This is a genomic window from Archangium sp., assembly GCF_036277355.1.
In the GTDB taxonomy this organism is placed as follows: Bacteria; Myxococcota; Myxococcia; order Myxococcales; family Myxococcaceae; genus Archangium.
Genome location: NZ_DASUNC010000126.1, coordinates 1 through 57,671 on the forward strand (window position 1 = coordinate 1; position 57,671 = coordinate 57,671).

Here is a 57,671-nt window from a genome sequence, read left to right on the forward strand (position 1 = left end):
CCCACGGATTTGGCGCCCCTTTGCCAACCTGACTTCCGCTCACCTGACAGATAGGGGCAACGAGCCAGATCGTGCCCCCTGGGTCTGCGCACGGCCCCTTCGCGGCTTCTCGCCAGGCCCTGGTGAATAATCCGGGCTAGGGGAAAATGGACCGGGCCTCATGGCCCCCAGGTCAGGCGCGCAGCGGCAGGAGCCCGGCCCGCTCGACGAGGAGCCGCGCCAGGCGGCGGTGGTCCGCGAAGAGGCTGGTGAAGTGCACCAGGCCCCGGCCGGCGCGCACGGCGTACACCGTCACCGGCCCGGGCAGCACGTCCACCTTGCGGATGTCCGCGAAGGAGAAGCGCCGCGTGCGCACCAGTCCCCGGTACGTGATGCCTCCCGCGTCCACGATGATTCGCGTGCGGCCGTAGTACGTCACCGACACCGCGAAGAAGAGGACGAAGAAGAGCGCCGAGAGGAACGTCTGGACCGGAACCCCCTCGAACCGCACCAGGTACAACAAGACGCCCAGCCAGAGCAGGGTCGCGGCGCCCATGATGGCCGCGAGCACTGCGTGTGGGCGGAACACCTGCCTGCCTGCCTTCGGATCGCCCCCGTTCATGTCGAAAAAGCTAAGGCGGGGGCCTGACATCCGCCACCCGCTCTCTCGCTTTCCTGCCGAGGGAGTCCGGGGCACGTCTTTCCGGGAACTCCGAGTGTCCGGAGTTCCTCAGACGCGGACGGCTCAGCTGCGGAAGGGGTTCTGCAGCAGCACCGTCTCGCCGCGGTCGGCACCCACGGAGATGCACACCACGGGCACGCCGGAGATCTCCTCCACGCGGCGCACGTAGCGCTTGGCGGCCTCGGGCAGCTCGTCGAAGGTGCGCACCCCGGCGAGCTTGTCGTCCCAGCCCGGCAGCGTCTCGTACAGAGGCTTCACGCGCGCCAGGTCCTCGTAGTCCCCGGGCAGCTCGGTGATGCGCTTGCCGTCCAGCTCGTAGGCGTTGCAGATCTGCAGCGTCTTGAGGCCGGAGAGCACGTCCAGCTTGGTGAGCGCCATGCCCCACAGCCCGTTGACGCGCACCGCGTAGCGCAGCACCACGCCGTCCAGCCAGCCGCACCGGCGAGGACGGCCCGTGGTGGCGCCGAACTCGTCACCCACCTTGCGCAGCCGGTCCCCCGTCTCGTCCGTGAGCTCCGTGGGGAAGGGGCCACCGCCCACGCGCGTGGTGTAGGCCTTGCTGATGCCCATCACCTTGTCGATGGTGGTGGGGCCCAGGCCCGAGCCCACCGCCGCGTTGCCCGCCACGCAGTTGGAGCTGGTGACGAACGGATAGGTGCCATGGTCCACGTCCAGCAGCGTGCCCTGGGCGCCCTCGAAGAGGATGCGCGCCCCACGCTGCACCTGGCCCGCCAGGTAGAGGGACACGTCCGTGACATGGGGCCGCAGCCGCTCACCCAGCGCGGAGAACTCGTCCTGGAACTTCTGCGCGTCCAGCTCGGGAGGCGTCTCGTTGGCGGCGCGGCACAGCTCGCGCAGCTCGTCGCGCACACCCGGGAGCCGCTCGTCGATGCGCTTGCGCAGCCGCTCGGCGTTGAGCAGGTCGCGCACGCGGATGCCGCGGCGCGCCACCTTGTCCTCATAGGCCGGGCCGATGCCACGCCCCGTGGTGCCGATGGCGCTCACGCCGCGGGCCTTCTCGCGGTACGTGTCCAGCAGCTTGTGCCACGGGAAGATGACGTGCGCGTTGTCCGAGATGAGGAAGTGCGAGTCGTCCTTGAGGAAACCGCGCTCCTTGAGGGCATCCAGTTCCTTCACCAGCACGGCGGGGTCCAACACCACCCCGTTGCCGATGACACAGGTCTTCCCCGCATGGAGGATGCCCGAGGGGATCAGGTGCAACACCGTCTTCTGGCCACCCACCACGAGGGTATGGCCCGCGTTGTTGCCGCCCTGGAAACGGACGACGACCTGGGCGTGCTCGGTGAGCAGGTCCACGACCTTGCCCTTACCCTCATCTCCCCACTGCGCTCCGATGACGACGACGTTCGGCATATTGCGGCCCGCTTACCACGCTTCCCCACGGGCCGTCATCGCCCTGAAGTGGGAAGTGATCCGGAATGGCAATGGCCGGCATAACCACAGGCCAGCGTCTGGCAGACCGACGGCTCCCTGCCCGGCCAGCGGCCCCGCACGTCCGCCTCCACCAGCCCCCGAGCCGCTTCCCGCAGGCGCTCGGTGATGACTTGCATGTCAACGGCGGGCGCCGGGAACTCGGGCTCCGGCACGTCCTCGCCCAGGAAGGCCACCCCCACTTCCACGGGCACGCCCTCGTGCACCAGCCGCCGCGAGGCCAGCAGCACGGCCGCCAGCGACTCGGCATGCGCCTCCACGCCCCGAGGCGACCGCTTGCCCGGTTTGAAGACGACCACCCGCGCCTCGCCCGCGGGCGTCTGCCACAGCAGGTCCACCTCGCCCTCGAGCGCCGCCGGAGCATCTCCCGGCAGGGACAGGACGAAGGGCAACGCGCGATGCACGCTCGACGCGGGAGCGGCGGCCAGCTTGCGAGCGAACGCCGTGCCCAGGAAGCGCTCCACCGTGGCCAGCGCCTCCTCCACGCCGTCCTCGCCCAGGTCCCAGCCCACCTCGCGCACGAGCGCCTCCAGCCGGCCCCGCCGCTCCGCGGGCGGAGTCGTGGCGAGCCGGAAGTCCACCCCGCGCAGCAGCGCCAGCACCCGGTCCGAGACAGCCAGCGCCGGTGCGCCCCAGGCATCCCGCTCGATGTACAGCGGTGACACGCGCGGCGGCGTCTCCCAGGGCGCTCCCTCCGCGCGCAGCCCGAGCTGGTGCACGTACCGGTAGCGGCGCGGACACACCACGAAGTCCTGCACGGCCTCGGTCCCCACCGCCGCCACCTCGGGCGTGGCAGGCGCGGGGACGTCGTGCACGCGCTGCAGGGCCGCCTCGACGCGAGCCTCCTGCTCCGACGGGTCCACGGCCTCCGGCTCGTCCACCTCCGGGGGCGCGGGCAACGTCTCCACGTCCAGGTCCTCGACGAGCCCGCGCAGCCGCGGGTCCTCGCCCAACCGCTCGTCGAGCAGGCACCACCACGAGTCGGACGCGCCGCGCTCCTCGCCGCCTGAGAGGATGAGCCTGTCCCGGGCTCGGGTGAGCGCGACATACAGCACGCGCCGGTACTCGGCCGTCTCGCGCCGCCGCAGCTCGTCCTTCACCTCGTCGTAGCGGGGGGAGCGGTACTTGTCGAGGCTGTCCGGCAACCACGGCCGCAAGCACAGGCCATGGGTCCGCTCGAAGAGCGCCCGTCCACTGGTGAAGCGGCGCAGACTGCCGAGCGCCGGCACCATCACCACCGGCCACTCCAGGCCCTTGGCGCGGTGGATGGTGAGCAGTTGCACCGCGCGAGGGTCTCCCGCTTCCAGCAGATCCGCCTGGGCCTCCGTGGGCTCCTCGTTGGCCAGCCGCTGCAGCTCCCGGGCGAAGGTGACGCAGCCACCCGTGCCGCGCTCGTCACGCCGGCCCGCCAGGGAGAGCAGCTTCTCCACGTTGGCGCTCGCCTGCTCCGCGTACGGCGTGCCCGCCAGCGACTCGCGGTAGCCCGTCACCTCCATCGCGGACAGCAGCAACGCGCGCACACCGAGCCGGTCCCGCTCGCGCCGCAGCGACGGTAGCGCCGTGAGGAAGCGCTCCAGCCGCGCCCGCTCGCCCTCGGGCAGCCCCTCCAAAGAGGAGGAGCCTCCGCGCTCCACGGCGGGCAACGACAGGCCCTCGGGCCCGGCGAGCCGGAAGAGCGAGGCGTCCGACAACCCCACCATCGGCGAGCGCAACACCGCCGCGAAGGCGAGCGCGTCATCGGGGTCCGCCAGCAGCGACAGCAGCGAGGCCAGGTCCAGCACCTCCTGCGCGCCGTAGAAGCCTCGTCCGCGCAACACCCGGTGCGGAATGCCGTGGCGGATGAGCGCCTGCCGGTACACCTCCAGGTGCGTGAAGGTCCGGAAGAGCATGGCCACGTCCCCGCCACGCACCGGACGCAGGCCTTCCTTGTCCTCGCGCTCCACGAGGGGCTCGGCCCCCGGCGCCAGCATCACCTTCAGCCGCTTCGCCACCGACTCCGCGTCCGCCGCGCGCAGCTCGCCCGTGGAGAGTTCCTCGTCGTCCAGCACGAGCCGCTCCACCACCGGCGCGGGCACCCGCTCCTCCCTCACCGCCGCGAGGTCGTCCTCCTTCGGGACGTACACCACCTCGTACGGGCGCGCGCCTCCCTCGCCTCCCACCAGCACGCCCGCGAAGGCGTGGTTGAAGAACTCGAGCAGCGGCGGCACCGAGCGCCGGTTGTGCTGGAGGAAGTCCCGCACGCCGCCCTCGGACTCGATCTTCTTCGCCAGCACCTCGAAGACGGACACGTCCGCGCCGCGGAACTCGTAGATGGACTGCTTGCGGTCTCCCACCGCGCACAGGAAGGCAGGCTCCAACGGGAGCGCGTCCACAAGGCTCTCGTCCGGGCGCACCGGGCGCGGGCCTCCGTCACGCTTCTCGGCCAGCAGCAGCACCAGCTCGAGCTGCAGGCGGTTGGTGTCCTGGAACTCGTCCACCATCAGCGCGCCCAGGCGCTCCTGCACCTGACGGCGGTAGTCCGGGATGTCTCGCAGCAGGTCGCGCGTCTTCACCAGCAGCGCGGTGAAGTCCAGGGCGTTGCGCCGGGCGAACTCCTCCTCGTGGCGTGCCTCCACCTGCGAGAGCAACGAGCGGAACGAGGCCTCGAAAGGCGCCGTGCGCCACCCGGCGTACGCATCCTCCAGCCGCATCACCGAGCCGTCGCTCTTCCCGAAGAAGGCCCAGTACAGCTCCTTCATCGAGTTGCCTGGCTCCTTCTTCAGCCGGCGCACGTCGCGTCCGTCCTCGAGGAAGGCCGCCTTGAGCGAGGGCAGCCGCTCGGGCTCGAAGCAGTTCTCCGGCGTGAGGCCCTCCAGCGTGGCCTCGAGCTTCTCGCGCAGCTCGCGCCACTCGCCCTTCTTGTCCAGCTCGCTCACCGTGGCGCACAGGCCCTTGCACCGCACGGCGAGCGCCTCGAAGCCGGCACGCATCTCGTCCGCGCTGGAGATGCGGACCTCGGCCGCGCGCAGGCCCTCCTCGCGCAGCTTGCCGTAGGTAGCGGACAGCGAGGACACCAGGCCCTCGGTGAAGTCCGAGCCCGAGAACGTCAGCTCCTGGCACAGCTCGCGCACGCCCGCTTCACCGGCCTCCAGCGCGTCCAGCACCACGCGCTCGCACACGTCCAGCACCAGCGTGCGGGCCTCCAGCTCGTCGAGCACCTCGAAGGACGCGTCCACCCCCGAGCCCGGCGGCGCACGGCGCAGCAGCTGGCCGCACAGCGAGTGGAAGGTGCCCACCGAGGCCGAGCCCAGCTCCTCGCGCATGGCGCGCCAGGCGTCCTTCGTGGGGAAGGGCTGACCCAGCCGCTCGAGCGAGGCGCGCAGCTCCGGCTCCAGCAGGGCCTTCGGCTCGGCCTGCACGAGCGCATCCAGGCGCGCCCGGACACGCGCGCGCATCTCCGCCGCGGCCTTGTCGGTGAACGTCACCATGCACAGCCGCGAGGGACGCAAGGGCTTGGCCCCCTCGCGCGCCCCGGCCAGCAGGTGCAGCGTCATCGTCACCAGGCTGTACGTCTTGCCCGCGCCGGCACCCGCCATCAGGGCGAGGTTCTTCTCCAGCGCCAGGTGGAAGGGCCTACTCATGGGCACCCTCCTCCTCCACCAGCCGCCGCTCGGTGATGCGGCACACGGCCCGGTAGCCGCAGCTCCCGCAGTCCTTCGGTCTCATGGCGAACTGCCCCGCCCTCACGGTGTTCACCAACGCCTCCACCGCGTTGGCCAGGTTGGGCTTCGCCTCCGCCGCCAGCCGCTCCCGCACCTGCGGCTCGGTGGACAGCAGCTCCTCCAGCTCGACGGCGTCCTTCTCCAGCACGTCGGACAGGTAGATGACGTCTCCCGTGCGCAGCGAGAACCACGCCGCGTTGCGCGTGTTGCGATGACCACTCGCCCGCGCCGCGTACAGGTACAGCGGCAGCTGGAAGTCCGAGTCCAGCAGCTTCTTCTTCAGCTCCGACTTCGACAGCTTGCCGGACTTGTAGTCGATGACGCCCACCTCGCCGCCCGACATGTCCAGCCGGTCGATGGTGCCCTCGAAGTGGATGACATCCTCGCCCACCCGCAGCGTCACCTCGTTCCACCCCTCCGCCGGGTTGCGCGGCCCGAAGCGCAGCTCGAAACCCGCGGGCTCGAAACGCTCGAAGGGCAGGCCCCGCCGCTCGTCCATGAGGATGCGGCGCACCATGTTCTTCGCCCGCTCGCGCGCCAGCCTCCACAGCGCCGGGTGGCCCACGTAGTGCCGCTGCTCGAATTGCGCCCGCACCTCGTCGAGCACCTCGTCCAGCAGCGTCTCCGGGAGCTCCTCCAGGCCCCGGCCCAGCAGCTCGCGCTCCTTGAGCCGCTTGAAGAACTCCTCCAGCACCCGGTGCCAGAAGACGCCCTGCCCCCGGCGATCGAACTCCTCGCCCGGCTGCTCCGGCTCGGGCACCTTGAGCCCGTAGGACAGGAACCCCTGGAAGCCGCAGTTGCCGAACCGGGCCAGCGCCGAGGCCGACAGCGGCCGGTCCTGGTCGAAACGGAACGCCTCGCGGACGGCCTCGGCCAGCGCCGGATCCTCCACCGCGCCCGTGTAGCGGCCCGCGCGCTTGCGCGTGTCTCCGAAGAAGTGCAGGCGCTCGATCTCCACCTGCACCATCTCCTTCGCCGAGACGAGCCACGGCGCGGCCTCGAAGTGCTGTTGGAGCACGTTCCGGGCGGGGTCCGGCGTGGAGACGCGCAGCCGCGGGAGCGCGAGCGACTCCAGTACCACGCGCTGGCGCAGCTCCGCCTCGGTGAGTACCTCGTCGAGCGGCGCGATGGCCGGCAGCGAGCGCGCCTCCCACGACATGCCCGTCAACCGCCGCACCTCCTCCAGGAAGGTGGAGGGCGCCTGCTCCTGGCCTCCCTGCCCCTCCACCGCGAAGGACAGGCTCACCGTCTCCCCGGCGGAGGCCAGCACGCTGGCGAACAGCAGCCGATCCTCGGTGAGGCGCCAGGGCGCGCGATCCTCGAACTCGCCGCCCGTGAGGCGGAAGATGTCCCGGCCCAGGTGCTTGTTGAGGGCGATGCGCTCGGCGTCCCCCAGCAGCGCATTGGGTGCATCACGGCCGGGGAAGCGGCCCTCGGCCATGCCGCCGATGAAGACATGCTCGAAGGTGCGCCCCTCCAGCTCGCGGACGTCCAGCACCTCCACGGCGCCCGTCGCGGGCCCGCGCGCGGGCAGGTGCACGTCGCGCATCATGTCCTGCAGCCAGCGGCCGAAGGTGCGCCGCTTCAGCCGGGGCCCTCCGCCCACCGCCGCGAGCGTCCGCTCCAGCTCCCGCACCCGCTGCGTGAGCGCCGCCCGCGCGGCATCGTCCCGGGCCCGGGCATCCAGCACGAGCGCACCCAGGCCGTCCTCCGAGGCGGCCTCCAGCGGCCCCTCCGAGTCCAGCAGCCCCAACCGCCGCACCACCTGCCACCACGCGGCGAGCAGCTCCGACACCCGCCCCTGCTCCGGAATGCGGCGGCAGGACTCCAGCAGGAAGAGGCACCGCTCGCGCAGCACCCGAGCCTCGTGGGCGCGCTGCTGCTCCTTCTTGCGCACCTGGTCCGGCAACGGCTCCAGCCGCTTCGCCAGGGACTCCAGGCGCAGGTCGTACGCGCCCTTGCCCCGCGTCGCGCCCAGCCGGTCATCCCGCACCGCCGCGAGCGTGAGGAGCGTCGCCGGAGCCGCGGGCGCGCCCCGGGAGAGCGCGGGCGCGTAACGGCTGGAGACCAGATCGGCCACGCGCTCGGCGGGGAAGCCGTCCTCCACCAGCAGCGGCAGGTCCAACGCCAGGCGCACCGGGCCGGCCAGCGCGAGCGGCTCGCCCCAGGGCAGGCGCACGGGGACGCCCAGCTCGCCGAGCGCGTCCGCCACCCAGCGGGCCTCGGAGCCCAGGTCGCGCCACGCCACGGCGATGCTGCCCGCAGGCACGCCCTCGGACACCTTGCGGCGCACGTCCCGGGCGATGAGCCGGGCCTCGTCCCGCGCCGAGCCCGCGCTCCACATCCGCAGGCCCTCCACCGCGTCCTTCAGCACGTCCTTCGCCGCGCGGGGCGAGAAGAGGTGGCGGCCGAGATCCACCATGGGGCGGGACTCGAAGGTGACGTCCGCCTTGAAGAGGTCCACGTGGGGCAGGGTCTCGCCCCGGTTCTCGAAGGCGCGGAAGAGCGCCGCCAGCGCCGCGTCCGCCACCGGCGAGCCACCCACCGGCGTCTCCACGCGCATCGTCACCCGGCGCGCGTCACAGACGGCCGCCAGGGCCATCAGCAGCTCCAGCCCCGAGGGCCGCACGTCGTAGATGCCGTGCAGCACGATGTGGCCCACGTCGTCCCAGGCCGCGGGCCAGGCCTGGCGCTCCAGGGCCTCGCGCGCCCCGCGCACCACGTCCTCGCGGTCCGCCAGGGCCAGCTCGGCCATCTTCTGCTCGTAGCCGTGGTGCAGCAACGCGAGCGTCCGGGCCCGGTTGCGCCGCTCGGGAGGGAGCACCTCCAGCGCGTCCTGCAGCTCGCGCGGGGAGAGCCGGCCGGCCTTCAGGTCCAGCAGCACCTCCAGCGCGGCGCGGGCGAAGGCGGGCTCGTGCACGTAGTCGCCGAAGGGGGTGTCGCTCAGGCCCTGGGCCAGCGAGGCCACCACGGTGCGCGCCACGACGGGCGAGCACGGACGGCGGCCCAGTTCCCGCGCGCCTCCGAGTGCATCGAGGAAGCCTTCCCAGGTCAGGAAGGCGTCCCCCCGCACGACTCCCGCATGGCCGCGGGCCGCGCGCAGGGCGGCCAGACGGCGACCATTGTCGGGGAAGACCTGGAGGGTACGGCGAGAATCGGTCATACGGGGCGGCGGAGTGTAGAACGGGGCGGAGGGCGTATTTATGCTCGCCGATATGCCAACCGCTCTTTGTTTTCTAGCGCTCGCCTCCCTGGCCGCCTCCTCCCCCCTCCCCTCCGAGGCCCTCCCCTCGGCGGCCCGGCAGGCCGCGGACGCCCCCACGGTCCAGGCGCTCGACTTCGACTGGACGCGTGATGGAGCCATCACCGCCGCCGCCGGGGTGCTGTGGATCGGCAGTGAGGCCCTCTTCAAGAAGGACCTCGCTCCGAAGACCTGCCGCTGGTGCGACCGCTCGGTGGATGGAACGGACACCCTCAACGGATTCGACCGGTGGGGCCGGAGCGTGGCCGCGGACACGTTCGAGGGCCGCGAGCGCTGGGACCTGTGGAGCAACATCGGAGGCTTCGGCGTGCTCCCGGTGGGCGTGCTCGGGGCGCAGTACCTGCTGTCCTCGGGGAGCGGCGCGCCGCTGAGGTACTACGCGCAGGACGCCACCATCATCATCGAGTCGGTGGCGGTGGCCGCGCTGGTGAACCAGGTGGTGAAGTTCTCGGTGGGCCGCGAGCGCCCCTTCGTCCACGTGCTGCCCGAGGACCAGAAGGGCAGCACCAGGCACCCCACCGACAACAACCTGTCCTTCTACAGCGGGCACACCAACATGGCCTTCGCGCTCGTCACGGCGGCGGGCACGGTGTCCGAGCTGCGCGGCTACAAGAACCGCTGGCTCATCTGGGCGGTGGGCCTGCCGGCGGCGGCGTCCATCGGGTTGCTGCGCATGGGCGCGGACCGGCACTACCTCACGGACGTGCTGGTGGGCGCGGCGGCGGGCACGATCTTCGGTGTGGGCATGCCCCTGCTGCTCCACGGCCGCGAGGAGGCGCCGGCGTCCCGAGCCACGAGCATGTCGATGAACGTGTCCGGTGGCCTCGGCGGTGTGATGTTCTCCGGGCAGTTCTGAGGCCGCCAGGGGTCAGGGGAGGCAGAACCCCGGTGCACCATTCAGCACTTGACGTGCCCGGCGGATGACACTGAGTTAGCCCCATCGCGGAGTACGGAGCCTGGAGGAGCACGGCATGTCCTGGACAGGGCAACACATGCACTTCTTTCGCAGCACCCCCATGGCCATGCAGCAGGCGAGGCAGTGGCTCGCCAGGGCGGCGCCTACCGTCCAGGTCTCCTTGATGAGCGACGAGCAGGTCATCCAACAACTCGCCCGCATCATGGCGCCCCAGGCCTCCGTGGAGCCCGCCACGCTCCACTTCAACGGCCACATGCTGCGCTGGAGGCAGGCCTTCCCCGACAAGATCTGCGCCACCAGTTGGCCGGCGGTCTCGGGAAGGAGCGGCTACCAGACCAGGGAGCACCAGGACAAGGCGGACAAGGGACCCATTCCCGAAGGCGAGTGGCTCGTCGCCCAGGGGCAGTACCAGCAGATGCCGGAGCGCAGCCTGCTCGACAAGCTGATCAACGAGTTGGGGCGCGGCGGCTGGCCGGGTGGAGAGAGCTCCTGGGGCAAGCACCGCATCTGGCTGAAACCCAAGTCCGGGACGAAGACCTACGGGCGCAGCGGGTTCTCCATTCATGGAGGCGACAGCGCGGGCTCCGCCGGGTGCATCGACCTGGTGGGCCAGATGCCCAACTTCGTCAAGATGTTCCGGGCCTATGGCAAGGACATGGACCTGACCGTGAAATATGAGTAGCCCACCGGCCTCGCGCTGGCTTCGTTGGCTCAACGGGCTGCTCCAGCTGCTCATCTTCCTGCTGCTCGCCCTCTGCGTGGCGACGCTGGCCTCCTACCTGCTGCATCCCGAGGAGTACCGCTTCGGCACGGAGGTGGGCGGCCTCCGCTACCGCTCGAGCCTCCACTATTCAGGACTCCTCCTGCTCGAAGCGCTGCTGCTCTGCTGCGGACTCGTGCTGACCTTCGTCACCCGGACGCCCATCCGCCGGATGTGGCTCGCGCTGGGCGTGGTGCTCCTGGACGGCGTCGTCTTCGTGGGCCTGCTCCATGGCGGGGGACACTGACGCTTCACCGGCGCGTGTCAGCAGCCCGTGCCCAGGGGCTCGGGCTCCACGGGCGCCGGCAGCACGCCCAGGCCCCACGGCTGCCCGGCCCGCCACGACACCTGGCCCGACACACCCCACCCGGCGCACGCCACCTCGCGGCCCTGGAACTCCATCCAGAACACCGACTCCTCGGGCCGCGCCGCCTGGTCCAGGCACGCCACGCGCGTCAGCGGCCTGGCCGCGTTGCCCCCGAGCGACACCGCGAAGGCCCGGTGCGAGTGCCCGCACAGCACCCACTTCGGGTGCACCGTCTCCACCAGCCGCCGGGTGATGGGATTGCCAATCCAGTACGAGGGCAGCGTCCGGCCCGGCGGCGGCACCTCGCGCTCCTGCGCCCGCTGCGGCAACCCTCTCGGCCACTCGTGCACCAGCAGCAGATCCATGTCCTTCAGCGCCGCCACCTTCTCCACCTCGGGCGCGCGGAAGTACCCGGCCTGCTTCGCCGTATCCAGCGAGCGCGGCCGCTTCAACGGCTGCCCGTAGAAGCGCGGCGCGTGGATGCCCGACAGGTAGCCCACCCGCAGCCCGTGCAGTTCCTTCAGGCCCGCCCGCCCCAGGTAGTGCACGTTGGGCGCGAGCTGGAAGCCCTCCGGCCCGTCGTGCAGCGCCTCGAAGTCCTCGTTGTTGCCGCCAATGAAGTACAGCGGCCGCGACATCTCCCGGATGCCGTCCGCGTACTCGGCGAACTCGGCGGGCATGGCGCGCTTGGCCGCCTTGCGGCGGTGATCATCCGCCTGCCGGAAGGCCTCCACGTCGCCCACGGCCAGCACCAGGCCCACCGGACGGCCCCGCGCCTCCGCCAGCGCGTCGAGCCACGAGTCCACGCGGCGGAAGCGGCCGTGGATGTCTCCCACTGCGGCGACCAGGAGGGATTCTGGAGCCATCGTACCCATCACCCTGCCCCGCCCCCCTCGTGCTGTCGAGTGGGATTACCGCGCAGTGTGTCAAAAAGGAAAAGGGGCGCCCCGCGAAGAGCGCCCCCCGCGCGAGCCTCTCGCACTCCCGGTGCTAGCAGCCCACCGGGTAGGTGATCTGCACGCTGGCCCCGGGCTGCGGTGCCTTGTCCACGTCGAAGATGACGGTGTTGCTGGCCGCGTCGTACGTCCACCCGCCCGTCACCACCCCACCGTCCACGCGCACCACGATGCGCGAGGTGTCCGCGGGCGTCTCGCTGAGCGGGAAGGAGCGGTTGGGACCGAAGGCGTTCTCCGAGATGCGCTCCAGCGACTCGGCCCAGTTGGGCGTGCAGATGCTCTCCACCACGCCGCCGGTGGCCTGGGCCAGCTGGATGTAGCGGCTGCCGGTGCTGCTGGCCCGCGGGCAGGTGGTCAGGTCCCCAGGCCCGGCGATGGCGGAGAAGAGGACCTTGGAGCGATCCCCCCCCTTGAGGCCCAGCAGGAACGTCTCGTAGGCGGACACCGGCTGCGGGGAGAAGTCCTCCTCGTCGGTGACGGCGATGATGGCCAGCTTGGCGTCCTCGCGCAGGAAGCCGGCGTTGCCGTCCAGCGTCTGCGGCGTGCGCGGGTCATCCATGTCGAAGACGAGCGGATCCGACAGGGCGCGGTACATGGCCTCCAGGCCCTGCTCGTTCCAGTGGCACACGCCCACGTTGGTGTTGCGGGCGAAGACGGCCTCGGCCCCGGGCGTGGAGGGCGTGATGATGCGGGGCGAGGAGTTGTCCACGGGGAAGAAGCGGCCATTCTCACCGCCCTCGGCGCCACCGGGGCACACCGCCCAGCCGCCCGAGGAGCGCTCCAGGCCCGTGGTGGTGACGGCGATGTGGTAGTCCACGCCCGCCTCGCCCGCGTGGGACAGGAAGGCCGAGAAGTTGGCGCCCAGGCTCTGCTGCTCGTCCATCATCGAGCCCGAGTTGTCCACCACGAAGAGCACGTCCACCTTGGCCTGCGCCTCCTGGACGAACTCGTCCGTCTGCTCGTTCTTCAGCACGCCCTTGCCCATCAGGCCCACCGTGTAGGGCGCGCCCGTGGCCAGGTCGAACCGCAGCGCGGCGGCGTCATCCCCGTCGCTCGACGGCTCGTACGTCACCTTCATGGCCACCCGGCTCTTGGGGGCGAGCACCGCCGGGAACGCGAGGCCGTGGGACACCTTGAAGTCCGAGGCATCACCCTCGGTGCGCAGGGCCCTGACGGTGGTGGGCCCCGGGCAGTCGTTGTAGACGATGAGCTCGCGCTCGCGCGGGCCGCAGGTGAGCCGCGTGATGCCGAAATCCAGGCTGGTGGGCTGCACCGAGAAGCACCCCTGCACGCCCTGGCCGTGCAGCGGCACCAGCAGATGGCCGGCGCTGGCGTGGTTCACCCAGCCCTCCGCCATGCCGGAGAACTCCCCTTCCGAGCCCGGCTTGAAGCGCACCAGCAGCCGCGCGCGCTGCCCCGGCATCAGCACCTGGTTGCCCAGCCGCTCCGCCCGGAAGGCGTCATCCGAGCCGCCCGCCACCTGCATCCCCTTGAGGAAGCACTCGGACGTGCCGGTGTTGCGCACCGTCGCGCCGAGCGTCACCTCGGAGCCCACCGGCACGCTGCCGAACTCCACCACCTCCGGCTCCAGCACGTACTCGCAGGGCGCGAACACCTTGCCCGTGCCCTTCACCTCCACCACCTCGGTGGAGATGCTGGCGCCGTTGCTGATCTTCACGGAGAGCTCCGCCGCGCCCTCCCCCAGGCCGGCGCGCGGCATGAAGGTGATGGGCACGGCGGCGGACTGGCCCGCGGCAATGGGCAGGCTGGAGGGCGCCGTCGCCAGCAGGAAGTAGCCGCCCTTCTTCGTGGTGAGCGCCACGTCGCTCAGCAGCACGTCCGTGCGGCAGCGGTTGATGACCTGCACGTCCCGGGTGGCGCTCATGCCCTCGGCCACCACGCCGAAGTCGAGCGGATCCGGCTGCAGCGCCACGCACGAGTTGCCCACCTCGCCCCGCAGCGACACCTTGGGCCCCGGCTTCGAGGTGCCCAGGGGCTTCACGTCCAGCTCCAGCCGCGCCTCGCGCACCGGGCCGGGGGCCGTGGGCGTGAAGGCCACGCGAATCTCCGCCACCGCGCCCGCGGCCAGCACCCCGGCGGCCACCGGGGGCGCGCTCACCACGCGGAAGGCATTGCCCGTGTTGTCCAGCAGCTTCACCCCGCCGTACGCCATGGCCTCGGTGCCCAGGTTGCGCACGATGACGCGCTCCTCGGCGGTGGCCCCCACCGGCACGCGGCCGAAGTCCACGCGCAGCGGCGTCACCTCCAGCAGCGTGGCGATGCCCGTGCCCGACAGGTTCACCACGACGGGCTCGCACATGGGGCACTCCACGCCCACGTGCACCTGCGCCGCGGCCGCGCCCAGCCGCTGCGGGCTGAAGGACAGCGGCACCCGGCGCTCCTCTCCCGGCCGCAGCAGGAAGGACCTGCCCGCCTCGCTCGAGCCGAACTGATCCGCGTCCGCGCCGTCGAAGGACACGCGCACCGGGCTCTCCACCCGCGTGGGGTTGCGCACCACCAGCTCGCGCATCTCCACCTGGCCCAGCTCCACGTTGCCGAAGTCCAGCGCGCGCGCCGGCACCTCCACGAGCGCCTTCACGCCCTGCCCGTCCAGGCCGAGCTTCGCCACGCCCTCCCGGCCCACGTTGTCGGCGTCGGTGAGCACCTCCAGCATGCCGGCCACCGCGCCTTCCACGTCCGCCGTGAAGCGCACCTCCACCTCGCGCTCTCCGCCGGCCTTCAGCTCGAAGGCGTCGAAGGGCGCCACCTCCACGTTGGGCAGGGTGGCCCGGGCGCCGTGCACCCTGAAGGGCGCGCGGCCCCGGTTGGACAGCCGGACCTTCATCGTCTTGGTCACGCCCACCGCCGAGAGCCCGAACTCCAGCTTCTCCGGTGACGCCCCCAACCCCGACGGAGCCCGATGCGACGACGGCCGATCGCAGCCCGCCCCCGCGAGGGCCATCAGGCACGCGGCCACGCACACCCAGCGCATTCCCAACATCGCAACCTCCCCGGACCGGCGAGCGCCTGCACCGCCCGCGCGATCACCAGCCACACCTTGGGTGAGGGCTCTTGCAACCCCGGGGCCCGCCGCACCGCGACACCCCTTCGTTACCCAACGCTGTGACAAGTCGAGGGACTACGGGGAAAACTATTGGACTCCAGTGGGCATCCCCCTGCCCCTGGGGCCCGGCCTCGCTGAAAAGATTTCCAGAGTGCTCGCCAGGTGACGGGAAAAAACCGGAAGGCGCGGGGGCGAGAAAGGGAAACGCGCACTCCCCCGGACTCCCCGCTCAGGGCGCGGGCCGCGCCTCCGGCAGGAGCAGGCGAGGGACCAGCCCCGTCCCCCACAGCACCCCCCCCATGCACACCAGGGAGCCCACCATGGCGAGCGGGCGGAGGGGCTCGCCCAGCAGCAGCGCGCCGAGCAGCCAGGAGAAGGCCGGGGTGAGCTGCGTGGTGATGCCTCCGGCCGCGGCCGTCACGTAGCCCATGGCGTAGGTGAAGATCATCTGCGCCACCACGGAGGACAGGCCCACGCCGAGCAGCGGCAGCACCATGTCCGATGTCACGGGCCGCCAGTCCTGCAGGGCGAAGGGCAGGCCGAAGAGCAGCCCGAAGAGACAGAAGGAGAGGAAGATGGAGGCGGCGTCGGTGTCCCCGCGCAGGGCGCGCAGGGCGATGACGGCCGCGCCACTGAGGAGCGCGGAGGCCACCCCGGCCCACGCGCCCACGCCCGAGGTGAGCGACAGGCCTCCCTCCACGGTGCTCCAGATGACGAGCCCCGCGCCACAGGTGGTGGCCAGCAGTCCGGTGGCCAGGTAGCCATTCACGCGCTCGCCGAGGATGAAGATGCCGAGGATGGCGGCGCAGATGGGCCAGCAGGCGTTGAGCAGCGTGGCGGGCCCCACCGCGAGCCGGTCGATGGCCACGAAGTAGCAGTAGACGGAGCCGCCGCCGAAGAGGCCGCGCAGGGCCCACAGCACGGGCCGTCCCATGCGTGGACGGGTGCCGGTGAGCGGGAAGTAGAAGGCGAGGAAGACGAGGCCGATGGCGAAGCGGGCGCACACCACCTGCCCCACCGAGAGCCGGCCCGCCACCGTGCGCGCGCAGAAGGCCATCACGGCGAACATGAGGCTGGAGATGACGAGCAGCGGCGAGCCGCGCAGACGCTCGGGGATGGAGGGCATGGGTGCGGCACCCTAACGCGGAAACGCCCGCGTCCCCAGCCCGCTCGCCCGCCCGCTCCCCGCCCGGGCGGAGGGGGGGATTCGCGTTGAAAATCCAGGCGTTCAGGACCATTCAACCCCCCGGCAACCCCGCGCGCCAGAATCCCCTACCTGCGCGCCCTTTCAGTGGTAGATCGCGCCCCCATGTCCGAGCCCGACGTCATCTCCATCCGCGGAGCCAAGGAGCACAACCTCAAGAACATCTCCCTGGAGATTCCGAAGAAGAAGCTGGTGGTGTTCACCGGCGTCTCCGGCTCGGGGAAGAGCTCGCTGGCGTTCGACACGCTCTACGCCGAGGGCCAGCGCCGCTACGTGGAGAGCCTCTCCGCGTACGCGCGGCAGTTCCTCGGGCAGATGGAGAAGCCCAAGTACGACACCATCCGCGGCCTGTCGCCCACCATCTCCATCGAGCAGAAGGCGGCCAGCAACAACCCGCGCTCCACGGTGGGCACCGTCACCGAGGTGCATGACTACCTGCGCGTGCTCTTCGCCTCCGTGGGCGTGCAGCACTGCCCCCAGTGCGGCAATCGCGTGGGCAAGCAGAGCGCCCAGCAGATCGTCGACACGCTGATGGAGTCCCCCGCGGGCACCAAGGTGATGGTGCTGGCGCCGGTGGTCACCAATCGCAAGGGCGAGCACAAGGACATCCTCACCGAGGCGCAGAAGCGCGGCTTCTCCCGCGCGCGCGTGGACGGCAAGGTGAAGGGCCTGGAGGAGCGCATCGAGCTGGACAAGAAGTCCAAGCACGACATCGCGCTCATCATCGACCGGCTGGTGCTCAAGCCGGAGGTGCGCACGCGGCTCACCGACGCGGTGGAGACGGCGCTGCGCGAGGGCAAGGGCATGCTCATCCTCACGGATGAGACGGGCAATCCGGCGAGCGATCGCATCATGAGCGAGCTCAACGCCTGCCACGCGTGCGGCCTGTCCTTCGGCGAGCTGAGCCCCTCCTCGTTCTCCTTCAACAACCCGCTGGGCATGTGCCCGGACTGCAACGGCCTGGGCACCAAGGCGGAGATGGATCCGGAGCGGATTGTTCCGGACCCCTCGCGCAGCCTGCGCGACGGCGCGGTGGAGCCGTGGGCCAGCGGCATGAACAAGGGCGAGGGCTGGACGGCGGACTTCGTGGAGAGCCTGGCCGGGAACTTCGACATCGACCTGGACACGCCGTACGGCAAGCTGCCGGCGAAGGCGAAGAAGATCTTGATGTACGGCGCCGAGGGCAAGCGCTTCACCGTGAAGTGGGGCGATGGCGGCCGCTACGAGATGGAGTGGGAGGGCCTGGTCAACAGGCTGATGCGCGGCTTCAAGACGACGACGTCCGAGGCGATGCGCACCTACTACCAGAAGTTCTTCAGCGACAAGCCGTGCCCCACGTGCGATGGCGCGCGCCTGAAGCCGGAGAGCCGGGCGGTGAAGGTGCACGGGCGCTCCATCGTGGAGCTGAGCCGGCAGACGATCGGCGACGCGCTGCGCTGGCTCCGGGACATGCAGCTCACCGAGACGGAGCGGAAGATCGCCACCGAGCTGCTCAAGGAGATCCGCAGCCGCCTGGGCTTCCTGGAGGACGTGGGGCTGGCGTACCTGACGTTGGACCGCACGGCGTCCACGCTGTCCGGCGGCGAGAGCCAGCGCATCCGCCTGGCGTCGCAGATGGGCAGCGAGCTCACGGGCGTCATCTACATCCTCGACGAGCCGTCCATCGGCCTGCACCAGCGGGACAACGGCAAGCTGCTGGCCACGCTCAAGCGGCTGCGCGACCTGGGCAACTCCGTCGTGGTGGTGGAGCACGACGAGGAGACGATGGAGGAGGCGGACTGGCTGGTGGACTTCGGGCCGGGCGCGGGCGAGCTGGGCGGCCAGGTGGTGGCCGAGGGCACGCCGGCGCAGGTGATGGCCAACGAGAAGAGCTCCACGGGCGCGTACCTGTCCGGCCGCAAGGAGATCGCCATCCCCGAGCAGCGCCGGGTGCCCGGCAAGGCGAAGGTGGTCATCCAGGGGGCGAAGGAGAACAACCTCAAGGACGTCACGGTGGAGATTCCGCTCGGGATGTTCGTGGCGGTGACGGGCGTGTCGGGCGCGGGCAAGTCCACGCTCATCAATGAGATCCTCTACCCCGCCGCGGCGCGCGCGCTGTACGAGAGCCGCGAGGTGCCCGGCAAGCACAAGGCGATCACGGGGCTGGAGCACCTGGACAAGGTCATCGACATCGACCAGCGGCCCATCGGACGGACGCCGCGCAGCAACCCGGCCACGTACACGAAGCTCTTCGACTCCATCCGCGACGTGTTCGCGATGACGCCGGAGGCGCGAGCCTTCGGGTACACGCCGGGACGGTTCTCCTTCAACATCAAGGGCGGACGCTGCGAGGCGTGCGAGGGCGATGGCGTGAAGCTGGTGGAGATGCACTTCCTGGCGGACGTGTACGTGCCGTGCGAGGTGTGCAACGGCAAGCGCTTCAACGAGGCCACGCTGCGGGTGCGGTACAAGGGGAAGAACATCGCCGAGGTGCTCGAGATGAGCGTGCGCGAGGCGATGCAGCACTTCGGCGCGCACAAGGACATCATGCGCGTGCTGCAGACGCTGGAGGACGTGGGCCTGGGCTACATCCGGCTGGGGCAGAGCTCGCCCACGCTGTCGGGTGGCGAGGCCCAGCGCATCAAGCTGGCGCGCGAGCTGGCGCGCGTGGCCACGGGCCGCACCCTGTACATCCTCGACGAGCCCACCACGGGCCTGCACTTCGAGGACATCCGCAAGCTGTTGCACGTGCTCAACCGGCTGGTGGAGGCGGGCAACACGGTGCTCGTCATCGAGCACAACCTGGACGTCATCAAGAGCGCGGACTGGCTCATCGACATGGGGCCCGAGGGCGGCGCGGGCGGCGGCCAGCTGCTGGCCACGGGCACGCCCGAGCAGGTGGCGGAGGTGAAGGAGAGCCACACCGGGCGCTACCTCAAGCACGTGCTGACGAAGTCCCGGAAGAATCGCGTGGGCCGCAAGCCTCCCGAGACGGCCGCTCCCGCGGCCTGACCGGACACACCGGGCGCTCTTTAACTTGCGCCCCCCTCCCTCCTGCGCTGGCATCCAGGCCCACCACACTCGCAGGGGGGAGTACACGTGTCCGAGTCATCTCTCGCCGCACCGCAGCTCGTCATCAACAGCCGCATGCTGTACTCGAGCTGGATTCCCGCGGATCCGCACGCCGCCGCCGCGCTGCTGCCCAAGGGACTCCAGCCCGCCGCCAACCGCGCCATCTACATGAACCAGTACGTCGTCGACTCCGAGGATCAGACCTCGAGCTTCGGCGCCTACTCGCTCACGTACCTGGGGCTGGACCTGGCGGGCCGCACCGCGCCGGATGGAGTGACGCCGTCGCGCTTCTTCACCCACTACTTCAACTCCTCGGAGCGCGTGCGCGGCTACGTGCGCGAGCGCGGCGTCCCCGCCTCCCCCGGCACCACGACGCTGGAGCTCCACGGTGGCGAGCTGGTGGCCACCACGCGCGTCGAGGGCACCCCCATCATCCGCACGGTGGCCCGGGTGGGCTCGAAGATCGCCTCGGTGGCGCGCGGGCACCTCACCTACGTGACGCAGGTGAATGGCAAGCTCGTGGCCGGCAACTACCCCTACGTGGGGGAGCTGGCCTCGCCCTTCGAGCTGGTGTCGCTCGAGTTCCTCGCCAAGGACCACCCCGTCTACGCGCTGCGGCCCTCGAGCCCCCTGCAGAAGGTGGAGGGCTGGTGCTGGTACGCGCCGCGCGACTCCTTCGTCTACCCGGGCGGCGAGTACGAGTACAAGCAGTAGGGAGGGCCGCGGGGCGCCACCGGCTCAGGCGGCGCTCGCCGCGGGAGGGTGCGTGGCCCGCTCCGACACGGTCTGCGGCTCGTCCGACCAGAAGCGCAGCCACTCGTCGCGCAGGGCCCGGGCGTCCTGCCGGCCCAGGTCGATGAGGATGTCCGCGAAGCCGCCGTCGAAGAGCAGGTACGAGGCCAGGTCCGCCTCGTGCGCGGCGTCACGGTCCACCAGCCGGAGGATCGCCTTGTGCGCCAGGCCACTGCTGCGGCGGCGGAACTCGGGCGTGCGGACGTACTCGGCGGCCAGCGCGCCGATGTCCTTCGAGGGCCGCACCAGCAGCTCGCGCACGTAGCGCAGGGGCTGGCTGCGGTGGTGTCCCAGCACGCCGCTGAGCGTCCGGGCGAAGTCCGGCCCGTAGGCCACCGTCCCCGCCTCGAGGATGGCGTTGAGCCGCCGCAGCCGGCCGAGGTCCTGGTCCGTGCGGTCCATCATCAGCGTGTTGAGCATCTTGCCCGCGAGGAACGGCGCGGTCGCCAGCGCCTGCTCGCGCTCCTGCTCGGTGCTCTCCTGCGGGCCCGGGGCCTTCCGGGCGCGCAGGGCCTCGTGCCGCAGCGACACGACGATCACCCGCTGCGCGCCCAGCCGCAGCGCCGGGCTGAGCGGGACGTTGAGCCGCAGCCCTCCATCCACGTGCAGCCCGCCGCGCAGGCGCACCGCCGGGAAGACGACCGGGATGGCCGCCGAGGCCAGGGCGTGGTGCGGGGTGATGCGCGTGGCCTCGGCCTGGTACGAGGGATCATTGCCCCATGCGGGAATGACACCGTCGCGCCGCTGGACGAACACCGAGGCCCGTCCACTGCCCACGTGCGTGGCGCTCACCGCGAGCGCGTCGATATGGCCCCTGCGCATGTTGCGGGCGATCCCCAGCCAGGGAATGCCGCGGCTCACGATGGCCCGCAGCCCGCGGGGATCCACCAGCCCGCCGTACTGGAGATCGCGCGGATGGGGCGCCGGTTTGCCGAGCGCCTCGCGCAGCACCCGGAAGACGTCTCCCACGCCGACCCGGAGCACCTCCTCCACCTTCATGCCCGTCCAGTGCGCCCGCAAGCCCCGGCCCTGCGAGGCTGGCTGGTCGCTCGTCGCGGCGAGGTAGCAGGCGTGGATGGCCCCCACCGACGTGCCCGCGAGGATGTCGAGCCTCAGCGGCCGACCAAGCTCGGGCTCCAGCTCCTCGCGGAGATACGAGAGGACTCCGGCCTCGTAGGCCCCTCGCGCGGCACCACCTCCGAGCACCAGACCCGTCTTCAGTCCGGACATCATGGCGATCACCTCTCTGTAAGGGAGTCTACGGCGAATGATGCGTGACAGCGAGGGAACCCCTGCCTACAGCCGCCCACAGACTGGGGGCGTTGAGCACCCGGCACACACCGACCTATCGTGGCGGCCTCTTTCGACGTCGGCATCCCAGGGGGAGACACGGTGAGCAACGCACCCATCCAGAACGAGCAGGTCGAGTACTCGGACACGCGCCGCAGGGCCGCCGCTGCCGCGCCGCGCCGCTCGTTGAGGGAGATGGGCCCCATCACCGGCGCCATCGCCTCCGCCGCGGCCACCGTCGGCTCCCGGGCGCTGGGGCTCGGCGCCGCCGGCTTCATGCTCGGAATCGTGGCCTTCTTCGTCGAGAAGGGCACCGGCCTGCTCCACCACCCGTCGGAGAACTGGGGGGTGCTCGTCTATGGCCTGCTGCTCGTCTACATGGCGGCGGGGGCCATCGGGCTGGGGACCGCGGGGCTGTGGCGCGGCATCGGCCGCGTGGCGATGAACCTCGTGCAGCAGCACAAGCTCTGCCAGCGCATCGTCGAGCGCGTCTTCGAGCGGGCGGCCGGCCTCGTGGAGGGCGTGAACACGCCGGAGCTCCTCCGCAAGCCCCTGCCCATCCAGAAGCTGCGGGACGTGCTGAGCCGCGCCATCACCGCGTACGCCACGAGCGATGATGACGAGTCGGGCCTCAAGGGCTTCTCCCGCTCCATCTTCCGGCGCCTCAAGCTGAAGGTGTGCCTCCACATCGAGACGAAGCTCATCGACATCATCGGCGAGGAGAGCCGCGACCGGAACACCGTGGAGCTGACGCTCGAGCGGCTCCAGGACCTCGCCGAGGAGAAGCTCGACGAGCGGGTGATGGACGCGCTGGATGGCGCACGCAACCAGCAGGCGCTGGTGTGGGGCGGGCTGTTCGTCGCCGTGCTGGTGGTGCCGCCCATCGCGCTCGCGCTGCTGCGCTAGGCGTTTCGGAGGGACCTCCCGGCCGCGCGACTCACCAACTGGTCCGATTGTCGGACCAGTTGCTCGAGCTCGGGCCCGGAGGCTCCCCCCCTGCATGCGGGACGCGCCGGGAGTATCCTGTCCCGGCGCGTGTTGCGCCGCGCGCAAGGACAACCGGCCCCCCTTCACCGCCGGTTGCACGGGAGTAGGACCATGTGGAAACAAGGCTTCGCTGTCCTGGCCGCGCTCCTGATGGGACTCGGCTCCGGAAGTGCCGAGGCGCGCTTCGGCAAGCGCCCGCGCTCCTCGCCGTCAGCGCCCTCGTCGCCCTCGTCCCCGAGGCCCCCGCATCCGGCCAGCGGCGTGGGCGTGGGCAGGCCCCGTTCCAACCCGTACTCCGGGCCCGGGTACTACGGGTTCTACGGAGACCCCTGGACCCGCTACTACTACGACCCCGCCTGGGCCTGGCCGTACATGGGACCGGGACGCCCGTTCCTCTACGGCCGGTATTACGACCTGGCGTGGCGGCGCCGGATGATGCCTCCTCCGAGCGCCTCGGCGGCTCCCAGCGAGCCCTCGATGCCCTCCCGGGTGGACCTCACGGCGGATGCGGGCTTCGTCTCGGAGGGCTACGCGATGGGGCTGGGGCTGCAGGCGGATGGCGAGCAGCTCGCCGTCGGCGCCCGGATGACCCTCTTCAACCTGGCCACGGATGATGGCTCGCCGGGACGGGACACCCTCACGCTGGTGTCCCTCAAGCCGGGCGTGGTGCTGGTGGCGCGCGAGGACCTGCGCGTGCGCCTGCTGGCCGGCGTGGACCTGGCCTTCGCGCCGAGCGCCACCTTCGTGGGACCGGGGTTGGGCGCGAGCACGCTGATGCGCGTGGCGGGTCCGCTCGAGCTCGAGGCGAGCGCCCAGTGGACGCCCCTGCCCTTCACCCAGCTGAGCGGGGAGGCCGGACTGGCGCTGGAGCTCGGCCCGGTGCGGCTGCGGGGGGGCTACCGCGCCACCTATCTGGACGACCAGGGCCGCCTGGACCCCAACGGCATCCCCAACCGTGACTTCTTCACGGGGCCCTACGTCGGCGTGGCCGTGATGCCCTGAGCCATTTCGGGAGGGCTCACGCGCACCGCGGGTTGTGCTCGGAGCCACCGCTGGAGTAACCCTCCCGTCCATGGCCAGCCCGTCCACCGCCGCCCCCACCGCGACGCCCAGCGCCCGTTTCCCGCCCCAGATTCCCTTCATCATCGGGAACGAGGCCTGCGAGCGCTTCAGCTTCTACGGGATGCGGAACATCCTCACGGTGTTCCTCATCGACTACCTGCTGCGCAACGCCGTGCCCGACGAGGGCGCCCGCTCCGCCCAGGCCAAGAGCCTGATGCACCTCTTCATGGCGGGCGTGTACTTCTTCCCGCTGTTCGGCGGCTACCTCGCGGACCGCTGGCTGGGCAAGTACAAGGTCATCCTCTCGCTGAGCCTCGTGTACTGCCTGGGCCACGCCTGTCTGGCCATCTTCGAGAACAACGCCACCGGATTCTACGCCGGCCTCGTCCTCATCTCCCTGGGCAGCGGCGGCATCAAGCCGTGCGTGAGCGCCATGGTGGGGGACCAGTTCAACGAGTCCAACAAGCACCTGGTGAAGAAGGTCTTCGCCATCTTCTACTGGACCATCAACTTCGGGTCCTTCTTCGCCTCGCTGACCATCCCCCTCACCCTCAAGCACTTCGGCCCCGCGGTGGCGTTCGGCATCCCCGGCATCCTGATGTTCATCGCCACCGTCATCTTCTGGATGGGCCGCCATCACTACGTGAGGGTGCCCCCCACCGGCCCCAACCCCCACTCCTTCCTCAAGGTGGTCGGCTCCGCGCTGCGCCACCGCGGGCAGGGCTCGCACTGGCTCGACGGCGCCACCCGGGAGCACCCCGCCGAGGCCGTCGAGGGCGCCAAGGCCGTCTTCCGCATCAGCGCCCTGCTGCTGCCCACCATCCCGTTCTTCTGGATGCTCTTCGATCAGAAGGCCTCCACCTGGGTCATCCAGGCGCGCGCCATGGATCCGCAGATCGGCCCCGTCACCTTCCAGCCCAGCCAGATGCAGTTCATCAACCCCGCGCTGGTGATGATCCTCATCCCCTTGCTCGTGGGCGTGGTGTACCCCGCCCTCCAGCGCGCCGGCTGGGAGCTCACCCCCCTGCGCCGCATGCCCCTGGGGCTCGCCGTGGGCGCGCTCTCCTACGCCATCGCCGGCTACTACCAGGTGGTCATCGAGCGGGGCACCACGCTCAACATCGCCTGGCAGCTCCTGCCGTACATCGTCCTCACGCTGTCGGAGATCCTCGTCTCCACCACCGGCCTCGAGTTCGCCTACACCCAGGCCCCCCGCGAGATGAAGGGCATCATGCAGAGCGTCTGGCTGCTGACCTCCTCGCTCGCCAACGTCGCCGTGGCCATCGCCGCCGCCCTCAACGTCTTCACCGGCTCCGGCCAGTTCTTCTTCTATGGTGGCCTCGCGCTCGTCGCCGCCGTCGGCATGGCCCTCATGGCCCGGAAGTTCGAGGTGCGCGATTACTACCAGCTCGATACCTCCGGCCCCGTGCCCGACCGCGCCCAGCCTCCACTCGCCAGCTTGAGCAAGTAGGTCCGCGAGGGGAAATTGAAAAGCGAAGGGCCCCGGGTTCGTTCACCGGGGCCCTTCTTGTTGGGGCGGGAAGACCCTCACCCCTGCCCTCTCCCAGAGGGAGAGGGAGTTACGCCATCTGCGTCTTCGGCTCCGCCCCCGGCTGCTCCGCCGCCATCGGCTTCGTCTCGTCCGCCCCGTGCATCATCCGCTTCAGGATCGGCGAGATGGCCAGCAGCACCACGCCCGCCACCGTCGTGGCCGCCGTGATCGCCAGGAACAGGTCGAACTCGCCCAGCTTCTCCGCGTAGCCACCGATCAGACCCGCCAGGTAGTTGGCCACCGCGTTCGCGATGAACCATACCCCCATCAGCAGCGAGGCGAACCGCGTCGGCGCCAGCTTCGTCACCATCGACAGGCCCACCGGCGACAGGCACAGCTCGCCCGCCGTGTGGAAGAAGTAGGCCGCCACCACCCACATCAGCGCCGCCTTGCCCGCCGCCTCGCTCTGCTTGGACGCGCCCAGCATGAACACGAAGCCGAACGAGAGCAGCAACAGGCCCATCGCCATCTTCGCCGGAATCGACGGGTCCTTGTTCTTGCGGCCCAGCCCCGTCCACATCTCCGCGAAGATCGGCCCCAGCAGCATGATGAAGAGCGGATTCACCGCCTGCATCCACGTCGTGGGCACCTCGAAGCCGAACACGTTCCGGTCCACCTTCGCGTCCGTGTAGAGGTTCATCAGACCACCCGCCTGCTCGAACGCCGCCCAGAAGAAGACGACGAAGAGCGCCAGCACGAGGATCACGATGACGCGATCCACTTCCTGCCGGGTGAGCGCCACCGCCGGAGCCGCGGCCACGTCCGCCTTGCGCTCCACCCGCTTCGGCGCCGTGCCCACGTTGCCCAGCAGCCGCCTGGCGAACGCCAGGAACACCAGCACGCCCAGGCCCATGCCCACGCCCGCCGAGCCGAAGCCGTACATCCAGCCGAACTTCTCACCCAGCGTGCCGCACACCGCCGACGCCAGGAACGCGCCCACGTTGATGCCGATGTAGAAGATGGTGAAGGCTCCATCCCGGCGCGGATCTCCCGGCTCGTACAGCCCGCCCACCATCGTGGAGATGTTCGGCTTGAAGAAGCCGTTGCCCACCACCAGCAGGCCCAGGCCCGCGTAGAAGAGCGGCTCGGCGTTTCCAGGCATCGCCAGCACGAACTGGCCCAGCATCATCAGGATGCCGCCCAGCGTCACCGACAGCCGCTGTCCCAGGTAGCGGTCCGCGAGGAACCCGCCAATCACCGGCGTGGCGTACACCAGGCCCGTGTACAGGCCGTAGATCTGCAGCGCCTTGGCCTGGGTCCAGCCAAAACCGCCCTTCTCGGTGGCGCCCACCATGTAGAGCACCAGCAGGGCGCGCATGCCGTAATAGCTCATGCGCTCCCACATCTCGGTGGTGAACAGCAGGTAGAGGCCCTTGGGGTGACCCTGGGCCGGGGCCGCGGCGGCCGTGCTCTGTGCCATGCGAAGGTTTCCTCGCGAGTAGGGGAGAAAAAGAAAAAAGGTTCCTGGTTGTACCAGAAGCCCGCCCTACCCGTAAGAACGGTGACGCCCGCCAGCCGAGCCTACGTGCGCCAGTGCGGCTGGACGGCCTTCCCCTCGGACATCAGCGGCGGGAGGATCCGATCCGGATTGGCCTCCAGCGGCAGCCGCACCTCCACGCGCGTGCCCTTGCCCAGCTCGCTGAAGACGCGGATGCGTCCGCCCTGGCGCAGGACGATGCGCTGGCAGAGCGCCAGCCCGAGGCCCGTCCCCTCGCCCGCGTCCCGGGTGGAGAAGAAGGGCTGGAAGAGCCGCTCCATGTGCTCGGGCTTGATGCCCACGCCGTTGTCGATGATGGACACCACCGCGTCCTCGCCATCGCGCGCCGTGGCCACCTTGACGACGCCGTCCGGCCCGATGGCGCGCACCGCGTTGTCCAGCAGGTTCACCCACACCTGGTTGAGCGAGCCCGGGTCACCCCACACCGGCTCGCTCAGCTGGTAGTCGCGCTCCACCTTCATGCCGGGCGGCAGCCGCCACGAGAGCGCCTGCACGCTGGCGTCCAGCGACGCGCCCAGGTCCACCGCCACCGCCTTGCTGCTGGTGCGCACGAAGGACAGCAGGCCCTCGGCCAGGCCGCGGATGCGCTGCCCGCACTCCTCGATGAGGTCCAACATCGCCACGGCCATGGCGGTGTCCGGCGTGCCGCTGGTGAGGCTCTCGCGCAGCGGCAGCAGCGCGTTCATCAGGCCGTTGAGGGGGTTGCGCACCTCGTGGGCGAAGCCCGAGGTGAGCAGGCCCGTGGCCGCCAGCCGCTCGTTCTCCGCCGCGCGCACCGCCGCGTCCCGCAGGCGCAGCTGCGCCTCGATGCGCGCCAGCATCTCCCTGGGCGAGAAGGGCTTGCCCAGGTAGTCGTTGGCGCCCATGTTCAGGCCCTCCACCTTGGCGTCCACCTCCTGGCGCGCGGTGAGCATGATGATGGGCATGTCCACCGTCTCCGGCGAGCTGCGCAGCGCCGCGAGCATCTGGATGCCCGACATCACCGGCATCATCACGTCCGAGACGATCAGATCCGGCCGCTCCTTCTGCGCCGTCTTCAGGCCCTCCTCGCCGTTGGTGGCCTCCAGCAGCCGGTAGTAGGGCTTGAGCACCTGGCGCAGGAAGTCGCGGATCTCCGGCTCGTCCTCGACGATCAGCACGCGCGGCGCGTCCGGGCCCGCCGCGGCGTCCGGCGCGGGCAGCGGCAACGACTCCACCGCGGGCGTGTCGATGGCGCCAGGACCCTCCGGCTCCACCAGCGCCGTCACGTCCGCCGAGCGGCGCGTGGGCCGGAACGTCGGCTCCCCGTTGCCCGTGCGCAGCTCCTCGCGCACGTGCGCGGTGCCCTTGGGCAGCCGCACGTGGAAGTTGGAGCCCTTGCCCAGCTCGCTGGACACCTCGATGCCGCCCTTGTGCAGCTCCAGCGTCTCCTTCACCAGCGCCAGGCCGATGCCCGTGCCGCCAAAGCGCCGCGTGCCGCTCGAGTCCGCCTGGGCGAAGCGATCGAAGATGACCGACAGGTCCTGCGCGGCGATGCCCACGCCCGTGTCGATCACCTCCACGTGCACCCACTGCTCGTCCTCGCGCAGGCGCACCGCCACCTTGCCCTGCGTGGTGAACTTGAGGGCGTTGGAGATGAGGTTCTGGAAGACGTTCTCCAGGTGCGCCACGTCCACGTACACCGGCGTCGTCGTGCCCCCCTCCAACTCGAGCACCACGCCCTTGCGGTCCGCCAGCACCTCGAAGGGCACCAGCAGCGAGGAGAGGAAGGCCTGCAAATCCAACGGCTCGTAGCGCAGCTTCGTCTTGCCCGCCTCCAGCTTGGTCAGATCCAACAGGTTGTTGATGAGGCGCAGCAGGCGCGCGGCGCTGCGGTTCATCGTCTGCAGGTGCTGGCGCACCGGAGGGGCGAACTCCTCCGGGCCCCGCTGCAGCAGCGAGTCCAGCGTGAGGAGGATGAGCGTGAGCGGCGTGCGCAGCTCGTGGCTGACGTTGTCGAAGAACTCGCTCTTGAGCCGGTCCAGCTCCTTCTGCTTGGCGAGCGCCGCCTCCAGCCGCACGTTGGTCTCGGTCAGCTCGCGCGTGCGCGCGGCCACCCGGTCCTCCAGGGCGACGTTGATGCGGAACATCTCGTCGTAGCGCTGCTGGAGCTCCTCGAGCGAGCCCATCATCCCGTGGGCCTGCTCGTTGAGGGCCTCGTCCTTGCGGCCCATCTCCCGGCGCAGGTCAATCCAACTGCCCAGCGACACGCCGGCCAGCGACAGGGACGTCACGGTGAAGGCGGGATGGCCCAGGCCCAGCATGCTGGCCCCCACCCCGCTCAGCGCGCCCAGCACCAGGCCCGTGTAGCGGCCCCAGACGGGCAAGGGGTCCATCCACCGCAAGTGGTAGCGGCAGCAGTCGGCGCCCTGCACCTGGCACTGGCTCTCGCTCACGTCGGCCGGCGGCAGGCCCCAGATGGTGGGGAAGGAGGCGAACTGGCCCATGCGCAGCTCGCAGATGTGCCGGCTCTTCTCGGGCACGCTGCTGCGGTAGGAGAGCACCAGGCGGCCGCGCTCGAGCTTCTCGATGTCGAAGCTGCCCACCCGGTTGTAGCTGGCGCTGAGCTCCACCGTCTTGCGGAAGCAGATCTCCAGCGAGCCGAAGGCGCGCACCATGTAGTACGCGAAGCCGAGCGCCTCGGGGCCGGCCATGGACAGGCCCGCCTTGCGCATGAACTGGCTGTCGCCCGACTCGGCCACCAGCACGTCCGCCAGCCGCTCCAGGAACGGCAGGGAGATGAAGTTGGTGGCCGTGCGCAGGTAGTCCAGCGACAGACTGAAGGTGTGCCGGCGGAAGACCTCGGCGAGCTTGGAGGCCCCGTAGCGCCGCTCGAAATAGAGCAGCAGCGTGGACGTGGTGCGCACGCTCACCTCCGGCGCATTGTCCGGATGGGGCCTCTCCTGGCTCTGCACGGCGGGTTCGTTCAAGGACGCGTTCCCTCGGTGACCAGCAGGATCGAGTACTTCAAGGCATCGGGATCCGCCAGTAACTCCAGGTACTTCTGACACATGGCCCGGTAGTCTTCCAGACCACCGAGCAGGGGAGCCACCGCTGGTTCCAGCGCCGAAAACCGTGTTTCCCAGTCAAGATAGACAGCCGTGTCGGCGGTCCCGGCGATGACGTACTGAGGAAGCAGGTGGACGCGCACGTTCGTCAGGCCCAGCTGACGCATGGCGTTGAACACCTTGCGGCCCACGTGGACGTCCAGGCCCACGGTGCGCAGGAGCGCGTCGGTGAAGCGCAGGCACCAGTCGCGCAGGGGCTCGGGGCACGGCCAGTTGCCCAGCCCGAAGCCGTCGAACTCGGAGATGACCACCTTGCCGCCCGGGCGCGTCACGCGGGCGAGCTCCGCGAGCGTGTCCCAGCGCTCGGGAATGTACTGGAGGACGAACTGGCACCACGTGTAGTCGAACGAGGCGTCCGGCAGCCCGGTGCGGCGCACGTCCCCCGGGACGATGCGCACGTGGGGGTGGTGCTGATTGACCTGGCGCGCCTGCGCCAGCCGCTCCTCGCTGAGGTCCATGCCGGTGACATGGCCCGAGGGCCCCACCAGCTGCGCGATGAGATCCGTGATGCCACCGGGACCGCACCCGGCGTCGAGCACCCGGTCTCCCCAGCGAAGCCCGGCCATCAGCAGCGCGTCGCGCGCGTTGCCCGAGCGCTCCTGGACGAGCAGCCGGCGCGCCTCGTCGCTGGACTCCATGACGTATCTCACTCCACGCCCTCCTCTGTGGACCAATCGGGTGCGGGGGCGCCTCCGAGCCGCTCGAAGACGGAGCGCCACAGCTCGGTCACCCGGCGGAGCATGGAGCGGTGGAAGATCCACTCGGAGAAGCGGCCCATGTCCTGGAAGCCCGCCTGCTCCAGCACCTCCACATCCCCCTCTTCCACCAGGGCGATGGCCGAGGGCCGTCCGCGCTCGCGGGCATGCTCCACGCAGCGCTGGATGAGCGCCTGCGTGGCGGCGCGCGCCTGGGGATGGTTCCGGTTGGGCACCATGAGCCAGAAGGCGTTCGTCTTCTCCAGGAGGTTGAGCCCCGGCGTCCCCTCCTCGGAGAGGGCCACGGCCAGGGGCGTGTACTCCCCATCCACCACGAAGACGCGGCGGCGGCGGTGCATCCCGTGCGCCTTGTAGCGCTCGCTCAGCGCGCGCAGGTCCACCTCGTCCGTGAGCAGATCCTCGCTCAGCACCCGGACGAGCTCCCCCCGGTCACGCAGGTGCAGCTCGATCCACACGTAGTCGGTGCGCACCCCGTCCCGGACCTTGGGCAGATCCTCGCGGCCAGGAGGCGGCTCGCCCGTGAGCGGCAGGCGCATGTAGGAGAAGTGACGCAGGAAGCTGAGGCCGGGCGTCTCCAGGGCGCGGGCGAGCCAGCCGATGCGGCGGCTGGGCCAGCGGTTGTCCTTGCGCCAGGAGTAGCGGATGAACTCGATGTCGGGCTGCACCTCGCCCATCTCGACGGCGAGGTTGGTCAACTCGTAGGAGACCTGCTCGTCGCGGCGCACCCCGGGCCGCACGGCGAGGTGTTGCACGAGCCAGGTGCGCGAGTGGATGCGCACACCGGCGATCTGCCCCTGCAGGCCCTTGTCGCTGGTGTAGACGAGGCAGCGCCCCAGGTCGCCCGTGGAGTACACCTTGCGGTGGGTGTCCTGGAGGACGGGCAGCACCGACTCATCGCCGAAGGGGTAGTCCGGATGGAAGCGGTAGCGGGCCTCCTCCATCAGGCGCCAGATGTGGGTGAAGGGGACGTCCCAGCCCTCGGAGACGGACGTGCAGCGCGAGGCCACGAAGGCGCGGAGGATGACGTCCCGGGCCCGCTGGGGGAGCCCCGCGAAGCGGACCCCGGCGCGAAAGGGCCGCAGGCGCCCATCCGGCCGGCCATCCGAGGGCAGCCCGTGGATGGAGCGCACCTCCAGCTGGCAACTGGCGGACGTCCCATCCGGCAGCAGCAGCGAGGCCTCCAAGCGCGAGCCCGCGGGGATGATCTCGCTCGAGGCGTCGAAGGGGAAGGAGAGCCCGCCGACGCTCAGGTCCAACGGGGCCCGGGTGGTATGCTGGCCGGTGATGGGGGCCTGGAAGGAGATGAGGAACTGGTGCTCCGGATCCGGCTTGAAGCGCGGCAGGCTGCGCCAGTTGCGGATGACGAGCGAGCGCGGCACCCGGACGACCATCCTCCCGTCCCGGTCGTTGACGATCAGGGTGCAGACGCCCGAGTGGCTCTGCCCCCCCATCTCGAAGAACAGCTCCACCTCGTCGCCGGCCGAGCCCTCCAGCAGGCCGGAGGACTGGCAGCGCAGGACGGTCACCCCGTCCACCCCCTCCACGGCGGGCGCTTCCAGCCGCAGCTGCACGGAGGGATCGTTCACCGCCTGGAGCCAGAGCACGGCCTCGCGCCGCAGCGCCTTGCGCAGCGTGGCCACCACCTCGGAGGGCTCCTCCATGGTGACGCCGGGCACGGGCGGCGGCGGGTGCATGGCCGTGGCCCAGGAGACGCCCAGGCGCAGGTGGGTGCCATACCCGTCCGTCACCGGCTGCGCCCGCTGCACGTGGGACCACGTCGTCTTGAAGAGCAGGTGCCCGTCGCGCTCGATGCGCAGCCCCTCGAGCGCGGCGCCCGGAGGGAAATGGTCGGCGGAGGTGTCGCCCGGCATCAGCAGCGTGGCCCCGAAGTTGCCGATCTCCAGGCACCGGGCCCCGTAGCTCTGCTCGTTGCACTCGAAGTGGACCGCGTACGACGCGGGCGGCACGGTGGCGAAGGCCGAGCCGCGGTGCTGCAACAGGTGGGAGATGGTGCGGCCCAGCTCCGGGCCCGACAGCGCGTCGTCGAGCACGCTGAAGACATGGCCCTCGGCGGCGCTCTGCATCAACTCCGCCAGGCCGGCGGGATCCGACTTGGAGCAGATGAAGACGCGCAGCGCGTCCGGGGCCGTGTCGGCCAGCTGGCGCAGGAACAGGCGCGCATCATCCGGAGGCGCGATGATGAGGGCCGGAGCCCCATCCGCCATCCGGAAGGCCGCCTCCGTCTTGGACTCCACCGCCACCACCCGGTACGAGGGGAGGGCCGAGGCCAACGCGGCCCGCCTGCCTGCGTTCGGATGTACCACCAGGACGTCTCGAATCGGGACACTCATGGACCCCTCCTCAGCAGGCAGGCCGCTCAACCGTACCCGGCGCAATTCGCTCGCTCATCCGGGTGCGGACCACGTGCCCGTGCCGCCCCTCCCCCTGCCGCTCGTGCCACGAGAAAGCCTTTTCCAACGTCCAGCATCCAGGACACCAGGTGATCGGGCTTCATCCGCAGCCAATGCGGTCCCGGGAATATCTTAGCGGTTCCTGGGATGGTTGGCGTCAAGTGTCCGTGGGGGGTGCTCCCGGGGACGCCTCGGCCTGTGGGACAGGAGGGCGCTCCCCCGGCCGGACGTCACCGGAGCCGCCAGGGGCCATTCCCGGGGTATTCGTCCTTGGCCCCCATCCGGACCGCCGGTTAAATGAACCGGAAGGAGACGCGATGGGCGCCGAAGTGGACTACGAGCGGGAAATCCAGGAACTGAAGCGGAAACTCAACGCCGTCATCCTCGCGCACTACTACCAGGAGAGCGAGATCCAGGATGTGGCGGATTTCGTCGGGGACAGCCTGGCGCTGGCCCAGGCGGCGGCGAAGACGAAGGCGGACGTCATCGTCTTCTGCGGCGTCCACTTCATGGCCGAGACGGCGAAGATCCTCAATCCGGGAAAGCTGGTGCTGCTGCCGGACCTGAAGGCCGGCTGCTCGCTCTCCGACCGCTGCCCCCCGGCGGCCTTCCGGGCCTTCAAGGAGAAGCACCCGGACCACTTCGTGGTGAGCTACGTCAACAGCTCCGCCGCCGTGAAGGCCATGAGCGACGTCATCTGTACGTCCTCCAACGCGGTGAAGATCGTCAACCAGATCCCCAAGGACCGGCGCATCCTCTTCGCCCCGGACCAGCACCTGGGCCGCTATGTGATGAAGCAGACCGGCCGGGACATGGTCCTGTGGCCGGGCAGCTGCATCGTCCATGAAATCTTCAGCGAGAAGCGGCTGGTGCAGCTCAAGGTCCAACACCCGGAGGCCGAGGTGGTGGCGCACCCGGAGTGCGAGGAGGCCGTGCTGCGGCACGCCGACTACATCGGCTCGACCAAGGGCCTGCTGGATTACGTCCTCAAGAGCCCCAAGCGCGAGTTCATCGTGGTGACCGAGGCCGGAATCCTCCACCAGATGAAGCGCGGCGCCCCGGACAAGACCTTCATCCCCGCGCCGCCGGACAATGGTTGTTCCTGCAACGAATGTCCGTACATGCGGCTGAACACGATGGAGAAGCTGTACCGGTGCATGAAGGACAAGACGCCGGAGCTGACGCTGCCCACGGACCTGCAGGCGGCGGCCCTGGCACCGCTGCAGCGGATGCTCGAATGGTCACAGTGAGGGTTTGACGCGCCGCGCCGTCTGTCGCGGGCGTGGCAATTTCAGCATCGCACCGTATTCGTGCCTTGCACGGGACGCGGCGCGGTGCGATCTGGAGCACCGTGGGTTTCCGATTCGTCGCCATCCCTGGCCACCGCGTGGTGGCGCATCCCCAGTCGCTGCCCTCCGACGAGAGGCTCGAGCCGGATCTTCCGCCGCTGCACGAGGCGGTGGAGCGAGCGTTCGCGAGCGCCGAGTTCCGGGACGTGAAGGCGAAGGACCGCCTGCGCGCCCTGCTCAAGGGGGACAAGCCGCCCAACCTGGGCAGCCCCGGCTCGGGCTTCGGGCCGTCCGCCGTGTTCGCCCAGCCTCCGCAGGATCTGCCCGCGCTGTTGCGGCTGGCGGATGAGCTGGAGTCACTGGCCCGGCGCGACGCGGGAGAGCGGGCACTCGTCTGGAAGTGCACCGAGTGCAGCGCCCGCTATGCCGTGCCCGTGGCGCTGGCGCGCTCCGTCTCCATCCGCTGCGAGCGCTGCGGCCATCCGGTGGAGCTCAACCCCGGGCGCAGCCTGGGCGAGGAGTCCCTCATCGATCCGTTCCTCGGCGCGGTGAACAGCGCCCGGCACGAGCTGGCCGGCTTCTTCCGCGAGGCCATGGCCCGCGGCTGGCCCATCCTCGTGTCCACGGAGGAGATCAGCGGCTGAGCATCGGCCAGGTTGCGACGTTCATGCATCGCGCCATCTTCCAGCTGCTGCGCTGCCCCCGGTGCCGGCGCGGCCAGCTGATGCCGGACCAGGACACTCCCCAGCTCGTCTTCGGGCCGCTGCACTGTGCCGAGTGCCATGCGAGCTTCCCGGTGACCGAGGGCGTGGCGGACCTGGCGCACCAACCGGGGACCTCGGCCCTGGCCCAGCGCGGCATGGAGCAGCGGCTCATCGCCCGCTCCTACGAGCGCTACGTGCGCCCCGCCCTGCAGCGCGCCCTCGCGGCGCCGCCCCTGGACAGGGACAGCGAGTACCTCCTGTACCGCTCGCTGCTGGGCCGGCCGGAGGCGCCCGTGCTGGACCTGGGCACCGGCACCGGACTCTTCGCCCGGCGCCTGGCGCGCGAGCCGGACCTGCCCGCCGTGGTGGGGATGGATCTGTCCCGGGCGATGCTCGAGGAGGCCGTGGCCCAGGGGCGCGAGGCCGGCATCCACGTGGACTTCCTCCGGGCCGAGGCGCCCTACCTGCCCTTCCAGGATGACGCGCTGGGAGCGGTGCTGCTGGCCCACTCGCTGCACTTCATCTCCGACGTGGGCCGGTTGCTGCTGGAGGTGGCGCGCGTGCTGCGTCCGGGCGGCCGCTTCGTGGCCAGCACCTGGTTGCCACCGGGCAGGGCCTCCGCCTTCGTGCAGCGCCGCGCCGGACTCCACCCTCGCGAGGAGGAGGAGCTCCGCGATGCCCTGTCCGCCGTGGGACTGGTGGGCTTCGCCCGGCTCCGGCTGCCTCCCCTGCTCGTGGTGAAGGCCGAGAAGCCGGTCAGATGAAGACGCCCGCCGAGGCGTCCAGGCGCACCTTCCGCACCTCCTGCGGGGTGCCCTCGGCCTCCAGCGCCGGCACCACGTCCTGACGCGGCTTCTTGCACTTGGGGCACTCGCACGAGCCCTTCTTGCACGTGCAGTCCGCCGCGCTCGAGCACCGGCACTTGGCCGCGTGCAGCTCGTTCGCCGTGTCCTTCTTCGCGGTGTCCTGCTTCGCCGTGTCCTGCTTGCCGGGCTCCACCGGCGCGGGCACGGACTCGGCCTTGGCGCGGTGAGCCTCGCACGCCCCTGCCTGCCCCGCCGTGAGCAGTACGCCGCCCACCGCCGCCGCCGCCAGCGTCATCCCGATGTGCTTCATCTCCACGGTCCTCCCGGGTGACAGACCCGAATCCCTCCAGGCTATATCCCACCGGTTTCCCCCTGTCCAAACCCGGCGGCCCGCTCCGTACACCCGTCTCCCGCAGGGCCGCCCCGCGAGCAGGCACCTCGCGCCGCTCGCGGCGCTCGCGACACGCGGAGGCGCCACGTACAGTCCGGCCCACCCGTGTCCGCGCGAATCGATCGCCTCGTCTCCGCCGCCGCCCTCGTGCTGGGCGCCCTGCCCTTGTGGGTGTCCTCGCACCTGCCCATGGTGGACCTGCCCCAGCACCTCCACCTCATCTCCGTCCTCCACCGGCTGGACGATCCCACCACCCTCTACCCCCAGCTCTTCGCCGCGCGCCACGAGCTCACGCCCTACCTCGGCTACTACTACGCCGTCAGCCTCCTCAACTGGCTGCTCCCGCTCGACCTGGCCAACCGCCTCTTCCTCTCCGCCTACGTGGTGGGCCTGCCCCTGTCCCTCGCCTTCCTGCTGCGTGGACTCGGACGCCCCACGTGGCCCTCGCTGCTCGCCCTGCCGCTCGCCTATGGCGACAGCTTCGGCTGGGGCTTCATCAACTACCTCGCCGCGCTGCCCTTGGCGCTCCTGTGCTGCGGCCTCTTCATCCGCGCCCTCTCCCGCGCGGGCCAGCGCCCCCTCTGGGCCTTCGGGCTCGCCGCGAGCCTCGTCGCCGTCCTCCTCTTCCACGTGCAGGCCTTCGCCTTCCTCGGGCTCGCCCTGCCCTGGCTGCTGCTCACCACGCCCGTCCCCGAGGACGCCCATGCCCGCGGTTTCCAGGCCCGGCTGCGGCCCCGCGTCGCCGCGCTCCTCGGCGTGACGCCCGGCGTCGTCCTCTTCCTCTCGTGGGTGGTGCTGCGCCTGGGCCAGCCCTCCGAGGTGGAGACAGGCGCGCCCTGGAAGGCCTGGGGCCCCATGCTGTCGCCGCGGAACCTCGCCTGGAAGAGCTTCGCGCAGAACCGCGCCGAGCTCCTCGAGGTGCTCGCCAACCTCCTCCGCGATGGCTCGGATCGTCTGCCGCTGTACGCCGTGGGCCTCGTGGCCGCGTGCGCCCTCGTGCTCGGCGTGGTGCGCGGGGACTCCAGCGGCGAGGGCCCCGTGGCCCGCTGGCGCCTGCCGGGGCTCGTGCTGCTCGCGCTCGGCTTCTACTTCCTGCTGCCCTTCGACATCCGCGGCTACATCTACTACCTGAACACCCGTTACGCGCAGCTCGCCGCCGTGCTCGCCGTGGCGAGCCTCCCCGTGACTCGACTCGCGCTCCGCCGCCCGCTGCTGTGGGCCAGCGCCGCCTGCTCGCTGGTGCTGGCGCTCGTGCTGGGCCAGGGCTTCCGCGCCTTCTCCCACGAGGCCTCCGAGTGGGACGTGCTCGCGGAGGCCACCGCGCCCAGGCCCCGGGTGATGGGGCTCATCTTCGACAGCGGCTCGCGCGTGGTGCGCCACCCCGTCTTCCTCCACGGCGCCGCCGAGCTGGCCCGCGCGCGCGGCGGCAGCACCAACTTCAGCTTCGCCCTCACCCCCCACTCCCCCCTGCGCTACCGGGGCACGCCCCCGCCCACCTTCCCCTCCGAGTGGCGGCCCCAGGACTTCGACTACGCCACCCAGGGCCCCGCGTACGATCACTTCCTCGTGCGCGGCGTCCACCCCTCGCGCATCTTCGGCGAGCGGCTCCGCCAGGAGCTCGCCGTGGCCGCCGAGTCGGGCAACAGCTGGCTGGTGCGCCGCCGCTGAACGCTCGGGGCGGGCAAGTGTGGGCCAGTGGTCGCCACCCGGCGCGCCCGGCCCCCACCCACCTCACCGCGCCGCGGACGGTGCCTTACCTGTCCGTGCATGCCCACCAAGAGCCCTCTGGCCGATCCGCGTCCACTGCTGGACGCTCTGCGCGCTGGCACGCCGGTGCCCGGCTTCCCCTCCGACGCGCTGGAGCGTGCCCGCTCGCTCGCGGCCGAGCCCGCCTCCGCCCCACCCGCCGACGTGGAGGCCCTCCCCGAGCCGCTCGCGCTCGCCCTGCTCGAGGGCTCCGTGCTCGCCGGCCAGCCCGCCCTCGCCGAGGCGCTCGCGGCCTCCAGCCACAAGGGGCTCGCCAAGGCCGCCAGGAAGGCGCTGTACCGGCTGCGCTCCCGGGGCGTCGAGATCGCCGAGCCGCACCGCCCCTCCGCCTCCGAGGCCTCGCGCCCCGTGACGGTGGCCCCGGAACCGCTGCCCGCCCTGCTCACCAGCATCGACGGCACCGGTGAGCGTGTGCTGGAGATCGCCCGTCCCCTGCGTGGCGGGGGCGTCGAGGCCATCCAGTTCCTCTACTCGGACGAGCAGGGCGTGCAGCGCCTGCAGGTGACGGAGCTCAGCCGCGGCGACTACCGGCGCGTGGTGAAGCAGGCGACCAGCCCCGGAGACGATGCCGCCGTGGAGCTCTCCCATGCCGAGGCCCTGGAGCGACTCAGCGCCGCCGCGGGGCTCAACCTGCGCGCACACACGCCCTTTCCCCAGGGGCTCGACACGGTGCTGCGGCATCTGGGCGTGCAGGCGCGGGACGTGCCCCTGGAGCTTCCCCCGCCGGAGCCGGAAGACGAGCGGCTCGCCTACGAGGGCCACAAGCTCCACGAGGAGCCGGAGATGCGGGGCTGGCTGCCCCCCATGGCCGAGCTGGAGCGGCTGGCCCACACGGTGGACGAGCTCGAGGCGAGCCCGCTCGCGCTCACCCTGGCCCAGCGCAACGAGGAGCTCATCCAGGCGGCCCACACCCAGGCCCATGCCTTCTTCGCCGCCCCGGCCATGCGCCAGCTCCAAGCCAGCCGGCTGTGGGAGATGGCGCTCCACTTCGAGCGCACCGGCAAGGAGCAACCGGCCAGACTGGCCCGCGCCGAGGCCCGCAGGCTCGCGCATGGCGTCACCGAACCGCCCTCGCGCTACGCCGAGCGCCTCTTCGAGAAGGCCCTGCTCGTCACCATGGCGCGGCGCGCCGCGCCGGAGGCAACCACTCCCGCCGAGGTCCGGGCGAGGGCCCGCGCCGCCGAGCAGCAGCGGGCCCCGTCAGCCGAGCCGGAGCGGCGCAGCCCCGGCGGCATCATCCTCCCCTGAGCCTCCCCCGAGACTTCAGGGAGGCCCTGCTCACGCCGACACCCGCGCCCGCAGCAACAGGTCCAGGTTCTCCAGCTCCCAGGTCTGGGCGCGCGAGTAGTCGTGGAAGCGCTTCTCGTGCTCGAGGAACTCGGGCGGGTGGATGCAGCGCCGCCCGTCCTCGCCCCGGCGCGTCCGGTACACGTGGTGCAGCATCTCGTGGAAGACGATCCACTCCACGAAGTAGCGCGGCACCACCGGCTGATCCAACGCCGGGTGGATGCGGATGACGCGCGAGTCCGCCGAGTAGGAGCCCATCTTGATGCTCTTGCGCGGCCGGGTGACGCGCGGCGCCGGTCCGAACGTAATGGCCGCGTCGATGCGGCCCCGGAAGTAGCGCTCGTTGAGCCGCTCGAAGATGCGGCCCAGGTCATGGTGCTGCCCCACCGGCTCCATGCGCAGGCGCTTGCGCATCTGCGCGGGGGACACGCGGCGGATGTAGACCTTGTTGCGCTCGATGAACTTGTCGAGCAGCACGCTGGCCTCCGCGTCGCCGGTGCGCACGTAGTCCGCCAGCGCGTGGATGACCTCGTCCGGCGCCGCCAGGAACATGTGGTGCAGCCGCAGCCGCCACAACGCCCGGTGCCGCTGGAACGTGAGCATCGTGTGTGTGTTGTCGTGGACCTCCACCGCCACCGGAGCCCGCAGCCGGGTGCGCAGCCGACGCTCGAGCACTCGCCGCCATACCTTCAGCAGGCGGTTGGGCTCGGGTGCCACGGACTGCTGCTCACGGGCGATCCGCCCCGCCGGCGAGCTCCGCTTCTTCGCCAGGTTCTTCTTCTTCGCGCGCGCCATAGACAGGGCCGGATTCTAAAGACCCGTCTGACACGTGTAAACGAGATGAAGAGAGCAAATCCCCTGGAATTCCAACGGCTTATATCCACTCCCGCGTACCCTCGCCCACTTGTCCGCCGGAGGGGGAGCCCACCGCATATGTCCCCCCCGAGGACCCTTACCGACGGGTCTTCTGGGTGCTGCAATCCCGCCTGCTCAGGCTGAAGACGACCGGCCTGCCCGAATCCCCGGGAACCTCGAATTCCTTGATTCTCCAAGGGCCTCGATTCGCGCACCGGTAGGTGACCTCGACGGAGCCCGGAGGCAGCGGGAGGTACCCGTTGGGACGCACGGTGCGATCGGCCACCTTCATCACCGTCCGTGCGGGTGCCTTGAACTGCACGCGAACCTCGGCGGGAGGCGCGGGGGTCGGTGTCTCGGCGGGTGTCTCGGTCGGCGTCCCACCGGCCGCCAGCGCGGAGGTCTCCGGAGACCCGCTCCCCGGTTCGGTGCCGGGGGTGGTCGAACCTGCTCCCGTATCGGTCCCGGTCGCACCCGGGTCGGCCGCGGTGGCACCCGTGCCCGTGCCCGTCTCGGGGGTAGCGGAGCCAGTGCCCGTCCCCGTGCCCGGCTCGGAAGCGGCGGAGCCAGCCGTGGCCGAAGTGCTTCCCGTCCCGGCCGTGGCACCGGCGGGGTCACCCTCGGGCTCGGGTGGAACCTCATCGCGGGTGGACGTGACGGGCCTGCGCGGCGCGGGCTCCGGCGGCGGCTGGGGCGCCATCAGGAACAGCCACGCGATTCCACCCGCGCTCACCACGAGCAGCGTCACCAGCGCGGCCACCACCAGGCGCAGGCCCCGCGACTTGCCGGGGGCGGGCGCGGGCCGGGAGGACTCGGACTGGGTGACGAAGCTGTGGTCGTAGCCGGCGGTGGACTCGTCGTCGTCCTGGTCCTCCACCACGGCGCGACGCACCGGAGGGGCCGGCAAGTCATGCGTCCGCGAGACGTCGTCGGTGAGGGAGTCGGGCAGGGAGTCCTCGTCGTCCTCCCCGTACGCGGGCCCGCGCTCGTTCACGGTGGAGGACGTGACGGAGACGGACTGCTGCGCGCCCTCGTCCTCGTCCTCGTCGGGCACGGGCGGCGCCGCGCGGCGGCGATCCAACGCGGCCACGGAGCCGGAGATGGCGGGCTTGCGCACGGGCGTGGGACGCCGGGCCGAGGAGGGAGGCGTGCGCGCCGGCCGATCCTGCAACGTGGACTCGCCCGTGGCGGTGCGCGGCGGTGCCCCGGGAACGGCGGAAGCGCGTCCGGGCGCGGTGCGCAAGGCGGTGGGCTCGTCATCCTCCTCGTCACCCAGGGCCGCGGCGGCGAGCATGTCCCGCGGTCGCGCCATCTCCGTGGCGGGCTCGGCCTCGTCGGGCTCCACCGCCGAGGGCACGTTCTGCGCACTGGGCCGGCGCGTGGGGCGCGCCACGAGGCCCGCGGGCTGCTGCGTCGAGGAGTCCTTGCGCCCGGCGGGCTTGGGGATGGGGACGTGGAGCATGGTGCGCTCCTCCTCCTCCCCGAGCAGCCGCGCGATGTAGGCCGCCACGTCGTCGCTCTGCCGCATCAGCCCCGACTCGAGCAGCCCCTCCAGGTCCGCCTGCACCTGCGCCGCCCGCTGGTAGCGCAGGTTGCGATCCTTCACGAGGCACTTCATCACGATGCGCGACAGCGCTTCCGGGTAGTCGTCGCGGATGAGGTGCGGCGGGGACGGGTTCTCGAAGCGGATGCCGTAGAGGATGCCCTCCGTCGTCGGCCGCGCGAAGGGCGAGCGCCCGGTGGTGATCTCATACAGCATCACCCCCAGCGCGAAGACGTCCGAGCGGTGATCCAACCGCTCCTGCATCACCTGCTCGGGCGAGAGGTAGAGGAACTTGCCCTTGATGACGCCCGGCTTGCTGCGCTCGGCGATGGCCTCGGCCTTGGCGATGCCGAAGTCCACCAGCTTCACCGCGCCGCTGTACGTCACCATCACGTTCTGCGGGCTCACGTCCCGGTGGATGAGCCCCAGCGGACGGCCATCCACGCCCTTGGAGTTGTGGGCGTACTCGAGCCCCGCGGCCACCTGGGCGCAGATGCGCGCGGCCACCGCGTACGGCACCGCCGCGGTGAACTTCGCCTCCTCCGCGAGGATCCGCCGGAGGTCCACACCCTCCAGGTACTCCATGGCGATGAAGATGCTCTCGCCAATCTTCCCCAGCTCGAAGACCTGGACGATGTTGGGATGGTGCAGCTGCGCGGCGATGCGCGCCTCGTCCAGGAACATCTGGACGAACTCCGGCTCCTCCGACAGGTACGGGAGGATCCGTTTGATCACCAACAACTCGGGACTGGGGGCCTCCTGCGCGAGGAAGAGCTCCGCCATTCCCCCCATCGCGAGCCGCTTGATGAGGAGGTACTTGCCAAAGGGGGTGGCAGTCTGTGGCGCGTTCTCGGGAATGGGAGCCCCCAGGAGTCGATCGGCGTGAGACGCTGAGCTTGTTTCCGAGCTTACCCGCAATCCCCACCTGCATGGTGGGGCGCGAACCAGATGTGGGATAGCAGACCTGAGGCCCGCTCGGCTACCTGCCCGAGCCCGCACTCCCCCCGTCCCACCCACTCCCCAGGTCCCGGTCGCACATGCGGGGATACAGGACATGGGTGAACCGGTTGCCGAGGCCCCCATCCGGTGGCTGAGTCCCCGGAATCTGGCCGCCCGCCGGGTCCGGGACGCAGCCCTCTCCCGTGCCTGCGTCCTCGCAGGGCACGAAGGTGTAGGTGTCCCACACACCCCGGAGGCCCAGGGGGAAGATGCCGGTGCCCCCATCGCCGACGACGCGGGCCAGGGCCTCGCACGCCTCCGGGCCCCCGTCCGCGGAGGGGGCTTCGGAGAGGAACCGGGTGCTCACCAGGATTCCGCCCGAGACCTCGAAGCCGGAGGCGGCGCCGAAGGCCAGGGGCGAGGGGTCCGTCACGACGAGCGGCCCGGGCACGTACACCCGCGTGCCGAGCAGCTCCGGGTTGGGACGGGCCAGCCCCTCCTCCGCGTCGCCGAAGCGCGGGGGCACGAGGTTGTCGGCGGGCACCACGAGCGTGCCGAGGAGGCGGATCCCCACCTGCGCGAGCCCCGTGCGGTAGCCATGGAACTGTTCGAAACCAGACTCGGCCCGGACCAGGCCCGTGAGGTCCACGCGCTGACCCACCTGGGGAACGAAGCCCGCGGGCACGTCCGTCCAGTCCTTGTGGACCCAGAGCCCCTGGGTGGGACGCGCCGGGTCCACCACCCAGAACCAGGCGCGCACCTGCTCCTGGGTGCCCTCGGCGCGGCGCTCCACGCGGTCGAGCGTGTGGATGACGACGCGCTCGAGCAGCACCCGCGTCCCGCTGTCCGGGGGGAGCGCGCGGGCCTCGGAGAGGGTCATCACCACGGGAGCGGACCCCGTGCCCGCGTCGGCCTGGGAGCCGCCATCGGTGGAGGCTCCCGCGTCCGGAGGCAAACCCCCATCCTCGCTGCACACGCCGGTGCAGCCGGGGCGCCCTCCCGCGTCCCGCTTGGACATGCCCGGCCCCTCTCCGCAGCCGGGAACCAACACTGCCGCGGCCACGACCAGGGCCGCCGCGCCGAAGGTCTTGCGCAGAGGAATCACGGTGGCGTCTCCTGTGGATGGGCCGATGCGGGAGTTCCAGGATTCCCGCGCTTCCGGCCTCTTCTGCCGGCCTTATAGCGGCGGGCCAGGAACCCCGGCAAGGAACCGCGTCCCGCTCGGAGACTCCCTCTCATGCCGCACCCCAGGCACCCCTACTTCCGTGGCCTCTCCCCCACCCTGCACATCTCCCACCGGGGAGGCTCGCTGCTGGCGCCGGAGAACACCCTGCCCGCCTTCCGCATGGCGGTGGAGCGCTACCACACGCAGGTGCTGGAGACGGACGTCCACCTCACCCGCGACGGCGAGCTGGTGGTGTTCCACGACGACACGCTCGGACGGTGCACCAATGGCGAAGGGCCCCTCGCGGCCCACACGCTCGCCGAGCTGAAGCGCCTGGACGCGGGCTACCACTTCACCCCGGACGGAGGCCGCACCTTCCCCTTCCGCGGCCAGGGCGTGCACCTGTCCACGCTGCGCGAGCTGCTGCGCGCCTTCCGGGGCGTGCGCTTCAACATCGAGGTGAAGCCGGACGTGCCGGGCATCGAGGACGTCTTCTTCCAGGTGCTGCGCGAGGAGGGCGCGCTGGAACAGGCCTGTATCGGCAGCGAGCTGGACACGGTGGGCGAGCGGCTGGCGCGGGTGATGCCGGACGCCTGCCATTTCTATCCGCGCGACGCGCTGGCGGCCTTCGTGCTCTCGGTGCGGGCGGGCGAGCAGCCTCCAGAGGACCGGCGCTACACGGTGCTGGACATGCCCCTGTACTTCGGAGACGTCCGTCTGGTGGACGAGTCGCTGCTGCGCGCGGTGGACGCGCACGACAAGTGGTGCAACGTGTGGACGGTGGATAACCCGGAGGAGATGCGCGGGCTCGTGACCGAGGGCGTCGGAGGTATCATGACGGACAGACCGGACCTTCTGCGCCGAGTCTTGGACGAGCAGCCAAAGCCGCGTTAAGCCCATGGCCCGTATGCCCCGCTCCCCCCCGCGCAAGCGCGCTCCGAAGGCCGCGACAGCCCCCAACACCGTCCTGCCCCAGGCCGCGCCCGAGGCTCCAGCGCCCGTGCCTCCCGCCGCTCCCGAGGCTCCGGCGCGCAACACGGTGCGCCGCGTGCGTGCGCCGCGCGCCAAGCGCTTCGTCGCGCTGGCCGGCAACATCGGCGCGGGCAAGACGACGGCCGCGAAGATCATCAGCCAGACCTTCGGCTTCGAGCTCTTCGACGAGCCCGTCATCGACAACCGCTTCCTCAAGGACTACTACGCCAACATGGGGCGGTGGTCCTTCACCCTGCAGCTGGAGTTCCTCATCCGGCGCGTCGAGCACCACGAGCTCATCCACTCGGTGAAGAAGAGCTGCGTGCAGGACCGCACGCTGTACGAGGACCCGGAAATCTTCGCCAAGTACCTGCACGGCCTGGGGCACATGACGAACGCGGAGCTGGACCTGTACTTCGAGTACTTCCAGCGGCTCACGCGCACCATCGTGCACCCGGACAAGGTCATCTACTTCGACGTGCCCACCGTGGACGTGCTGCTGGGACGCATCCGCCAGCGCGGCCGCGAGGAGGAGAAGGGAATCGAAAAGGGCTTCCTGCGCGGGCTCAACGGGTACTACGCCACCTTCCCCATGGTGCTGCAGAACAAGTACGGGGTGGACTGCCTGGTGATGGACGTGACGAACCAGGACATCCGCACCGGCCGGGGACGCGAGGAGTTCCTCGACCGGGTCACCACCTTCCTCGCCTGAGGTTTCCGCCGTGTCCGAGCAGTCCGAGCTCCCCGCCAAGAGCGCCCGCGAGTCCGAAGTGGTGATGACGCAGATGATCCTCCCCTCGGACGCCAACGCGGTGAACAGCGCGTTCGGCGGCAAGGTGATGGAGTGGATCGACATCTGCTGCGCCGTGGCCGCCCAGCGCCACTGCCGGCAGGTGGTGGTCACCGCCTCCATGGACGACCTGCACTTCCACGCCCCCATCAAGGTGGGCTGGACGGTGACGCTGCACTCGCGCGTCATCGCCGCGTTCCGCACGTCGATGGAGGTGGGCGTGACGGTGACGGCGGAGAATCCGCTCACCGGCGAGAAGCACATGGCCACCAGCGCCCTGCTCACCTTCGTGGCGGTGTCGGCCAACGGGCAGCGGCTTCCGGTGCCCCCGCTCCAGCTGGAGACGGACGCGGAGCGCGCGGCCTTCCGCGAGGCCGAGGAGCGGCGCAAGGAGCGGCTCGCGCGCAAGCAGACGAGCCTCGCCTGGCAGAAGGTCATCCGGCCCGGCGCCGCGGGCTGAGACACCCCGAAACGAAAAACAGCTCCCGCGAACCCCGTGCCTCTCCCAAAGCACGGGGCCCGCGGGCCCGCCGGACGACCGTTACGCTCCGCTGACGCGGAGGGGTCAACAATCCACGAGCGCCGGTGGTCCGCCGAACACCGCGACCCGGGATGCGCCTGTCGACCGATGGTGTCTCCGGTATACCCGCCGGGTCTGACATGCCCGCGGCCCGCTTGCCCTCCGTGGCGCTGCCCGGAAACGTCCGGAAGCGGGCAGTGCGCGGGGACGAGCGACCCGGATGTTCTCCTTTCCCAACGGGGTGCCCCGGGAGCTGTTCAGAACCGGTCCCCGGTCCACGACTCCAGTGCGGTTGACTCCCCGGTCTGTTACGCAATGGCGCTGGGATGGGAGGAGAAGTGCCTCTGGAGTCGCGGCAACGCGCGCATACAACGGGAGACTCGCATCAGGGTGGCGGCAGGTGGAGCAGCTCCTCGCTGATGAACCATGGCTTCGCCGTCCTGGTGACGGCCGCGGCCCTCCTCGTCCAGTTCGCGCTGTACCCCCATGTCCGGGCCACGCCGTTCATCCTCTTCTTCGGCGCGGTGATGCTCTCGGGGTGGAGAGGGGGATGGGGGCCCGGCCTCTCGAGCGCCGTCCTCTCGGCCCTGCTGGCCGACTACTTCTTCCTGCCCCCGCGGTTCGCGTTCTCCGTGAGCCCGGCCGACCTGCTGTCGGTCGCCGTCTTCCTCGCCATCTCCATCCTCATCACCCGGCTGAACGTGCGCGAGCGGACCGCCCGGGCCGAGGCCGAGGCCCAGCGCGAACGGCTCCACACCCTCTTCATGAGGGCTCCCGCCATCATCGCCATCCACCGGGGACCCGAGCACACCTACGAGTTCAGCAACCCCGTCCATGCGCGGCTGCTCGGCGGCCGGGAGCTGCTGGGCAAGACCGTGAGGCAGGCCCAGCCCGAGCTGGAGGGCCAGGGCTTCTACGAGCTGCTGGACCGGGTGTACCAGACGGGAGAGCCCCTCTACGGCAAGGAGGCCCCCGCCAGCGTGGGCGACCCCGCCCATCCGCGCACCGGCTACTTCAACTTCGTCTACCAGCCCATGCCCGGGCCGGACGGAAAGCCGGACGGGGTGATGGTCTTCGGCTTCGAGGTGACCGAGCAGGTGCTGGCCCGGCGCAGCCTCGAGCGCACCGAGCGGCGCCTCGCCGCCATCACCCACAACGCCACGCTGGGACTCTTCATGATGGACGAGCGCCAGCAGTGCGTCTTCATGAACCCCGCGGCCGAGCAGATCACCGGCTTCACCCTGGAGGAGCTGCGGGGCAAGCCGCTCCATGACTTCATCCACCACACCCGGCCGGATGGAACGCCCTACCCCATGGCGGAGTGCCCCATCGACCGGGCGCTGCCCACCCGGGCCCAGGAGCGGGGACAGGACGTCTTCGTCCGCAAGGACGGCAGCTTCTACCCGGTGGCCTTCACCGCCAGCCCCATCCTCGAGGAGGGCAAGGCGACGGGGACCGTCATCGAGCTGAGGGATACCACCGAGGACCGGCACAAGCAGGCCGAGCGCGAGCGCCTCCTGGTCGAGCTCCAAGAGGCAGTGCGCCTCCGGGACGAGTTCCTCTCCGTCGCCAGCCATGAGCTGAAGACGCCGCTGACCCCGCTGAGCCTGCGGCTGCAGGGGCTCGAGCGGAGCATCCGGGCCGAGCCGGGCTCCCTCATGGCGCAGCGCCTGGGCAAGGAGGTGGACGTGATGCGCCGGCAGGTGAAGCGCCTGTCGGACCTGGTGAACGAGCTGCTGGATGTGTCGCGCATCACCACCGGGCGCCTGAAGCTGCTGCTCGAGGAGGTGGACCTCACGGAGGTGACACGCGAGGTCGTGGCCCGCTTCCAACCCGAGGCGCAACGCGCCGGGTGCGAGCTCATCCTCGACACGAACGGGCCCGTGTCCGGCCATTGGGACCGGCTCCGGCTGGAGCAGGTGCTGACGAACCTGCTGTCCAACGCCATCAAGTACGGAGCCGGCAAGCCCGTCCACCTCCGCGTCGAGCAGCGCGAGGACCGCTCGCGGCTCGTGGTCCGGGACGAGGGCATCGGCATCGAGCCCGAGGCCATGGGGCGCATCTTCAATCGCTTCGAGCGCGCCGTGTCGGAGCGGCACTACGGAGGGCTCGGCCTGGGCCTGTACGTGACGCGGCAGATCATCGTCGCGATGGGCGGCAACGTGACGGCCGAGAGCACTCCAGCCCAGGGCGCCACCTTCACCGTGGAGCTGCCCCGCCAGGCCGTTGCGCAACAGGGGGATACCAAGACCGGCTGAGATACCAAGTGTGGGTCTGAATCCGACCCGGAAGAGCCAGGTCAGCGACAGCAAGGGGTTACGGGTCCGACGTACCAACCCATGTAATGCCCGCAGTCTCCTCCGTATCTCTTCCAGGAGAGGAGACACCAACGATGCTGACCGTGGCGCAGGCGTTCGAGAAGTTCATGCAGGGCCTGGAACTCCATGAGGGAGAGGATCGCGAGGCGAAGCGTCAAGAGCGGAACGTCTTCGAGGCGATGCGCCGCCGGCTGGGACCTCGGGAGTCCATCCTCAGTGGCTCCTACGGACGGAAGACGGCCATCCGGCCGCTGCACGACATCGACCTCTTCCTCATCTTCACGGCGAACACGAGCGGCACTGGAAAGACCGTCGGCCCCGAGGAGTTCCTGAATCGCGTGAAGGAGGCGCTGGAGGAGGAGTTCCGCGGTAAGCAGGCGAGATTGCAGAACCGCTCGGTCAACATCGAGTTCAACGGGACGGGCATTGGCTTCGATGTCGTCCCCGCACTGGAGGATCCACGGCGGCCGGGCACCTACTGGATTCCCGACGTGCGCAAGGACGACTGGATCCAAAGCAATCCGCGCAAGCACATCGATGCCTGTGACGCCGCGAACGCCAAAGCCAGTCAGCGGCTCAAGCCGCTCATCAAGGCCATCAAGCGCTGGAGACAACTCCAGGGCAAGCCCGTGCCGTCGTTCCTTCTGGAGGTGATGGCCTACAAGGGCATCGACTCGTTCCACCCGGATCCCCGCCTGTCCATCTACGCACAGGGCATGGCCCACCTGTTCCAGTTCATGAGCGAGCGCATCATGGAGCAGTGGCCGGAGCCGGCCGGGCTCGGGCCTCCCGTCAATTCCGGGGTGGGCCAGACCAACCTCGTGCAAGGGCAACAACGGCTGTCGGGAGCTGCCCGCAGGGCAGCCCGGGCGCTGGAACTGGAGCGGGTGGGCGACATACTCGGAGCGAACGAGATCTGGCGGGAGCTGCTCGGTCCGGACTTCCCGGTACGGTAGGAAGCCCATGCCTGGACCGCGCATATTGACCATCGAGTTGGGCCGCGTCGAGAGCCCCAATAAGCCTTATGCGTTCGACGGAAGGCCACAGCAGTACTCCACGCGCGGCGAGCAAGGGAAGCCGGGAGTGGCCGTGCTCCGCTGGGACGAGGTGGAGAAGCTGCGTGCGGAGTTCCTGCAAGCAACTCCAACGCCAGGTGCGCGGAAGCGGATGGGTGACCTGCTGCGCGGATTCCTCGTGGACGTGCTGAAAGAACTGGACGGCTGGTCGTCCTACGAAAAGGCCTTGCTCAAGGCCGAGGCAAAGAAAGCGTCCCTTCGATTGCGCTTCCGCTTCAGCGCGGGAGAACTGTTCAGTCTCCCCTGGTCGCTGACCGCACTCCACAATGGCCGAAGCCTCGGCAACATCAAGCCGCATCCACTGCAATTCGAATGGGCTCATGACCTTCGGGCATCTCTGGCCTCACCTAGCCATGGCCGGGTTCTATTCGCCTGGTCCGACGCGGGAGATTACGTCTCGGAGGAACGCCACCTCGCGGCCCTCCAGAAGGCGTGCCCGGACTTCGATTGTGAGCAGGACGAACTCGCGAACCTGAATCTGGACTCCCTTCGCGACAAGCTGGAAAAGGCTCGCCAGGAGGGTAGGCCGTTTCGCATCCTCCACATCCTGTGTCACGGAGGTCCGATTCCCGGAGGGACTTTCGGACTCATATGGACGGATCCCAACCATCCGCGGAGGCCCATGCTCGTGGATGGAGACAGACTTCGTGACGTGCTCGGCCCTTATCAGGGCGACTTGCAGGCGGTCGTACTGAGCGCATGTCACGGAAGTAACCCCGGTCAGGTGGGAAGCATGTTCGGAGGGGTAGCCCATGACCTCCACCGTCTCGGAATCCCAGCAGTCATTGCCTCGCAGATGCCCTTGACGGTGAATGGCTCCATTCAGATGACTGAGGCACTCTACGAAGCACTCTGCCAGCGGAAGTTCCCTATCGATGTGGCCTTCCAGAAAGCCCATGAGGCGCTGAGTGCCTCATCACTCGACTGGGCGTCGCTCCAGTTCTTCGCACCGTCTCCGCCTGTGGAAGCCCGTACGAGAGGGCAGCGAATCGTCTTTTCCCCGGACGCTCCAATCCCCGAACTCCCGGAGGAACTCGCGGTGGCCTACGAAGTGAACTTCAACGTGGCACCAGCCTCCATGGTCGAAGCCCTGGAAGGACGCGCCGGTGGGGACCCGGACATCGTCGCGCTGCAACCCTTCGGAAGGGTGGCGGATGACCTTCCCAACACCACCAGGGATTGGCGACGTGCACTCAAGCAGGCCGATCAACTCGTGAACAGGCTCGGGACAGACGTATCGATGGTGCACCTCTTCGGGCGCGCCCCGTTGCCCCTCATGTTCCACCTGGGATGGAGACTGAGCCGGTGGAAGCTTCGCGTGTACCAGGAGGAACGAGGACGTACGGGCAGGTGGACCTGCGGCTACGACTCCATGCAGAAGCCATCCTCCGAGGAGAGATTCTTCCGGGAGGAGGCCTGGCCGGATTCCAAGGCTTACAGCGTTGCAAGGGGACGTCTGGCCATGACCATCGAGGTGAACCTGTCCATCCACCCCGAGGAGTTGGCGAAATGGCTGGGAACCGAAAACCCTCCCGCGTTGGTGCGCCTGGTAGCGGCTCGAGGCACCTCTCCCACCGTGGTGCGGGGACCGATGGACACGGCTCGCGCCGTGGACGAGTTCCGCGCATACCTGGACCGCATCCACGCGGAATGGCGCGATGCCAGCGAGGTGTGGCTCGCGATGGCGTGCCCGGCCAGTCTGGCGGCGGCACTGGGCAGGGCCTACAACCCGAAGTCCCAGCCGACCGTCAAGCTCTTCAACTTCCGCAAGTCCGAGGGCTACGTGGAAGTCCCCTGGACCGGGGGCGTCACCCGCAAGCCCGGGCGCCGCTCATGACTCCGACCAGCCACCCACGGAATGGGACGTAATATCCGGCGTGCCCTCCGTATCCCGCATGGGGACGGACCAGAGACGCGGTCATGACGAGCGCCGGGGAGATTGTGGCCAGCAATTTCGAAGAGTGGCACGCGAGGTGCAAAAAGCTGCTGTCGCCTATTGCCCAGAGACTCTGCCGCGGCGCCGTGGGCATCGACGCCCAGGACCTCGTGCAGGAGACGTTCTTGCGCTTCATCGAGCGATTCGGCGGTGCGTTGGGCGAACTCGATGACACACGGGCGGACGGCTGGCTCATCCGCGTCATGAACAATCATTTCTGTGACTTGCTCCGAGGCGCCATGGGCCGCAAGAAAGCGGAAGACGATCCAACCATCACGCGCTGGACCCTGGCGCAGGAAGCGGACTCGGACACGTACGAGCGCATCTCCCAAGAGCGCTTCGATTGGGCGATCGACAAGCTGCCCCGGCAGCAGCGCCTCACCTTCCTGCTCCGCGCCCAGGGCCTCGGTAACAAGGAGATCGCCCACAAGCTGGGCGTTTCGCCTGGAGCCGTGGCCAAGCGCCTGTTCGACGCCCGCCAGAGGCTCGACGAGCTGCTCAAGCCCTACCTCGATGAGGGAACCCACTGATGTCCACGCCCTGCGACTCACTCCAGGCCTTCGCGGATGGAGAGCTCCCGCCCGCGGACGCCCAGGCTTTCGGCCAGCACCTGGCCGGATGTGAGCGATGCCAGTCGGAACTGACCCGGCTGCTACAGCTCGAACAACTCGGCAGGCGCTATCTCGAGCGGCACGGCCAGGTCGAGGTGCCATGGCATGTCATTCCCCGGAACCGGTGGCTGGCGGCCGGTGCGGCGGTGCTCTCCGTCGTGGCCGTGCTGATGCTCATCCCGCGCCTCACGAACGAGCCGACACCGCGAGCCGTGCCCGAGTTGTGGGCGCGACAGGCACGGGCGTTGGAAGCGCGCGTCACCTATCCCCAGGCGGATACCTACCGTCCGATGGCCCAGTCCTTCATGGGCACGGCTCCCGCCCAGAATGTGACCGAGCCCTCCAATGCCGTCATGGGCCAACTGGAGGCCCTGGGAGACCTGCCTCAGCTCGTCGCGGCCTACCTCGCCGGTGGCAGGCCCGACACCTGGAGCGCGAAGCACGTCCTGCAACGGATGCAGAGCGAGCGCACGTGGGACGCGAACGTGCTCTGCGACCTGGGGGTAGCACACTATCTGGACGCCCGTGCCCTGGATGCTTCCCGCAGGACAGCGGAGCTGAGGGAATCCCTCCGTCTGTTCAATGAGGTGCTCCGCAGGGTGCCCACACATCTCCAGGCCCTGTGGAATCGCTCCCTGGTGTACCGGGACCTGGGACTGCCTCTATTGGCCATGCAAGACCTCGAGGCGCTGGAACGCACCGAACCGGATGCGCAATGGAGGAACGAGGCCCGTGACAGGAGGCAGCGGCTCGCCGTCGCGCTGCAGCGAAAGGAGCGCTGGAAGGCCGCTGACAACGCGGGATTCGAGCTCATCTCCCATGGCGTCCCCGCGTTGACTGACGCGCTCGCCTACGCCGACGTCCCGCTGATGCGCCGGGATTTCTATCACGCCGTGCGTGCCCGAACCTCCGCCGTGGAGGTGCGCGCGTTCCTTCCCCTCGCCAGCAAGCTGGATGAAATCTCGGGAGGCGGCACCGTGCTCCAGGACTACGTCCAGCGCGTTGCCGCACGCAACTTCTCCGTCCGCGCGCCCCTGGCGGCGCAATACGCCCAATTGGTGGCGGGAAAAGTGGACTCGCGTGACGAGGAGACGTTGCTCCGGACTTTTCTCGCCTCGGGAGAGGACGACATCGCCCTGGGCGCGCTCACGTACGCGGTCCCGCGCCTTCCGCAATACGCCAGCACGCTCGTGGAGCGGACCCGCGTCAGCCCGGATCCCTGGTTCCAGGTGCTGGGGCTCCAGCAGGAGGCCACGCAGGAGCAGCAACTGGAGCGCTATGACCGGGCGCAGAAGCTGCTCGAAAAGGCACTCGAGCTTTGTACCCGGAATCAATTGGTCTACCGGTGCGTCGACGTCGAGAACGACCTGGCCCATGTGTCCGGCTGGCTCTTCCACCTCATCGATGCCGAGCGGTACGCACGCGCAGCGCTCACACAGGCCCGGCGGGCCCAATGGGATCAGGAGCGGATGCTGTTGCAGACGCTGGGGAACACCGCGCGCCTGGCGTCGGACGTCACGCTGGGCCGTGCCTACTTTGGTGAGGCCCTCCTCATGTCCGACGGCAACCGGAAGATCCTGAGGAACATTCATCAGAACCTCGCCCACCTGGCCATTCAGGCACTCGAACTGGATGAGGCGCGTGCCGAGCTGGACAAGGCGCTGGAGGTCGGACTGCCGCTCACGAGGCATGGCATCGAAGCACTGGTGGATGTGGCCCGAACGCGCCGCTCCCCCCGGGACGCGGAAGCCGTGGAGAAGACGCTGGCGCTGGAGCCCGGCAACACCCAGGGACAGCGAGCTTATGCGACGTTCCTCCGGGGGCGCTTCCTGGTGGAGGTGGACGCAGTCAGGGGGCGTGCGCTGCTGGAGGATGCCATCCACGAGGCGGGGTCCGCGACCCGCGAGGACGTCACAGCCAGGCATGCGCGTACGTACAGCTACACGTCCCTCATCTTCGCCGATGCCGCCAAGGGCGACTTCGCCGCGGCTCTGGGTCGCTTCGGCACGGAGCTGGGCTTCGCCGCCATGGGCCGGTGCGTCCTCGCACTCACCGAGGATACCGAGCGCAGCCTGGTGGTGGCGCGGGGAGCGGATGGACAGTGGGTCGGCCGCTACACACCGATGCGGGTCACGCGATTCGACCCCACGAGCCTCGCGGGAGTGGTGCCCCAAGACATGGTGGAGGCCCTTCGTCCCTGTGCCTCTGTGGATGTCCTGGCACGGCCTCCCTTGCAGGGGCGTGCGGGGCTTCTTCCGCCCGAGTTCGCCTGGCGCTACCTGACGCGGGCCACCGCGCCACAACCTCCCGCGCAACGCGGCCTTCACCTCGTGGTGAGCGATGTACGGTACGACGAGCAGCGCAGTGAGCCCGCCCTGACGTGGTCTCCTCGCGTCGCGACGGGAACGGAGCTCCGGAGCCTGCGGGAGCTGGACGCCACGCCGAATCGCGTATTGGAGGCCATGCCCGAGGCGACGGACATCGACCTGGCAACCCACGGGAAGATCGACCCGGGCTCGAACACGGCCTATCTGCTGCTGGCCCCTGCCCCGGACGGCGGCGATGAGCTGTACGAGAATCGCATCCGCGGCTTGAAGCTCTCGGGTGCGCCGCTCGTCGTCCTGGCGGCCTGCGAGGCCGCGCGGGGAACCTCGGCTCTGCACGAGCATGGCAGCCTGCCGAATGCCTTCCTCACCGCGGGGGCGCGCACGGTGCTGGCGGCGACGCAGCCGCTCCCGAATGAAGACGCGTCGGCCTTCTTCGGTGCCGTGCGCGAGCGGATCCGCGGTGGCGCTTCTCCCAGCATGGCCACACGCGACGAACGCCTGGAGTGGCTGCGCAAGGGGAAGGACGTCGACTGGATCGGCGGAGTCCTCGTCTTCGAGTGAAGAGCGGCTGCCGCATGACGCACAGCCACAGTGGAGCAGGGAGGGACCAATGCAGGGTGAGTCGCTTGAGACGCAGGACTTCTCGACGTGGGATGGCTCGCCGTTCTTCGAGGGCCATCCAGAGGAAGGACGGCACGTCTACATCGTCAAATCGCGTGAGGAGGGGACATTCACCGCCTATGGGGCACTGGATGACCAGCAGCAGGTCATCTTCATCGTCCAGGGGACGCTCGCGCAGCTCGACCGCTTCGTGGCGCAGGTGAAGTCGGAGGGAGCCCGGGTGACGCGCGGCCTGCCTCCTTTCGACACCAACACGGGAGGAGACAAAGCGAACGACACCAGCCGGCCTGGTTTCGTGGGAGACCCTAGCGAGAACATCGAGGCGCGGGACTTCTCGACGTGGGATGGAAGACCCTTCTTCGAGGGATATCCGAAGGAAGGACGGCACATCTACATCGTCAGACAGCACGAGCAGGGCGGATTCATCGCCCATGGGGCACTGGATGGCCAGCAGCAGGTCATGTTCGGAGTCCGGGGAACGCACACGCAGCTCGACCGCTTCGTGGCACAGGTGAAGTCGGAGGGAGCCCGGGTGACGCATGGTCAGCCTCCTTTCAACAAGCGAGTGCCTGGAGGGGCGAAGTGACACTGCAACTGTTGCTCGCGCGGGCGGGGGATGGGCAGCCCGTCCTCGAAACGCCCCTGACGGCGGAGTCGCTGCGGGGAGCGCCACTTCCAGCGCCCCTGCCAAAGCCCACCCACCTGTACAACATGTCCGCCGAGCCCGACTCGCTGCGCGAACAGCGATGGGCGCTCGTGGTTCCCGACACCAGGCGAGGCCGATGCCTCGAGCGCATCCTGTCACCGCTGTGCGAGCGCCGTGCGGAGGAGCAGGGCCGGAAGGTGGATGTCTACCCCGCTCCGCCGGGGATGGACATGAGCAAGGCTCGCGAGTTCGTGGACGAAAAGATGTACCCGACGTCCCGGTCCTCGCGGGAGCACGCCCGCTACGTCCTGCTCGCCGGAACGCCAGAAGACCTCTCGATGGAGCTACAAGAGGAATTGACGGGTGATGGCTCCTGCCTCGTGGGACGCCTGCCCTTCGAGCGGGAGGAGGACTACGCGGCCTATGTCGCGAAGGTGGTGGCGCGTGAGCAGGATGCAACGCGCCCTCGAAAGGCCCGGGCCCTGTTACTGACCGCGCAGGACAGATCGCCCCAGATACTGAGCGGCCATCAATTCGTCACCGCTCCGGCGGCACGACGTTGCTCGGCGGCGCGCTCGCAGGGATTCTTTCCGGCGAGCAGTGTGGTTGCGGAGGAACTGTCAGCAGGCTCCAAGGGGCGGCTGATGGAGCTGGCCGGAGCGCGGGAACCAGCCCTGCTCTTCACGTTGAGTCATGGCGTCGGGGGGCCGCTCTCGGGCTGGGCGAGCGCGGAAGAACAGCGGCGGGAACAGGGCAACATGTGGCTCGGCAACCGGACCGTGCTGACGGCCGAGGAGGTTCGCCAGGGAGCATTCCTTCCGGGAGGCATCTGGTTCTACTTCGCCTGCTTCGGCGCGGGTACGCCGGCGCGGAGCGTGTACCAACCCTGGATGGAGCAACTCGTGCGGTCAGGCCTGATGCCCAAACGAGAGCTGGAGAGCATCGAGCGCTCCCGCCCCCTGGAGGCGAGGCCCTTCATCGCGGCGCTGCCCCAGGCGGCACTGGCCAATCCCGATGGGCCCCTCGCCGTTATCGGCCACCTGGATCACGCATGGATCTGCGCCTTTCACGATCCCCGGAATGGGCAGTCACATGTCAACCGGCTCGAGGAAGCGCTTGCGAGCCTGGTGGAAGGCTACCGGGCGGGTCTGGCGCTCCAATCTCTGTCACGCTTCGCCGCCAAAGCGGACCGTGAGTTGCGGAAGCACTATCAGGCAGACGCGCAGGCCGAAGCCTCCGGCCAGTCTCAAGCCCCCCAGGTGGAGGAGCGGGCCTACCTGTGGATGGAGAGGCATGACGTCACCCACTACACGCTGTTGGGAGATCCGGCGGTGCGGCTCGTGGATCGGCCCTCCCGCTGAGCTGCGGGAAGGGATGGCAGTGCAGGTAATAAACGCCACGCCATTCGTATTCCATATGCCATGACACTTCCACTTCCCTCGTATTTCACTGACTTCCTCAAGGAAATCCGCCCGACGCCGGCTCAGCGTGCCGACATGATCAACGGGCACTCCAAGCTGAAGGAGCGCTTGGAATCGGATAAGGAACTCAAGACAGGATTCGTCAGCATCTTCCTGCAGGGCAGCTACAAGCGCCGCACGGCGGTCCGGCCAAAGGACGGCAAGCGAGCGGATGTCGACCTCATCGTAGTCACCCGCATGAAGGAGTCCGAGTTCACACCCGTCGAGGCCATGGCCTGCTTCAAGCCCTTTCTGGAGAAGCACTACAAGGGCAAGTATCGCCAGCAGGGCCGCTCCTTCGGCATTGAGATGTCCACTGTGGAGATGGACCTCGTCATCACCGCCGCGCCAGTGGAAGCCGAGGCTGGCGTCTACAGCTCTTTCTCCAAGAGCGAAGACATCCTCCGCCTCGACGAGGACGAGACGCAGCCGATCGTGAAGACAGCCTCGGACGGCACCCCGCAGTGGAAGACGGAACCCTTGCGGATTCCGGACCGGGACCTTGGCACATGGCAGGACACCCACCCACTGGTGCAACTGAGTTGGACAAGCCAGAAGAATGCCCGGTGCTCAGGGCACTTCGTCAACGTCGTGAAGGCTCTCAAGTGGTGGCGGCTCGTCCATGCCAGTGAGTTGCCGGACCGGCCTAAGAGCTACCCACTGGAGCACCTCATCGGCAACTGCTGCCCGGACGGCATTTCCTCCGTAGCCGAGGGCGTGGTCCGAACCTTGGAGCGCTTCAGCCAACGCTACGCCTTCCATGCCGCCAACAACCAAGCGCCCTACGCACCTGACCGGGGTGTGGACCAGAACGTCCTGGCGCGCATCGACGGTGAGGATTTCGCGAAGTTCCACACGCAAGTGGTGGCCGCCGCGAAGACGGCGCGCAAGGCGTTCGAGGCACCGGATGTGCAGACCGC

The 57,671-nt window shown here is 69.8% G+C and carries 40 protein-coding genes (1 of these 40 running past the window's edge); 24 read left to right on the plus strand and 16 right to left on the minus strand.

The genetic code is table 11. From position 1 onward, the window contains the following. Window positions 1-172: 172 nt before the first annotated feature. The 4 genes from VFZ09_RS30770 to VFZ09_RS30785 form a co-directional block, all read right to left on the minus strand. Window positions 173-601: a PH domain-containing protein gene (locus VFZ09_RS30770; protein ID WP_329731273.1), complete on the minus strand. Its 429-nt coding sequence runs from the start codon at window positions 599-601 to the stop codon at window positions 173-175. A 123-nt stretch (window positions 602-724) separates the two neighbouring features. After that, the gene (locus VFZ09_RS30775; protein WP_329731274.1) at window positions 725-2,035 is read right to left on the minus strand and encodes an adenylosuccinate synthase; all 1,311 of its coding nucleotides are present in this window, start codon (window positions 2,033-2,035) and stop codon (window positions 725-727) included. Between the two features lie 35 nt (window positions 2,036-2,070). Further along, window positions 2,071-5,733, minus strand: coding sequence for a UvrD-helicase domain-containing protein (locus VFZ09_RS30780; protein ID WP_329731275.1), 3,663 nt, complete (start codon window positions 5,731-5,733; stop codon window positions 2,071-2,073). Beyond that, window positions 5,726-8,977, minus strand: a complete 3,252-nt coding sequence (locus tag VFZ09_RS30785) for a PD-(D/E)XK nuclease family protein (RefSeq protein WP_329731276.1) — start codon at window positions 8,975-8,977, stop codon at window positions 5,726-5,728. The genes VFZ09_RS30780 and VFZ09_RS30785 overlap by 8 nt, the downstream gene beginning before the upstream one ends. Before the next feature lie 52 nt (window positions 8,978-9,029). Between VFZ09_RS30785 and VFZ09_RS30790 the strand changes: the two genes are divergently transcribed. From VFZ09_RS30790 to VFZ09_RS30800, 3 genes are all read left to right on the plus strand, one after another. Continuing rightward, on the plus strand, window positions 9,030-9,932 hold the full coding sequence (locus tag VFZ09_RS30790; protein ID WP_329731277.1) for a phosphatase PAP2 family protein: 903 nt from the start codon (window positions 9,030-9,032) through the stop codon (window positions 9,930-9,932). Between the two features lie 136 nt (window positions 9,933-10,068). Beyond that, complete coding sequence (locus VFZ09_RS30795; protein ID WP_329731278.1) at window positions 10,069-10,674, plus strand: tlde1 domain-containing protein; 606 nt, start codon at window positions 10,069-10,071, stop codon at window positions 10,672-10,674. Then, on the plus strand, window positions 10,667-10,999 hold the full coding sequence (locus tag VFZ09_RS30800; protein WP_329731279.1) for a hypothetical protein: 333 nt from the start codon (window positions 10,667-10,669) through the stop codon (window positions 10,997-10,999). The genes VFZ09_RS30795 and VFZ09_RS30800 overlap by 8 nt, the downstream gene beginning before the upstream one ends. A gap of 17 nt (window positions 11,000-11,016) precedes the next feature. Here the strand turns inward: VFZ09_RS30800 and VFZ09_RS30805 are convergent, their stop codons facing one another. From VFZ09_RS30805 to VFZ09_RS30815, 3 genes are all read right to left on the minus strand, one after another. Then, the gene (locus VFZ09_RS30805) at window positions 11,017-11,925 is read right to left on the minus strand and encodes a metallophosphoesterase family protein (RefSeq protein ID WP_329731280.1); all 909 of its coding nucleotides are present in this window, start codon (window positions 11,923-11,925) and stop codon (window positions 11,017-11,019) included. A 124-nt stretch (window positions 11,926-12,049) separates the two neighbouring features. Beyond that, the gene (locus tag VFZ09_RS30810; RefSeq protein ID WP_329731281.1) at window positions 12,050-15,016 is read right to left on the minus strand and encodes a choice-of-anchor D domain-containing protein; all 2,967 of its coding nucleotides are present in this window, start codon (window positions 15,014-15,016) and stop codon (window positions 12,050-12,052) included. 292 nt (window positions 15,017-15,308) lie between these two features. Continuing rightward, entirely contained in the window at window positions 15,309-16,205 is an 897-nt protein-coding gene (locus tag VFZ09_RS30815; RefSeq protein ID WP_329731282.1) for a DMT family transporter, read from the minus strand. A gap of 183 nt (window positions 16,206-16,388) precedes the next feature. Here VFZ09_RS30815 and uvrA point away from each other — a divergent pair, with 183 nt between their 5' ends. Beyond that, window positions 16,389-19,274 (plus strand): excinuclease ABC subunit UvrA, encoded by a 2,886-nt coding sequence (gene uvrA, locus VFZ09_RS30820; protein ID WP_329731283.1) that lies wholly within the window; start codon window positions 16,389-16,391, stop codon window positions 19,272-19,274. Window positions 19,275-19,361: 87 nt separating this feature from the next. After that, complete coding sequence (locus VFZ09_RS30825) at window positions 19,362-20,048, plus strand: hypothetical protein (RefSeq protein WP_329731284.1); 687 nt, start codon at window positions 19,362-19,364, stop codon at window positions 20,046-20,048. A 24-nt stretch (window positions 20,049-20,072) separates the two neighbouring features. Here the strand turns inward: VFZ09_RS30825 and VFZ09_RS30830 are convergent, their stop codons facing one another. Further along, the gene (locus VFZ09_RS30830) at window positions 20,073-21,359 is read right to left on the minus strand and encodes a patatin-like phospholipase family protein (RefSeq protein ID WP_329731285.1); all 1,287 of its coding nucleotides are present in this window, start codon (window positions 21,357-21,359) and stop codon (window positions 20,073-20,075) included. Window positions 21,360-21,518: 159 nt separating this feature from the next. Between VFZ09_RS30830 and VFZ09_RS30835 the strand changes: the two genes are divergently transcribed. From VFZ09_RS30835 to VFZ09_RS30845, 3 genes are all read left to right on the plus strand, one after another. Continuing rightward, window positions 21,519-22,322 (plus strand): hypothetical protein, encoded by an 804-nt coding sequence (locus tag VFZ09_RS30835; protein ID WP_329731286.1) that lies wholly within the window; start codon window positions 21,519-21,521, stop codon window positions 22,320-22,322. A gap of 192 nt (window positions 22,323-22,514) precedes the next feature. Next, complete coding sequence (locus VFZ09_RS30840; protein ID WP_329731287.1) at window positions 22,515-23,405, plus strand: hypothetical protein; 891 nt, start codon at window positions 22,515-22,517, stop codon at window positions 23,403-23,405. Between the two features lie 70 nt (window positions 23,406-23,475). Further along, window positions 23,476-24,936, plus strand: coding sequence for a POT family MFS transporter (locus VFZ09_RS30845; protein WP_329731288.1), 1,461 nt, complete (start codon window positions 23,476-23,478; stop codon window positions 24,934-24,936). Between the two features lie 109 nt (window positions 24,937-25,045). Here VFZ09_RS30845 and VFZ09_RS30850 read toward each other — a convergent pair whose 3' ends face one another. From VFZ09_RS30850 to VFZ09_RS30865, 4 genes are all read right to left on the minus strand, one after another. After that, the gene (locus VFZ09_RS30850; RefSeq protein ID WP_329731289.1) at window positions 25,046-26,437 is read right to left on the minus strand and encodes a peptide MFS transporter; all 1,392 of its coding nucleotides are present in this window, start codon (window positions 26,435-26,437) and stop codon (window positions 25,046-25,048) included. Between the two features lie 101 nt (window positions 26,438-26,538). Further along, window positions 26,539-29,463 carry an ATP-binding protein gene (locus tag VFZ09_RS30855; RefSeq protein WP_329731290.1) on the minus strand — a complete coding sequence of 975 codons (2,925 nt, stop codon included), beginning with the start codon at window positions 29,461-29,463 and terminating at the stop codon, window positions 26,539-26,541. Next, window positions 29,460-30,251, minus strand: coding sequence for a class I SAM-dependent methyltransferase (locus VFZ09_RS30860; protein WP_329731291.1), 792 nt, complete (start codon window positions 30,249-30,251; stop codon window positions 29,460-29,462). The genes VFZ09_RS30855 and VFZ09_RS30860 overlap by 4 nt, the downstream gene beginning before the upstream one ends. Further along, complete coding sequence (locus VFZ09_RS30865; RefSeq protein WP_329731292.1) at window positions 30,248-32,668, minus strand: PilZ domain-containing protein; 2,421 nt, start codon at window positions 32,666-32,668, stop codon at window positions 30,248-30,250. Before VFZ09_RS30865 ends, VFZ09_RS30860 begins: the two co-directional genes overlap by 4 nt. Before the next feature lie 377 nt (window positions 32,669-33,045). On the opposite strand from VFZ09_RS30865, the gene nadA reads away from it, so the two are divergent. The 3 genes from nadA to VFZ09_RS30880 all read left to right on the plus strand — a co-directional run bounded on the left by nadA (window position 33,046) and on the right by VFZ09_RS30880 (window position 35,485). Further along, window positions 33,046-33,978, plus strand: coding sequence for a quinolinate synthase NadA (nadA, locus tag VFZ09_RS30870; RefSeq protein WP_329731293.1), 933 nt, complete (start codon window positions 33,046-33,048; stop codon window positions 33,976-33,978). 101 nt (window positions 33,979-34,079) lie between these two features. Continuing rightward, window positions 34,080-34,661 carry a hypothetical protein gene (locus VFZ09_RS30875; RefSeq protein ID WP_329731294.1) on the plus strand — a complete coding sequence of 194 codons (582 nt, stop codon included), beginning with the start codon at window positions 34,080-34,082 and terminating at the stop codon, window positions 34,659-34,661. Between the two features lie 23 nt (window positions 34,662-34,684). Next, on the plus strand, window positions 34,685-35,485 hold the full coding sequence (locus VFZ09_RS30880; protein ID WP_329731295.1) for a class I SAM-dependent methyltransferase: 801 nt from the start codon (window positions 34,685-34,687) through the stop codon (window positions 35,483-35,485). Here the strand turns inward: VFZ09_RS30880 and VFZ09_RS30885 are convergent. Next, window positions 35,478-35,837, minus strand: a complete 360-nt coding sequence (locus VFZ09_RS30885) for a metallothionein (RefSeq protein ID WP_329731296.1) — start codon at window positions 35,835-35,837, stop codon at window positions 35,478-35,480. The two genes, VFZ09_RS30880 and VFZ09_RS30885, sit on opposite strands and share 8 nt — an antisense overlap. A gap of 186 nt (window positions 35,838-36,023) precedes the next feature. On the opposite strand from VFZ09_RS30885, the gene VFZ09_RS30890 reads away from it, so the two are divergent. Continuing rightward, window positions 36,024-37,586 (plus strand): hypothetical protein, encoded by a 1,563-nt coding sequence (locus VFZ09_RS30890; protein WP_329731297.1) that lies wholly within the window; start codon window positions 36,024-36,026, stop codon window positions 37,584-37,586. A gap of 99 nt (window positions 37,587-37,685) precedes the next feature. Then, window positions 37,686-38,933, plus strand: a complete 1,248-nt coding sequence (locus VFZ09_RS30895) for a hypothetical protein (RefSeq protein WP_329731298.1) — start codon at window positions 37,686-37,688, stop codon at window positions 38,931-38,933. A gap of 30 nt (window positions 38,934-38,963) precedes the next feature. Here VFZ09_RS30895 and VFZ09_RS30900 read toward each other — a convergent pair whose 3' ends face one another. The 3 genes from VFZ09_RS30900 to VFZ09_RS30910 all read right to left on the minus strand — a co-directional run bounded on the left by VFZ09_RS30900 (window position 38,964) and on the right by VFZ09_RS30910 (window position 43,414). Continuing rightward, window positions 38,964-39,767, minus strand: a complete 804-nt coding sequence (locus tag VFZ09_RS30900; protein ID WP_329731299.1) for a hypothetical protein — start codon at window positions 39,765-39,767, stop codon at window positions 38,964-38,966. Window positions 39,768-39,924: 157 nt separating this feature from the next. After that, window positions 39,925-42,288: a serine/threonine-protein kinase gene (locus tag VFZ09_RS30905; protein ID WP_414640767.1), complete on the minus strand. Its 2,364-nt coding sequence runs from the start codon at window positions 42,286-42,288 to the stop codon at window positions 39,925-39,927. Between the two features lie 61 nt (window positions 42,289-42,349). Next, window positions 42,350-43,414 (minus strand): hypothetical protein, encoded by a 1,065-nt coding sequence (locus tag VFZ09_RS30910; RefSeq protein WP_329731301.1) that lies wholly within the window; start codon window positions 43,412-43,414, stop codon window positions 42,350-42,352. A gap of 132 nt (window positions 43,415-43,546) precedes the next feature. Here VFZ09_RS30910 and VFZ09_RS30915 point away from each other — a divergent pair, with 132 nt between their 5' ends. From VFZ09_RS30915 to VFZ09_RS30965, 11 genes are all read left to right on the plus strand, one after another. Beyond that, window positions 43,547-44,368: a glycerophosphodiester phosphodiesterase gene (locus VFZ09_RS30915; protein ID WP_329731302.1), complete on the plus strand. Its 822-nt coding sequence runs from the start codon at window positions 43,547-43,549 to the stop codon at window positions 44,366-44,368. Window positions 44,369-44,381: 13 nt separating this feature from the next. Next, window positions 44,382-45,158, plus strand: coding sequence for a deoxynucleoside kinase (locus VFZ09_RS30920; RefSeq protein ID WP_329731303.1), 777 nt, complete (start codon window positions 44,382-44,384; stop codon window positions 45,156-45,158). Window positions 45,159-45,222: 64 nt separating this feature from the next. Continuing rightward, window positions 45,223-45,696, plus strand: coding sequence for an acyl-CoA thioesterase (locus VFZ09_RS30925; RefSeq protein WP_329731326.1), 474 nt, complete (start codon window positions 45,223-45,225; stop codon window positions 45,694-45,696). Window positions 45,697-46,175: 479 nt separating this feature from the next. Next, a complete protein-coding gene (locus tag VFZ09_RS30930; protein ID WP_329731304.1) occupies window positions 46,176-48,014 on the plus strand; it encodes an ATP-binding protein in 1,839 nt (612 codons plus the stop codon). A gap of 134 nt (window positions 48,015-48,148) precedes the next feature. Beyond that, entirely contained in the window at window positions 48,149-49,030 is an 882-nt protein-coding gene (locus tag VFZ09_RS30935) for a nucleotidyltransferase (RefSeq protein WP_329731305.1), read from the plus strand. Between the two features lie 25 nt (window positions 49,031-49,055). Further along, window positions 49,056-50,987 (plus strand): SAVED domain-containing protein, encoded by a 1,932-nt coding sequence (locus tag VFZ09_RS30940; protein WP_329731306.1) that lies wholly within the window; start codon window positions 49,056-49,058, stop codon window positions 50,985-50,987. An 83-nt stretch (window positions 50,988-51,070) separates the two neighbouring features. Beyond that, window positions 51,071-51,616 carry an RNA polymerase sigma factor gene (locus VFZ09_RS30945; RefSeq protein WP_329731307.1) on the plus strand — a complete coding sequence of 182 codons (546 nt, stop codon included), beginning with the start codon at window positions 51,071-51,073 and terminating at the stop codon, window positions 51,614-51,616. After that, window positions 51,616-54,585, plus strand: a complete 2,970-nt coding sequence (locus VFZ09_RS30950) for a CHAT domain-containing protein (RefSeq protein WP_329731308.1) — start codon at window positions 51,616-51,618, stop codon at window positions 54,583-54,585. Before VFZ09_RS30945 ends, VFZ09_RS30950 begins: the two co-directional genes overlap by 1 nt. Window positions 54,586-54,634: 49 nt before the next feature. After that, the gene (locus VFZ09_RS30955) at window positions 54,635-55,231 is read left to right on the plus strand and encodes a hypothetical protein (RefSeq protein ID WP_329731309.1); all 597 of its coding nucleotides are present in this window, start codon (window positions 54,635-54,637) and stop codon (window positions 55,229-55,231) included. Next, on the plus strand, window positions 55,228-56,652 hold the full coding sequence (locus VFZ09_RS30960; protein ID WP_329731310.1) for a hypothetical protein: 1,425 nt from the start codon (window positions 55,228-55,230) through the stop codon (window positions 56,650-56,652). Before VFZ09_RS30955 ends, VFZ09_RS30960 begins: the two co-directional genes overlap by 4 nt. 60 nt (window positions 56,653-56,712) lie before the next feature. Further along, a protein-coding gene (locus VFZ09_RS30965) for an SMODS domain-containing nucleotidyltransferase (RefSeq protein ID WP_329731311.1) crosses the window boundary here: on the plus strand, window positions 56,713-57,671 show its 5' portion. The gene runs 130 nt beyond the window's last position; the window shows 959 of its 1,089 coding nt (coding positions 1-959); it begins with the start codon at window positions 56,713-56,715; its stop codon lies off the right edge, out of view.

Excerpts from the sequence above, each read along its gene's own strand:
- VFZ09_RS30780 (WP_329731275.1), bottom strand. The coding sequence starts at position 5,733 with ATGAGTAGGCCCTTCCACCTGGCGCTGGAGAAGAACCTCGCCCTGATG.
- VFZ09_RS30930 (WP_329731304.1), top strand. The coding sequence starts at position 46,176 with ATGAACCATGGCTTCGCCGTCCTGGTGACGGCCGCGGCCCTCCTCGTC.
- VFZ09_RS30920 (WP_329731303.1), top strand. The coding sequence starts at position 44,382 with ATGCCCCGCTCCCCCCCGCGCAAGCGCGCTCCGAAGGCCGCGACAGCC.
- VFZ09_RS30925 (WP_329731326.1), top strand. The coding sequence starts at position 45,223 with ATGACGCAGATGATCCTCCCCTCGGACGCCAACGCGGTGAACAGCGCG.
- VFZ09_RS30815 (WP_329731282.1), bottom strand. The coding sequence starts at position 16,205 with ATGCCCTCCATCCCCGAGCGTCTGCGCGGCTCGCCGCTGCTCGTCATC.
- VFZ09_RS30885 (WP_329731296.1), bottom strand. The coding sequence starts at position 35,837 with ATGAAGCACATCGGGATGACGCTGGCGGCGGCGGCGGTGGGCGGCGTA.
- VFZ09_RS30830 (WP_329731285.1), bottom strand. The coding sequence starts at position 21,359 with ATGATGTCCGGACTGAAGACGGGTCTGGTGCTCGGAGGTGGTGCCGCG.
- nadA (WP_329731293.1), top strand. The coding sequence starts at position 33,046 with ATGGGCGCCGAAGTGGACTACGAGCGGGAAATCCAGGAACTGAAGCGG.
- VFZ09_RS30850 (WP_329731289.1), bottom strand. The coding sequence starts at position 26,437 with ATGGCACAGAGCACGGCCGCCGCGGCCCCGGCCCAGGGTCACCCCAAG.
- VFZ09_RS30790 (WP_329731277.1), top strand. The coding sequence starts at position 9,030 with ATGCCAACCGCTCTTTGTTTTCTAGCGCTCGCCTCCCTGGCCGCCTCC.
- VFZ09_RS30795 (WP_329731278.1), top strand. The coding sequence starts at position 10,069 with ATGCACTTCTTTCGCAGCACCCCCATGGCCATGCAGCAGGCGAGGCAG.
- VFZ09_RS30950 (WP_329731308.1), top strand. The coding sequence starts at position 51,616 with ATGTCCACGCCCTGCGACTCACTCCAGGCCTTCGCGGATGGAGAGCTC.
- VFZ09_RS30945 (WP_329731307.1), top strand. The coding sequence starts at position 51,071 with ATGACGAGCGCCGGGGAGATTGTGGCCAGCAATTTCGAAGAGTGGCAC.
- VFZ09_RS30785 (WP_329731276.1), bottom strand. The coding sequence starts at position 8,977 with ATGACCGATTCTCGCCGTACCCTCCAGGTCTTCCCCGACAATGGTCGC.
- VFZ09_RS30775 (WP_329731274.1), bottom strand. The coding sequence starts at position 2,035 with ATGCCGAACGTCGTCGTCATCGGAGCGCAGTGGGGAGATGAGGGTAAG.
- VFZ09_RS30845 (WP_329731288.1), top strand. The coding sequence starts at position 23,476 with ATGGCCAGCCCGTCCACCGCCGCCCCCACCGCGACGCCCAGCGCCCGT.
- VFZ09_RS30915 (WP_329731302.1), top strand. The coding sequence starts at position 43,547 with ATGCCGCACCCCAGGCACCCCTACTTCCGTGGCCTCTCCCCCACCCTG.
- uvrA (WP_329731283.1), top strand. The coding sequence starts at position 16,389 with ATGTCCGAGCCCGACGTCATCTCCATCCGCGGAGCCAAGGAGCACAAC.
- VFZ09_RS30900 (WP_329731299.1), bottom strand. The coding sequence starts at position 39,767 with ATGGCGCGCGCGAAGAAGAAGAACCTGGCGAAGAAGCGGAGCTCGCCG.
- VFZ09_RS30895 (WP_329731298.1), top strand. The coding sequence starts at position 37,686 with ATGCCCACCAAGAGCCCTCTGGCCGATCCGCGTCCACTGCTGGACGCT.
- VFZ09_RS30935 (WP_329731305.1), top strand. The coding sequence starts at position 48,149 with ATGCTGACCGTGGCGCAGGCGTTCGAGAAGTTCATGCAGGGCCTGGAA.
- VFZ09_RS30880 (WP_329731295.1), top strand. The coding sequence starts at position 34,685 with ATGCATCGCGCCATCTTCCAGCTGCTGCGCTGCCCCCGGTGCCGGCGC.
- VFZ09_RS30810 (WP_329731281.1), bottom strand. The coding sequence starts at position 15,016 with ATGTTGGGAATGCGCTGGGTGTGCGTGGCCGCGTGCCTGATGGCCCTC.
- VFZ09_RS30770 (WP_329731273.1), bottom strand. The coding sequence starts at position 601 with ATGAACGGGGGCGATCCGAAGGCAGGCAGGCAGGTGTTCCGCCCACAC.
- VFZ09_RS30955 (WP_329731309.1), top strand. The coding sequence starts at position 54,635 with ATGCAGGGTGAGTCGCTTGAGACGCAGGACTTCTCGACGTGGGATGGC.
- VFZ09_RS30800 (WP_329731279.1), top strand. The coding sequence starts at position 10,667 with ATGAGTAGCCCACCGGCCTCGCGCTGGCTTCGTTGGCTCAACGGGCTG.
- VFZ09_RS30865 (WP_329731292.1), bottom strand. The coding sequence starts at position 32,668 with ATGAGTGTCCCGATTCGAGACGTCCTGGTGGTACATCCGAACGCAGGC.
- VFZ09_RS30840 (WP_329731287.1), top strand. The coding sequence starts at position 22,515 with ATGTGGAAACAAGGCTTCGCTGTCCTGGCCGCGCTCCTGATGGGACTC.
- VFZ09_RS30805 (WP_329731280.1), bottom strand. The coding sequence starts at position 11,925 with ATGGCTCCAGAATCCCTCCTGGTCGCCGCAGTGGGAGACATCCACGGC.